This window comes from Nonomuraea sp. B19D2, from assembly GCF_040137845.1.
In the GTDB taxonomy this organism is placed as follows: domain Bacteria; phylum Actinomycetota; class Actinomycetes; order Streptosporangiales; family Streptosporangiaceae; genus Nonomuraea.
This window is the reverse complement of sequence record NZ_JBEFAK010000039.1, coordinates 57,672-100,515: the sequence shown is the minus strand read 5'-3', so window position 1 is coordinate 100,515 and position 42,844 is coordinate 57,672. Positions and strand designations below refer to the sequence as shown.

The 42,844-nt window shown below is 69.9% G+C and carries 30 protein-coding genes (1 of these 30 running past the window's edge); 15 read left to right on the top strand and 15 right to left on the bottom strand.

All coding sequences use genetic code 11. The annotated features are described in order from the left end of the window. Window positions 1-141: 141 nt before the first annotated feature. The 3 genes from ABN273_RS44920 to solA (ABN273_RS44910) all read right to left on the bottom strand — a co-directional run bounded on the left by ABN273_RS44920 (window position 142) and on the right by solA (ABN273_RS44910) (window position 3,468). A complete protein-coding gene (locus ABN273_RS44920; protein ID WP_349455700.1) occupies window positions 142-1,260 on the bottom strand; it encodes an ABC transporter substrate-binding protein in 1,119 nt (372 codons plus the stop codon). A 90-nt stretch (window positions 1,261-1,350) separates the two neighbouring features. Then, window positions 1,351-2,316, bottom strand: a complete 966-nt coding sequence (locus ABN273_RS44915) for a succinylglutamate desuccinylase/aspartoacylase family protein (RefSeq protein ID WP_349455699.1) — start codon at window positions 2,314-2,316, stop codon at window positions 1,351-1,353. Window positions 2,317-2,328: 12 nt separating this feature from the next. Continuing rightward, window positions 2,329-3,468 carry an N-methyl-L-tryptophan oxidase gene (gene solA, locus ABN273_RS44910; protein WP_349455698.1) on the bottom strand — a complete coding sequence of 380 codons (1,140 nt, stop codon included), beginning with the start codon at window positions 3,466-3,468 and terminating at the stop codon, window positions 2,329-2,331. A 955-nt stretch (window positions 3,469-4,423) separates the two neighbouring features. On the opposite strand from solA (ABN273_RS44910), the gene ABN273_RS44905 reads away from it, so the two are divergent. Then, window positions 4,424-5,167: an IclR family transcriptional regulator gene (locus tag ABN273_RS44905; protein ID WP_349455702.1), complete on the top strand. Its 744-nt coding sequence runs from the start codon at window positions 4,424-4,426 to the stop codon at window positions 5,165-5,167. A gap of 391 nt (window positions 5,168-5,558) precedes the next feature. Here ABN273_RS44905 and ABN273_RS44900 read toward each other — a convergent pair whose 3' ends face one another. Both ABN273_RS44900 and solA (ABN273_RS44895) read right to left on the bottom strand, forming a co-directional pair. Continuing rightward, on the bottom strand, window positions 5,559-5,912 hold the full coding sequence (locus tag ABN273_RS44900) for a M14 family metallopeptidase (RefSeq protein ID WP_349455697.1): 354 nt from the start codon (window positions 5,910-5,912) through the stop codon (window positions 5,559-5,561). A 102-nt stretch (window positions 5,913-6,014) separates the two neighbouring features. Continuing rightward, complete coding sequence (gene solA / locus ABN273_RS44895; RefSeq protein ID WP_349455696.1) at window positions 6,015-7,154, bottom strand: N-methyl-L-tryptophan oxidase; 1,140 nt, start codon at window positions 7,152-7,154, stop codon at window positions 6,015-6,017. Window positions 7,155-7,774: 620 nt separating this feature from the next. On the opposite strand from solA (ABN273_RS44895), the gene ABN273_RS44890 reads away from it, so the two are divergent. From ABN273_RS44890 to ABN273_RS44880, 3 genes are read left to right on the top strand one after another with little or no spacing between them, the layout of a single operon-like run. Further along, window positions 7,775-8,863, top strand: coding sequence for a homoserine dehydrogenase (locus ABN273_RS44890; RefSeq protein WP_349455695.1), 1,089 nt, complete (start codon window positions 7,775-7,777; stop codon window positions 8,861-8,863). Then, the gene (locus ABN273_RS44885) at window positions 8,856-10,286 is read left to right on the top strand and encodes an aldehyde dehydrogenase family protein (protein ID WP_349455694.1); all 1,431 of its coding nucleotides are present in this window, start codon (window positions 8,856-8,858) and stop codon (window positions 10,284-10,286) included. Before ABN273_RS44890 ends, ABN273_RS44885 begins: the two co-directional genes overlap by 8 nt. Further along, window positions 10,283-10,474: a hypothetical protein gene (locus ABN273_RS44880; protein WP_349455693.1), complete on the top strand. Its 192-nt coding sequence runs from the start codon at window positions 10,283-10,285 to the stop codon at window positions 10,472-10,474. Before ABN273_RS44885 ends, ABN273_RS44880 begins: the two co-directional genes overlap by 4 nt. Here ABN273_RS44880 and ABN273_RS44875 read toward each other — a convergent pair. The 5 genes from ABN273_RS44875 to ABN273_RS44855 form a co-directional block, all read right to left on the bottom strand. Further along, on the bottom strand, window positions 10,431-10,892 hold the full coding sequence (locus ABN273_RS44875; RefSeq protein ID WP_349455692.1) for an Lrp/AsnC family transcriptional regulator: 462 nt from the start codon (window positions 10,890-10,892) through the stop codon (window positions 10,431-10,433). The two genes, ABN273_RS44880 and ABN273_RS44875, sit on opposite strands and share 44 nt — an antisense overlap. A 266-nt stretch (window positions 10,893-11,158) precedes the next feature. Further along, window positions 11,159-12,172: a D-2-hydroxyacid dehydrogenase gene (locus tag ABN273_RS44870; protein WP_349455691.1), complete on the bottom strand. Its 1,014-nt coding sequence runs from the start codon at window positions 12,170-12,172 to the stop codon at window positions 11,159-11,161. Window positions 12,173-12,177: 5 nt separating this feature from the next. Then, window positions 12,178-13,644 (bottom strand): NAD-dependent succinate-semialdehyde dehydrogenase, encoded by a 1,467-nt coding sequence (locus ABN273_RS44865; RefSeq protein WP_349455690.1) that lies wholly within the window; start codon window positions 13,642-13,644, stop codon window positions 12,178-12,180. After that, window positions 13,641-16,571, bottom strand: coding sequence for an FAD-binding and (Fe-S)-binding domain-containing protein (locus ABN273_RS44860; RefSeq protein ID WP_349455689.1), 2,931 nt, complete (start codon window positions 16,569-16,571; stop codon window positions 13,641-13,643). The genes ABN273_RS44865 and ABN273_RS44860 overlap by 4 nt, the downstream gene beginning before the upstream one ends. Beyond that, window positions 16,568-17,827 carry an aspartate aminotransferase family protein gene (locus tag ABN273_RS44855; RefSeq protein ID WP_349455688.1) on the bottom strand — a complete coding sequence of 420 codons (1,260 nt, stop codon included), beginning with the start codon at window positions 17,825-17,827 and terminating at the stop codon, window positions 16,568-16,570. The genes ABN273_RS44860 and ABN273_RS44855 overlap by 4 nt, the downstream gene beginning before the upstream one ends. 174 nt (window positions 17,828-18,001) lie before the next feature. Here ABN273_RS44855 and ABN273_RS44850 point away from each other — a divergent pair, with 174 nt between their 5' ends. From ABN273_RS44850 to ABN273_RS44830, 5 genes are all read left to right on the top strand, one after another. After that, the gene (locus ABN273_RS44850) at window positions 18,002-19,657 is read left to right on the top strand and encodes a PucR family transcriptional regulator (RefSeq protein WP_349455687.1); all 1,656 of its coding nucleotides are present in this window, start codon (window positions 18,002-18,004) and stop codon (window positions 19,655-19,657) included. A gap of 86 nt (window positions 19,658-19,743) precedes the next feature. Next, window positions 19,744-21,252, top strand: coding sequence for an ABC transporter substrate-binding protein (locus ABN273_RS44845; protein ID WP_349455686.1), 1,509 nt, complete (start codon window positions 19,744-19,746; stop codon window positions 21,250-21,252). 21 nt (window positions 21,253-21,273) lie between these two features. After that, window positions 21,274-23,067, top strand: coding sequence for an ABC transporter permease subunit (locus tag ABN273_RS44840; protein WP_349455685.1), 1,794 nt, complete (start codon window positions 21,274-21,276; stop codon window positions 23,065-23,067). An 855-nt stretch (window positions 23,068-23,922) separates the two neighbouring features. Next, the gene (locus ABN273_RS44835) at window positions 23,923-25,056 is read left to right on the top strand and encodes a lectin (RefSeq protein WP_349455684.1); all 1,134 of its coding nucleotides are present in this window, start codon (window positions 23,923-23,925) and stop codon (window positions 25,054-25,056) included. A gap of 96 nt (window positions 25,057-25,152) precedes the next feature. Beyond that, complete coding sequence (locus ABN273_RS44830) at window positions 25,153-26,715, top strand: lectin (RefSeq protein WP_349455683.1); 1,563 nt, start codon at window positions 25,153-25,155, stop codon at window positions 26,713-26,715. Between the two features lie 431 nt (window positions 26,716-27,146). Here ABN273_RS44830 and ABN273_RS44825 read toward each other — a convergent pair whose 3' ends face one another. Next, a complete protein-coding gene (locus ABN273_RS44825) occupies window positions 27,147-27,785 on the bottom strand; it encodes a response regulator transcription factor (protein WP_349455682.1) in 639 nt (212 codons plus the stop codon). Next, the gene (locus tag ABN273_RS44820) at window positions 27,773-28,978 is read right to left on the bottom strand and encodes a sensor histidine kinase (RefSeq protein WP_349455681.1); all 1,206 of its coding nucleotides are present in this window, start codon (window positions 28,976-28,978) and stop codon (window positions 27,773-27,775) included. Before ABN273_RS44820 ends, ABN273_RS44825 begins: the two co-directional genes overlap by 13 nt. A gap of 109 nt (window positions 28,979-29,087) precedes the next feature. Between ABN273_RS44820 and ABN273_RS44815 the strand changes: the two genes are divergently transcribed. From ABN273_RS44815 to ABN273_RS44795, 5 genes are all read left to right on the top strand, one after another. Beyond that, complete coding sequence (locus tag ABN273_RS44815; RefSeq protein ID WP_349455680.1) at window positions 29,088-29,321, top strand: hypothetical protein; 234 nt, start codon at window positions 29,088-29,090, stop codon at window positions 29,319-29,321. Continuing rightward, the gene (locus tag ABN273_RS44810) at window positions 29,318-30,067 is read left to right on the top strand and encodes an ABC transporter ATP-binding protein (RefSeq protein ID WP_349455679.1); all 750 of its coding nucleotides are present in this window, start codon (window positions 29,318-29,320) and stop codon (window positions 30,065-30,067) included. Before ABN273_RS44815 ends, ABN273_RS44810 begins: the two co-directional genes overlap by 4 nt. Next, the gene (locus ABN273_RS44805; protein ID WP_349455678.1) at window positions 30,064-32,520 is read left to right on the top strand and encodes an ABC transporter permease; all 2,457 of its coding nucleotides are present in this window, start codon (window positions 30,064-30,066) and stop codon (window positions 32,518-32,520) included. Before ABN273_RS44810 ends, ABN273_RS44805 begins: the two co-directional genes overlap by 4 nt. A gap of 632 nt (window positions 32,521-33,152) precedes the next feature. After that, window positions 33,153-33,944, top strand: a complete 792-nt coding sequence (locus ABN273_RS44800; RefSeq protein ID WP_349455677.1) for an arginase family protein — start codon at window positions 33,153-33,155, stop codon at window positions 33,942-33,944. A gap of 754 nt (window positions 33,945-34,698) precedes the next feature. Continuing rightward, the gene (locus ABN273_RS44795; RefSeq protein WP_349455676.1) at window positions 34,699-36,135 is read left to right on the top strand and encodes an endo-1,4-beta-xylanase; all 1,437 of its coding nucleotides are present in this window, start codon (window positions 34,699-34,701) and stop codon (window positions 36,133-36,135) included. Between the two features lie 70 nt (window positions 36,136-36,205). On the opposite strand, the gene ABN273_RS44790 is transcribed toward ABN273_RS44795, so the two are convergent. The 3 genes from ABN273_RS44790 to ABN273_RS44780 all read right to left on the bottom strand — a co-directional run bounded on the left by ABN273_RS44790 (window position 36,206) and on the right by ABN273_RS44780 (window position 41,713). Continuing rightward, a complete protein-coding gene (locus ABN273_RS44790) occupies window positions 36,206-38,992 on the bottom strand; it encodes a glycosyl hydrolase family 95 catalytic domain-containing protein (protein WP_349455675.1) in 2,787 nt (928 codons plus the stop codon). Between the two features lie 215 nt (window positions 38,993-39,207). After that, window positions 39,208-40,563: a lectin gene (locus tag ABN273_RS44785; protein WP_349455674.1), complete on the bottom strand. Its 1,356-nt coding sequence runs from the start codon at window positions 40,561-40,563 to the stop codon at window positions 39,208-39,210. A gap of 379 nt (window positions 40,564-40,942) precedes the next feature. Then, window positions 40,943-41,713: a FadR/GntR family transcriptional regulator gene (locus ABN273_RS44780; protein WP_349455673.1), complete on the bottom strand. Its 771-nt coding sequence runs from the start codon at window positions 41,711-41,713 to the stop codon at window positions 40,943-40,945. Between the two features lie 137 nt (window positions 41,714-41,850). On the opposite strand from ABN273_RS44780, the gene ABN273_RS44775 reads away from it, so the two are divergent. After that, a protein-coding gene (locus ABN273_RS44775) for an ABC transporter substrate-binding protein (RefSeq protein ID WP_349455672.1) crosses the window boundary here: on the top strand, window positions 41,851-42,844 show its 5' portion. Its footprint extends 284 nt past the window's final position; only the first 994 of its 1,278 coding nucleotides appear in the window; it begins with the start codon at window positions 41,851-41,853; its stop codon lies off the right edge, out of view.

Below are 42,844 nucleotides of genomic sequence, written 5' to 3'. Positions count from 1 at the left end.
GCGGCGATCTCCATGGACGCCTCGTCGACAGCGACGACGTCCCCGTAGGTCTTGCGCAGGGCCACCACCGACAGCGCTTTGCCGGTCGAGGTGGCCGGCTTGGCGCCGGCCACTCCGAGCGACGGCGCGGACACACCGAACTCAGCCACGAGCCCACCCCAGCCAGCGCTTGGTGACCGCCTCTTCGTTCTTCAGCCACCACTCGATGTCAGCGTCGAAGCCCTTGTCGTAGAACTGCGGCGCGCCGGCCAAGCCGTTACGCACCTCCTCGGTGAGCTTGTCGTAGGCCAGCGGGGAAGACGGGTTCGTCGGATACGTCATGGCCAGGCGGGCCTGCACCTCGGGACGGATCGAGTAGTCGAAGAGCTGGTAGGCGGCCTCCAGGTTGGGCGCGCCCTTGGAGATGGCGTAGCCCTGGAACTGGCGGCGGGCGCCGTTGAGCTGAGCCGCGACCGCGACGCCCTGCTTGGTCAGGTCGGCGAGGCGGCCGTGCCAGACGGTGGCCATCGTCACCTCCTGGCGGGTGAGCAGCATGCCGGGCAGCGGGCCGCTGTCCCAGAACTTCTTCACCTCGCCCCTGATCCGATCCATCGCCTTGAAGGCGCGGTCCACATCCAGCGGGTACAGCTTGTCCATCGCCACGCCGTCGGCCAGCAACGCGAACTCCAGCTCGGGCAGATCGGCGTCCGGATTACACATCGAACGGCCGCCCTGGAAAGCCTTGGCGTCCCAGAAGTCGGCCCACGACTCCGGCTTACGCCCACCGAACGCGTCGGTGCGGTAGGCCATGCACTGGGCGTAGAAGCTCGCGGCCACGGCATACTCGGTGATCAGATTCTCGGGCAGCTGGGCGGTCTTGAGGTTCTTGAGCCGATCCAAGTCCAGCTGCTCCAGAGCGTTCTCACGGACGAACTTGGCATGGTCCATCATCGAGTTGTCGATGAGGTCGACCTGAGGACGACCCTGCTTGATCTGGGCCAGCACCTGCGCGCCATCGAGGTTGGCGACCTGGACAGTGATCCCGGTCTCCTTGGTGAACGGATCGTAGATCGCCTTCTTCAGGGCCTCGCCATAGGCCCCGCCACTGTTACGGACGGCCACCGTCTTGCCGCCGCCGCCGCCGCCGCCGCCGGCGCCGCCGCCACCACTGGCGGACGAGCTCCGGCTGGTGCCGGTGCCGCAGGCGGCGAGCGCCGGCAGGGCGGCCAGCGCGGCGGCGCCCCGCAGCAGCGCCCTCCTTCCGATCGGCGAAGTTGTCATGGCGGTACCTCCGGGTGGGTCGTGAAGCATGGGTTGGGGGATGGTGTCGGGAATGTCAGGCGGGGATGGCGGTGGCGGGCATGCGGCCCGTCAGTCGTGCGGGGTGGCGATGGCGGCGAGCTCCGTGCCGGGGCGGACGGTGAGCCCGTTCATGCCGTAGATGATCTTTCCTGTGGCGGGGGCGGTGACCTTGTGCTCGGCGCCGTCGACGGGGTCGACGATCCGGCCGATGGTCTGGCCTTCGGTGACCTCGTCGCCGGTGACGGCGTCGGGGTACCACAGACCGGCAGCCGGAGACACGACCTCGCCCGTCCAGACCCACTCGCGCGGCGTGGCCACCGGCGGGGGGACGGGTCCGTCGAGGGCTCCCAGGTGGTTCAGCAGCCGGTGCAGGGCGTCCAGCAGGGTGCGCACGGTCGCCGGGTCGCGGTCGCCGCGCTGGCCGGTCTCGATGAGGACCGCCGGGATGCCGAGGCGGTTCGCGGCGGCGTGGCTGTTGCCGCCCTCGGCGGAGCGGCCGAACACCACGTACCCGTAGCCGACGGCGTGGGCCATCGCGCGATTCTTCGTGTCGAGGGTTTCGTCGCCGGTGAGGCGGTAGCCGACGAAGTCGAGCAGGGTCTGGTCGATGCCGCCGCTGTGCAGGTCGGCGTAGGCGTCGGCGCCGGGGATGAGGTGCTCGAACAGCCAGGCGGCCATCCGCTCGGTTGGCCCGCCGGCGGGGTCGCCGGGGAAGACCCGGTTGATGTTGACGCCGTCGAGCGGGGAGACGTTGAGGCGGCCCCCGAAGACGGCGGGCGGGTTGGCGACGGGGCAGATCGCGATCCGGCCGAGCACGTCGTCGGGCTGGAGCCGGGCCGCGAGCTGGGCGGTGGCGGCGATCCCGGCGAACTCGCCGCCGTGCACCCCGCCGGTGATGACCACGGTGGGGCCGGGACGGGAGCCGTGGACGAGGATCAGCGGGACCTCGGCGGTGGTCGTGCCGAGGTCCACGGTCACGGTGCCGCTGGTCTTGGCTCCGGGTTCGGCGGTCAGGGCTGCGATGGTCCAGGTCATCTCACACCTCGTTCAGGCGGCTGTGCGGCCGAGCGTCGTCATGAAATCGATGGGCTGGTCGGTGTGGCCGTCCAGCGCCAGGTCGGCGGCGATGTCGCCGAAGGCGGGGGAGAGCTTGAAGCCGTGGCCGGAGAAGCCGGCGAGCAGGATCACGTTCTCGTCGCCGGCGCCGGGCAGCGGGCCGACCAGCGGGCGGCTGCTCTCGGTGTAGCCCTCCATGTAGACGGACAGGCGGGTCGGGTCCGGGTACAGGTCCGGCAGGTGGCGGCCGAGCAGTTCGGTGAAGATGTCCAGTTCCTCCGGCTGGACGGTGCGGTCCAGCGCATTGGGGTCGCCGACCAGGCGGTGCAGGACACGCGAGAGTCCGATCTTGACGGAGACGCCGTCCGGAGAGGGCAGGCCGTAGCAGTGCGTGGGCGCCGTGCGGATGAAGGCGGGGCGCTCCTCGCCGAACCAGGCGTCGGTGGTGGGCGCGTACCAGGCGCTGACGATGCGGCGGATCTCCACCTCCCATGGCAGGTCGGGGAGCAGGTCGTTCACCCAGGGGCCGACGGTGACGACGACCGCGTCGAAGCGCTCGCTGCCGGAGTCGGTGCTGACCTCGGCCCCACCGGCAACCGGGGTGATCTCCCGCACCGGCGTGTAGCGATGGATGCGGGCGCCCAGCTGCTCGGCGCGGCGGGCCGCGGTCTGGACCGTCAGCTCGGGCCGGATGAAGCCGGCGCGCCGGTCCAGCACGGCCGCGTCACCGTCCTCCAGACGGTACTGCGGGAAGCGCTTGGCCAGCGCCTCGGCGTCGATCACCTCGTGGTCGAGGCCGTGCTCGGCAATGGACTGGAGGACGGTGGCCATCTGGTGGTGCTCCGTCGGCCCCATCAGCAGGCAGCCGGTCAGACGGCGCAGCTCCCGGCCGGTCTCCTGCTGGAGCTGCTCCCACAGGGCGTCGGCATGCTTGAGGATCGGCACGTACCGGGAGTCCTCGAAATGGGCGCTGCGGAAGATGCGGGTCTCGCCGCCGGCGGCACTGCGGTCGTGGCCGGGCGCGAACCGATCGTAGGCGACGACGTCGGCGCCGCGGCGGGCCAGCCGCCAGGCGGCCTGGCTGCCCATCGTTCCGACACCGACGACGGCGACGCGCTTCCTGGCAGACACGAGGGGTTCCTGCTTTCGTCTTCCGAGGGCGTGGATCTTGGACGCCCGAATATGGGGGGATTTGATTCCTCAGGGCGGCGGCTATGGAGCCTCGGCTCCACCGCCTGGGGAAGGGGAGAGAGGCTCAGGCCATTTCTCCCGTGTGTGCCACATAGTGGAACGGTGTGCTACAACTTGGCACGAGGATGGCAGTGGCTTGAGAGGTAGTCAAGGGGTGTACGCCAGGAATTTGCCAAGTGAACGGCGGGAAACCCATGGTCAGCGGCACGGAGCCGCCTGAGTCGAGGCTTCCCTCTCGACTACCTCTTCGAGACGGTTCCGCCAAGCGGTCGAGCTCGGTCGTGCGCTTGTAGACGCGCGGCGACACGCGAAGTGCAGCCTGAATCCAGGAATTCGGCGACGCGAGAACGCGTCGATGCGCAGCGATGGCGGGTGTGCGGCCACGGGTGCGGAAGCCGACCGACGTCTGTGCGAACGTCTGCGCGCCGTTGAACGACCGCGAGGGTGCCGTTCGCTTTCGCGGGACGGCTCACAGCCGCGTTGTTCAGGTTCGGCAGCGGCTGTCGCCCTGGACGGGCCGCACGAACCCGTTCCCAGATGTCATCTTCGGCGAAATCGGTATATCCCATGAGGGGCCTCCATGGCACTGGAAGATGGAGACGGGCCTGCGAGTGATCGTCGTCTCTCTGCCGTCCGTCGCTCCCGCCCCGACCATGGCAAAGTGCCTCCTGGCAGGCGCGGAGATTCCTTCAGAGGGGCGGAGGGCAGGCCCTTGACCTGCGCTCCGAGTGATGGATTCGGGAACGGTCGGCTCGAGGTGGCGGGGCCCAGCATCTCCATGCCACATTGTGGAACGGTGTGCTATTATTTGGCATTATTGAGACGCGGCAGCTTCCCCGTCAAGAGGATGTGCACCGGTGCTTACCTGCTATTTACCTGGGGAGATCTCGTGGAGATGAAGAGTGTGATGCGCAGCCTCCGCATTCTGGAGGCCGTCGCGCAGCAGCAGCCGGTGACGGTCGGGGAGCTGGCCAAGCACTTCGGTCTTCCCAAGTCGACGGTTCAGCGCACGCTGGTGACACTGCGCGAGGCCGGATGGCTGCGGGCCAGCCGGGGCGACACGACCCGATGGGAGATCGGCGCGCGGGTGCTGGCCGTCCGCCCGGCCGCGCTGCAGGGCTCCAGCCTGTTCGCCGCCGCGCGCGAGCCCATGATGCGGCTGCGTGACGCGGTCAACGAGACGATCCACCTGTCGGTGCTGGATGGGCTGCAGAGCATGGTCGTGGTGGACCGGGCCGACTGCGATCGGGCGGTGCGCACCTTCCACCAGATCGGTGACACCTCGCCGCTGCACGCCACCGCTGCCGGCAAGGCCGTGCTCGCCCATCTTCGCGCCGGCGAGGTGGCCGAGGTCCTCGCGCGCGGGCTGCAAGGCTATGGCGAGGCCACCATCACGGATCCCGACCTGCTTCGGGCCGAGCTGGAGCAGGTGCGTCGCGACGGCTATGCGGTGAACCGCAACCAGTTCCGTGTGGAGGTGTGCGCGATCGCGGCGCCCATTCTGGAGAGGGACGGCACACCGCTCGCCGCGGTGGCCGTCTCCATGCCGGACTCGCGCTTCGACCCGGATCGGCTGCCCGAGCTCGGGCGTACGGTGGCCGAGACCGCCGCCGAGATCATCGGCCGCCGCCTCGGCTGACCCGCTGACCGGGAGATCGCCCGGTCGATGACGGTTCCCCGGTCATGGAGCCGGGCTTGTCGGGGTGTCGGTGAGACTGCTGCCACCACGTACACGCGATTGCGTCAGTGCGAGTCGCGTGCGAGGCTCAGCCTTGCCGTTGGGACGCGCGTGCAGTGGCCACTCGGGCGAGGGGTGGTCCTGGACGACGTTCCTCATGACGAGGTGGAGGGTCAGTCGCTGGGCAGCCGGGCAAGCTGCTGGAAGGCGGCGGTGCCCTTGGGCCTCAGCCCGCTCCTGGCGGCGTTCTCGTTCCTCCTTGCTGGGGGGCATGCTCTCCCATGCGGACGCCTTTGAACGAGCCGCTCGTATCGCGTCATCAAGACCCCCATACCCGGCAGGCTATCCGCGCTCATCCATGGTGAGTACAGGGTGAGTAGGAGGTTGGCGCCCTCGCGGCGAAAATAGGAGGCGATCGCCTGACCGATCCCGCTCGATGCACCGGGCCACCGTCCTTGTCGCCGGGGAAGACGCGGTTGGTGTTGACGCCGTCCAGCGGGGAGATGTTGAGCCTGCCCCCGTAGACGGCCGGCGGATTGGCCACGGGGCAGATCACCAGCTCGCCGGCGACATCGTCCGGTTCCAGCAGTCCGGCCAGGCGGGTGGCGGCGTCGACGCCGATGAACTCGCCGCCGTGGACACCACCGGTGATCACGACCCTGGGGCCGGGACGGGAGCCGTTGACGAGGATCAGGGGAACGTCCACCGTCGTGGTGCCGAGGTCGGCGGGAAGGCTCCCGCGGGTCTTCTGGCCGGGCTCGGCACGCAGCGGGCCGATGTTCAGGGTTATGTGTTTCCTCTTTCGAGCTCAGGCCGCGGTGCGGCCGTTTGTGGTGATGAAGTCGATCGGCTGGGAGGTGCGGCGCTCCAGGGCGAGGTCGGCGGCGATGTCGCCCATGGCGGGCGAGAGCTTGAAGCCCTGGCCGGAGAAGCCGGCCAGCAGGACGATGTCGTCGCAGCCCGGCAGGGGGCCGACCAGCGGCCGGGTGCTGTCGGTGTAGCCCTCCATGAAGGCGGACAGGCGCACCGGGTCGGGGTTCAGGCCGGGCAGGTGGCGTCGCACCGCCGTGGTGAAGGTCTCCAGTTCCTCCGGTGCGACGGTCCGGTTCAGCCGGTTCGGGTCGTCCACCGGCTTATGGTGGGCCTGGGGCAGGCCGAGCTTGACGGCCAGGCCGTCCGGGGACGGGATGCCGTAGAAGGGGATGTCGCCGCAGCGGATGAAGGCGGGACGCTCGGCGTCTGCCGGGTGGTCCTCGTGGGGCAGGAACCAGGCGCTGATCGCGCGGTAGACGCTCACCTCCCACGGCAGGTCGGGCAGCAGGTCGCCCACCCACGGGCCGGGGGTGACGACCGCGGCGTCGAAGCGCTCCGTGCCGGTGTCGGTGCGGATCTCCACGCCTCCCCCGGCGACGGGAGTGACTTCCCGCACCGGGGTGTAGCGGCGGATCCAGGCGCCCAGTTCCTCGGCGCGCCGGGCCGCGGTCTGGACCGTCAGCTCGGGGCGGATGAATCCCGCGTGGGAGTCGAGGACCACCAGGTCGCCGTCGTCGACGCGGAACTGCGGGAAACGCTTGGCCACTGCCTCGGTGTCGATCACCTCGTGGTCGAGGCCGTGCTCGGCGATGCCGTCCATGACGGTACGCATCTCGGGGTGGTCGGCCGGCCCCATGACCAGGGCTCCGGTCAGGCGGCGCAGTTCCCGCCCGGTCTCCGCCTGCAACTGCTTCCAGAGGGCGTCGGCGTGCCGGACGAGCGGCACATAGCGGCCGTCGTGGGTCTGCACGCTGCGGAAGACCCGGGTCTCACCGCCTGCGGCGCTGCGGTCGTGGCCGGGCGCGAACCGGTCGTAGCCGACGACCTCGGCGCCCCGCGCCGCCAGCCGCCAAGCGGCCTGGCTGCCCATCGTTCCCACGCCGACCACGGCGACGCGCTTCCTCGCAGCTGACACAGGCCTTTCCTTTCGTATCGCCGGGCCGCAAGCTGGGCCCCGAGCGTGAGGATGCTTGGTGGCGGCTTGGAGGGGAGCGCGCCCTTGAGGCCCCCCACGCTCGCATTCGTCCCGGGTTCGGGGATACACCCCAGCCCTCGGATCCCTCCGTCGTGCCACATTGTGGTATAGGGTGCTACTATTTGGCACAAAGAATGGCAGCGGCTTTGGGGGGAGTCAAGAGGTCCAGCGGATGGCCGCGTGACTCGACCTCACCTCGCCCGTGACCTTGCCCGGTCCTCGTGAACTGGCGGATGCCGCTTCGTCCCGGACGGCGAAGCGGTGACCGCTCCCGCACGCATGGGGCGCTCCGCGCCCCCTTCCTCCTGGATTCCCGGGGCGGCTCTCGCCAGGGCTTGTCGGACCTTCGTTGCTTGGCGTCCCGTCTGGTTGCTGCCGCAGTAAATACCGGATTTACTGCCGCGATCGTGTCGCCGGACGCGGGTGAGCGAATCGTCATCACAACGGTGCAGATCGGCATGCCATGTGTTCGTTGCGGCATGGAGCAGGTGACAGGCCGGACAGCGAGGCTCTGAGTAGCCGCACCGTGGAGGGTGCGGCGGACTGCGAAGGAGCTTCACATGGGCCGATACGATCTCGCCCTCATCGGCTTCGGAGGCGTCAACCGCGCGCTCGCCGAACTCATATCCCAACGCGGGCACCGCCTCGCCGAGGACCTGGGCTTCACCCTGCGCGTCGTGGCGATCACCGATCTGCGGGCCGGTTCCCTGGTGGACACCGACGGCATCGATCTGGCGCCCCTGCTGGCGGCCAACCCCGGGGAGCTGAACTTCGCGGGCCTGCCCGGCGGAAGCGCTGATCCGCGCAACGCGTGGGTGATCCGAGAGGTGCCGGCCGACATCGTCGTGGAGGCGACGTTCACCGACCCCGCCCACGGCGAGCCCGCCCTGTCCCATGTGCGCTGGGCCCTGGAATCGGGCAAGCACGTGTGCACCACCAACAAGGGGCCGGTCGCCCTCGCCGGCCGGGCGCTGAAGCAACTGGCCGCCGAGCACGGTGTCAGCTTCGAGTTCGAGGGCTCGGTGCTCAGCGGCACCCCCGTTCTGCGCACCGCCCAGCGCCTGTTCGGTGGACTGGAGATCACCGATGTCCAGGGCATCCTGAACGGCACGTCGAACTACATCCTCGGCCGACTCGAAGAAGGCGTCGATCTGCCGGCGGCCATCACCGAAGCCCAGGACCTGGGATACGCCGAAGCCGACCCCACCGCCGACATCGAGGGCCACGACGTCCAGCTCAAGGTCATGATCCTGGCCAACGAGGTCCTCGGCGCCGACCTGCGCCGCGAGGACGTCCTCTGCGAGGGCATCTCCGCGATCACACCGCACGAGGTGCGCGACGCCGCCTCAAAGGAGCTGCGCTGGAAGCTGGTCGGCTCCGCCACCCGCCACCAGGACGGCAGCGTCGAGGCCCGTGTCGCCCCCCTCGCCCTGCCGGCGCACCACCCGCTCGCCGGGATCTACGGCCCGGTCAACGCGGTCTCCTTCCGCACCGACCTCCTCGGCACCGTCACGGTGTCCGGGCCCGGCGCCGGCCGCATCGAAACCGCCTACGCCCTGCTGTCGGACATCATCGCCATCCACCAGCGCCACGCCGTCGACGCCGCCGCGCCCACGCGCCCCGTTCTCCTGGAGACCCACCATGTCTGACACCATCGTGACCCCCGGCGTCGACCTCGGCACCGACACGGCGCCCGTGCTCAACCCCTACACCGGCGAGATCATCGCCTCGGTCCCCACCGTCGGCGCCACCGCCGTCGGCGGCATCCTGCAGCAGGCCAGGCGCGGGCGCCGCACCGCGGCCGCGCTCTCCCGCGCCTGCCGGGCCTCCTTCCTGGACCGCGCCGCCCGTCTGGTCGAGCGGCGCGCCGAGTCCTTCGCCCAGCTGATCGTCAGCGAGGCCGGCAAGACCATCACCCAGGCCCGCAAAGAAGTGGCCCGCGCGGTCAACACCCTCTCGCTGTCCGCGGCCGAGGCAGGGCGCAACGCCGGCGAGGTCATCCCCTTCGACTCCTATGAGGGCTCCGAGAAACGGCAGGGCTGGTTCACCCGCGAACCGCTGGGCATCATCGCCGCCATCACCCCGTTCAACGACCCCCTCAACCTGGTCGCCCACAAGCTCGGACCGGCCATCGCCGGCGGCAACGCGGTCATCCTCAAACCGTCCGCCCTGACGCCGCTGTCCGCCCTGCGGCTGGTCGACAGCCTCATCGAGGCCGGCCTGCCCGAGGAGGTCGTCACCGTCGTCAACGGCGATGCCGACATCGCCGCCGCGATCGTCGCCGCCCCCGAGGTGCGCATGGTGTCCTTCACCGGGGGATTCGCCACCGGCGAGGCCATCTCTCGCACGGCCGGCCTGAAGAAGCTCGCCATGGACCTCGGCGGCAACGCCCCGGTCATCGTCATGGACGACGCCGACCTCGACGCGGCAGTGGTCTCCTGTGTCTCCGGCGCGTTCTGGGCCGCGGGCCAGAACTGCGTCGGCACCCAGCGGATCCTCATCGCCCACGAGGTCTACGAGCGCTTCCGCGACGCCTTCGTCGCCCGCACCAAACTGCTGCGCGTCGGCGACCCCCTCGACGACACCACCGACGTCGGCCCTATGATCACCAAGGAGGCCGCGGCCGCCACCCGGGCCAAGGTCGACACGGCGGTGGCCGAGGGCGCGGTGCTGCTGTGCGGCAATGACGTCAACGGCTCCCTGTACACGCCGGCAGTCCTTGAAGGTGTCCCGGCCGCCTGCTCGATCTGGCAGGAGGAAGCGTTCGCCCCCGTCGTCGTACTGCAGCCGTTCACGTCTTTCGAGGACGCCATCGAGCAGGCCAACGCCATCGACTACAGCCTCCACGCAGGCATCTTCACCTCCCGCCTGGACCGCGCCCTGTCCGCGGCCCGGCTGCTGGAAGCGGGCGGAGTGATGATCAACGACTCCTCCGACTACCGGTTCGACGCCATGCCGTTCGGCGGGTTCAAGTACGGCAGCATGGGCCGCGAAGGCGTGCGCTTCGCCTTCGAGGAGATGACCCAGCCCAAGGTCGTCTGCGTCAACCACATCACTGACGTGGTGCATTGACCGCCTTCGGCGCCGAGCGCGACTCCGTGGGCAGTGGCGCGATCTGCCGGAGCGGTTCGGACCATGGAAGACGCGACGGGACGGACATGGTGGACCTCGTGGTCCAGGGCGGGCTGCTCGACCTGGAGCAGGCCACCGCGCTGCTCACTTCGGTGCCACCGAACTCCGCCCTCCTCGCGGGCGGTTGACCACCCCGGACAAGGTGAGCGCCGTGACCGTGTCCCGTACGCCGGGCATCTTGGCGATATCCTCCCAGATGCCCCGTACGCGTTCCAGCGAGGCCGCCTCCAGGCGCACCATGATGTCGAAGTCGCCGCTGAGGATCTCGCAGATGACGACCTCCGGAATGCGCTTGAGCGCGGCCAGGACATCACCACCGCGCATACGGTCCTGGCGGTAGACGAGTACGAGCGCCGAGACGACATCGCCGGTGTCGCCACCTGGGCGGACGATGGTGTAGCCGGCGATGTGTCCCTCGCGCTCCAGCCGTTCGATGCGCTGGCGCACCGCATTGCGGGACAGCAGCACTTTACTGGCCAGTTCTGAGTGCGAGATGCGGCCGTTGCCGGTCAGCTCGGCGATGATCTTCTCGTCGATGGCGTCCACAGCGGACCGTCTCCTTCGCGAATCGGACGAGGTCGCAAACCCCCACGGCAACCGGGGTGCCGCAGACCATGAGGCGGCGCGGCGGCGACACCCGCCCAGACCCTCTGCTATTCCGCGAGGCAACAGTCTGCGGTCGTTCCGGCTTGGCCGGGGCCGGCGCTTTCTACTCGCATCTGTCCGGCCTCCGGGATCCGGGCTCACTTCGGCGGGATCACCGCAAAGACTCGTGCACAAGATGGAATGATAGCCAGCCTAGTTGACGTGCACTAACGCAATCCCGTGTACCGGGTGACAGCAGTCCTCCCGACACTGCCTTGCGGGACATAACCTCGTGCCTTGTCCACGACGTTGCGCAGCGGACGGCCGGCGAGGTAACGGCTCAGGTTGTCGAGGAACAGCTCGGCCTGCGCCTCCCGCCAGCCGTGCACGTCGCCCGCCATGTGCGGCGAGACGATGACCCCGGGCAGGTCCCACAGCGGCGAGTCGCCGGGCAGCGGCTCGCCCTCGAAGACGTCCAGCGCCGCCCCCGCCAGCCGCCCGTGGCGCAGCGCGTCCACGAGGGCGTCCTGCACGACCAGCCCGCCGCGCCCCACGTTGACCAGCCGGGCGGTGGGTTTCATCGCCCGCAGCGCCCGCTCGTCGATCATCCCCCTGGTCTGCGGGGTGAGGGGCGCGGCCAATACGACGTAGTCCGCCTCGGCGAGGGCCGCCGGCAGCTCGCCGCCGCCGTACACGGTCCCGAAGTCGGGATCGCCGGACCTGCCGGTACGGCCCGCGCCGCGGACCCGCAGGCCGGCGGCACGCAGCTGGCGGGCGATGGCCCGGCCGATCGGCCCCGTACCCACCACGAGGGCGGCCCGGCCGCCGATCCGCTCGCTCTCCCGCCATCGCCATTCTCGGCGGCGCTGGTGGGCGAGGGTGGCCGGCAGGTCCTTGGCCAGGGCGAGGATCAGCCCGAGGACGTACTCGGCGATCGCCTCGTCGTAGATGCCGCGCGAATTGGTCAGGACGAGCCCGGGGTCGCGGACCAGCGCGTCGAACAGTACGTGCTCCACGCCAGTGGCGGCAACGTGGACCCAGCGCGGCGCGCGCGCCGTGTCCGGCCAGGCGGACGCGATGCGGGTGAACCCGGCGCCGCCCACGAGCAGCACGTCAGTGCCGGGCAGGGCGGCGGCCAGGTTGTCCTCGCCGACGTGGCGGACGTCGGCGAGTGCTTCGACGCGTTCGGAATGCGGCAGCGGCGTGCCGTCGTGCAGGGCGACCAGGAGGGGGCGGCGCACGGCGCTCACACCGGCACGGCCAGGTACTTGTACTCGAGGAACTCCTCGATGCCGACCCGGCCGCCCTCCCGGCCCAGCCCCGACTGCTTGACCCCGCCGAAAGGCGCCGCCGGATTGGACACCAGGCCGGTGTTGAGCCCGACCATGCCCACCTCCAGCCGCTCGCCCACGCGCAGCCCGCGGCTCAGGTCCCGGGTGAAGACGTAGCCGACCAGCCCCCATTCGGTGTCGTTGGCGGCCCGCACGACCTCGTCCTCGTCGTCGAACGTCAGCACGGCCGCGACCGGCCCGAAGATCTCCGTGCTCATCAGCCGGGATCCCGGGTCGACGCCCGTGAGGACGGTGGGCGGGTAGAAGCAACCGGGCCCGTCCGGGATCTCGCCGCCGACCAGCACCTTCGCGCCGCGCTCTACGGCGTCGGCGACCAGCTCGGCGACCTTGGCCCGGCCGGCCCGGTCGATGAGCGGGCCGACGTCGACGCCCGGCTCGGTGCCCGGCCCCACGACGAGCGACCCCATGCGGTCGGCGAGCCGGGCGGCGAACTCCCCGGCGACGGAGGAGTGCACGAAGAAGCGGTTGGCGGCGGTGCACGCCTCGCCCATGTTGCGCATCTTCGCCACCATCGCGCCGTCCACGGCCACGTCCAGGTCGGCGTCGTCGAAGACGATGAACGGGGCGTTGCCGCCCAGCTCCATGGAGGGCCGCACGACGGTGTCGGCGCACTGGGCCAGGAGCGTGCGGCCCACCTGCGTGGAGCCGGTGAAGGACAGCTTGCGGATGCGCCCGCCGCGCAGCAGTGGCTCGACCACCTCACCGGCGCGGGAGGTGGTGACGACGTTCAGCACGCCGTCGGGCAGCCCGGCCTCCCGCAGGATGTCCGCCAGCGCGAGGCTCGACAGCGGCGTCTGCGGCGCCGGCTTGAGCACCATCGTGCAGCCGGCGGCGATCGCCGGGCCGATCTTGCGGGTGCCCATGGCGAGCGGGAAATTCCACGGGGTGATCAGCAGACAGGGCCCGACCGGGCGGCGCGAGAGCAGCATCCGGTTGCGGCCGTCGGGCAGCGTGCCGTACGCCCCCTCGATCCGCACCGCCTCCTCGGAGAACCAGCGGAAGAACTCGGCCGCGTAGGCCACCTCGGCGCGCGCCTCCGCGAGCGACTTGCCCATTTCGGAGGTCATGAGCAGGGCCAGCTCGTCGGTGCGGGCGATGATGATCTCGTACGCCCGGCGCAGGATCTCGCTGCGGGCGCGTGGCGCGGTGCGCGCCCATTCCCCCTGAGCGGCGACCGCCGCCTCCTCGGCGCGCCGCCCGTCGTCGGGGCCGGCGTCGGCCACGTGGCAGAGGACCTGGCCGGTGGCAGGGTCTTCGACGGGCATGGTGGCGCCGGAGGCGGCCTCGGCCCACTGGCCGGCGATGAACAGCCGCTTCGGCACCTGTTCGATGGGTGAGGTCACGGTGAGCCTGCCTTTCATTCAGCTGAAGGTCTGTCTGTGTCTTCGAGTCCGGGGTCGAGGAGTTCGGCCAGGTGCAGGGCGGCGAGCCCGCGGTCCCCGCCGAGGTGCTCCACCTGGGTGGCGCAGCCGAACCCGTCGGCCACCACCACCGCGTCGCGCACCTTGTCCAGCGTGGGGCGCAGGGCCAGGTCGGCGACGGCCATGGAGGTGTCGTAGTGCTGGTCCTCGAAGCCGAAGTTGCCCGCCAGGCCGCAGCAGCCCTCCGCCTCGGCGATCTCCCGCACGCCGAGGCGGCGCAGCAGGTCGCGTGGCCGGTGCCCGGGGAACTGGGCGTATTCGTGGCAGTGGGTCTGCAATACGACCCGCTCGGGCAGTGGGGGCGGTTCCCATCCGGGGGCGGCCAGTTCGTCCAGGGCCGCCGTGAGCGTGCGGATCCGGCGGGCCACGCGCTCAGCGGCGTCGGTGCCGAGCAGCCTGGGGAGGTCGTGGGCGAGTGCGGCCGCGCAGCTCGGTTCGGGCACCACGATCGGCAGCCCCGCTTGCGGCCCGCCGGACCCCGTGTCGAGCCGCGCGACCGTACGCGCCATGACGCGGCGCGCCACGGCCAGTTGGCCGGTGCTGGTCCACGTCAGCCCGCAGCACAGCCCTGCTTGCGGGGCGGCGGGCAGTCCGGCTGAGGCGAGGACCCGTGAGGTCGCCGCCGCCACGCCCGGCCGGAACGCCGCGGTGAAGCTGTCGACGAACAGCAACGCTCGTGGTTTCCGTGCGTCTGGGGGAGCGGCGGCGAGGGCGGTGCGCAGGGCTCGCCGAGGGGCGAACGCGGGCAGCCGCCGCTGTGGTGTGATGCCGCCGAGCCGGGCCAGCAGCCGCCCGGCCGGGCCGCGCAGCAGGGCGTTGACCGGCCCGGCCGCGAGCGTGGTCACGCGGGCGACGGCGGGCAGCCAGCCCAGGGAGTAGTGGGCACGGGGCCGCAGCCTGCCGCGGTAGTGCCGGTGCAGGAACTCCGCCTTGTAAGTGGCCATGTCCACACCGGTGGGGCAGTCGGCCGAGCACGCCTTGCACGACAGGCACAGGTCGAGCGCGTCACGCACCTCCCGCGAGCGCCAGCCGTCCGTGACGGTCTCGCCGCGCAGCATCTCCTGCAGTACTCGGGCCCGGCCGCGCGTGGAGTCGCGCTCGTCGCCGGTGGCACGGTAGCTCGGGCACATGACGCCACCCGAATCGGCACGGCAGCGGCCGACGCCGACGCAGCGGCGCACCGCCCCGGCGAAACCGTCGCCGTCCTGCGGGAAGAGCGTCAAGGCCGACCACGCCCGCGCGCCCGGCGGCGTGTCGAGCGCCAGGTCGGCGTCCAGCGGCGCCGGGTCGACGATCACGCCGGGGTTGAGCAGGCCTTCGGGGTCGAACACCCGCTTGACGGCGGCGAACAGCTCCAGCATGCGGGGGCCGTACATGATCTCCAGCAGCTCGCCGCGGGCGCGGCCGTCGCCGTGCTCTCCGGACAGGGTGCCGCCGTGCCGGGTGACCAGCTCCGCCGCCTCGCGCAGAAACCGCCGCGCCACCGCCCTGCCGCCGTCCGTGGACCAGGCGAAGTCGATGCGCACGTGGACGCAGCCTGCGCCGAAGTGCCCGTACAGCACGCCACTCAGCCCGTGCGCCGCCAGGATGGCGCGGAAGTCCCGAAGGTAGGCGGCCAGGTTCGCCGGGGCGACGGCGGCGTCCTCCCAGCCCGGCCAGGACTCGCCGCCGTCCAGCAGGCGGGCGGCCAGGCCGGCGCCGTCCTCGCGCACCCGCCACAGCGAGCGGCGTTCCGCCCCGTTCTCCACGATCCGTCCGGCCACCAGCCGCCCCCGTGAACGGAGCACGCCCAGCAGGTCGCGGGCCCGGGTCGCTGGATCATCCGGGGCTTCACCGTCGAGCTCGACGTACAGCCAGGCGCGCCCGTCCGGCAGGCCGATGACCGAGCCTGGGCCGCGGCGGGCCCGCATGGTGGCGACGATCGCCTCGTCCATGCCCTCCACGGCGGTGGGGGACCAGCGCAGGATCTCCGGCACGTCCTCCGCGGCGGCGACCACGTCGTCGTAGCCGAGCACGAGCAGGGAGGTGGCCGCGGGTTCGGGCACCAGCCGCACGGTTGCCCCCGTGACCAGCACGCAGGTGCCTTCGGTGCCGACCAGGGCCCGGGCGACGTCGAAGCCGTGCTCGGGCAGCAGGTGCTGCAACTGGTAGCCGGAGACCTGCCGCGGGATGCGGCCCAGCTCGGTGCGGATCGGCGCCAGGTTCTCCTCGACGAGCCGCCGCAGCTCCTTCTCCAGCGCCGCGATCCGCTCGCCGTCGGCGGGATCGGCGGCGCGCAGTCCGCCGCGTTCCGCGTACGCCAGGACACCGTCGGCGGTGACGATCTCCAGGGACTCCACGTGGGCGCCCGTACGTCCATGGCGGACGGAGCGGTTGCCGCACGCGTCGTTGCCGATCATGCCGCCGAGGGTGCAGCGGCTGTGCGAGGAGGGGTCCGGGCCGAACGTCAGCCCTTCGCGCGCGGCTAGCGCGCGCAGGTCGTCCAGGACGACACCGGCCTCCACGCGGGCGGTCCGCGTCCGGGGGTCGATGTTCAGGACGCGGCGCATGTGGCGGGAGAAGTCCAGCACCACGCCCGGCCCGACGGCGTTGCCGGCCATGCTGGTGCCGCCGCCGCGTGCGGTGACGGGGACGCCGAGTTCGTGGCAGGCCCGGACGACGGCTCGCACGTCGCCGGCTGACCGGGGGAAGGCGACGGCCAGCGGCGGCACCCGGTAGTTGGAGGCGTCGTAGGCGTACTGCGCGCGCCGGCCCGCGTCCGTCTCCACGTCCAGCCCAGGAGCGGTCCGCCCGAGCAGGTCCAGCAGCTCACGGGCGGATGCGGGCCGGTGGGGCGTGAGCGAGGCGTCGCCGGGCCTGCCGGTCATCGGCCGGGCGCTCCGGCCCGCACAGCCGCGCTCCAGGCGCGGATGCCCTCGTCCACCCCCGCCTCGTCGATGACGAGGGCCGGGATCATGCGCACGACGTTGTTCCAGGCGCCGCACAGGAGCAGCAGCAGCCCCTCCTCGATGGCGGCCTGCTGGACGCGGGCGGCGATCTCGGGCGCCGGCTCGCCGTCCTCGGTGACGAACTCGCTGGCCAGCATCAGGCCGAGCCCCCGCACGTCCCCGATGCAGGAGTGCTCGGCGGCCACCTCCTCCAGCCCGGCGCGCAGCCTCTTGCCCATGGCCTCGGCGTTCTCCACCAGGCGCTCCTCGCGGACCGTGCGCAGGGTGGCGACGGCGGCGGCGCAGGCGACCGCGTTGGCGCCGTACGTGCCGCCCTGCGACCCTGGCCAGGCGCGGCTCATCAGCTCCTCGGAGGCCGCGATGCCGGACAGGGGGAAGCCGCTGGCCAGGCCCTTGGCCGTCACCAGGATGTCCGGGGTGACGCCGAAGTGCTCGTGCCCCCAGAACCGGCCGGTGCGGCCCACCCCGGTCTGCACCTCGTCCATGACGAGGAGGAACCCGTGCCGGTCCGCCCGTTCCCGCAGCCCTTCCATGAAGGCGCGGGTCGCCGGCATGTACCCGCCCTCCCCGAGCACGGGCTCCACGACGACCGCCGCCGTGTCGGCTGGTGAGGAGATCGTCTGCAGCACGTAGTCGAGCTCCCGGAGGGCGAAGCGGGTCGCGGTGTCCTCGTCCCAGCCGTACCGGTAGGCGGCCGGGAACGGGGTGACCACCACACCCGGCATCAGCGGCGCGAACCCCGAGCGGAAGCGGGTGCCCGAGGTCGTCATGGAGGCCGCCGCGACGGTGCGGCCGTGGAAGCCGCCGTGACAGACCACGATGTTGGGCCGGCCGGTCGCCTGGCGGGCCAGCCGCAGCGCCGCCTCCACCGCCTCGCTGCCGGAGTTGGTGAAGAACAGGCTGTCCAGCCCATCCGGAAGCACCTCGCCCAGCTCGGCGACCAGCTGCTGGAGCGGCCGGTGCATGACAGTCGTGTACTGGCCGTGGATGAGCGTGGCTACCTGTTCCTGGGCCGCGGCGACCACCCGGGGGTGGCAGTGGCCGGTGCTGGTGACCCCGATGCCCGCGGTGAAGTCCAGATAGCGGCGGCCGTCCTCGCCGTACAGATGGGCTCCCTCACCACGGACCGCCACCACGGGGGTCGCCTGGCGGAGGTGCGGCGACAGATTGGTCATAATCGTCTCCCGGCCTGCTGGTCATCGGTCGCGTTGGCATCCGAGCATGGCCGAGCGGCAGTGGCCGGGCAACGGCTGATGTGTCCGCCTGGCGACCTCGCTCTGGACGAAGTGTCAACCTGCCGTCTCAGCACGTCATCAGGGTCGCGTACCGTGGTCGCGGAGGGAGCAGCCATGACCCGGGCATCCGATCAGGTCCCATCGCCGGCCGCGGCGCCGGTGCGCGGCCGCGTGCTCACCGTCGCCGATGTGCTCGCCCTTCCCGTCTTGGCTGCCGGCCGGCCCCAGGTGGTCGCGGGCGAGTCACAGCTCGGGCGCTCGGTCCGCTGGGTGCACATCACAGAGCTGACCGACCCGGCCTCCTTCCTCAAGGGGGGCGAGCTGGTCCTGACCACGGGCATGCCGCTGCCCCGCGAACCGGCGCTGGTGCGGCGCTACGTCGACGAGCTGGCCACGGTCGGCGCCGCCGGTCTCGTCCTGGAACTCGTCCGGCGCTACCACCGCCCGCCTGAGGAACTGGTGCGCGCATGCAGAGCACATGATCTGCCGCTGGTGCTGCTGTCCAGGGACGTCAACTTCCTGGAGGTCACCCAGGTCGTCCACGAGCTCCTGCTCGGCAACCAGGTGGAGACGCTCCGCCGGACACAGGAGATTCACGAGACGTTCACCGGCCTGACCTTGAGGGGCGCCGGGGCCGCAGAGGTGATGCGCGCGGCGGCCGAGATGAGCGGCCGGGCGGTCGTGCTGGAGAACCAGGCACACCAGGCGCTGATCTGCGAGCCGTCGGCCCGCACCGTGGAGGAAGTCCTCACGGATTGGGAGCGGCGCTCCCGCGCGACGCCGCCGACCGACTCCGCGGCGGTGAGCGGCCCCGAAGGATGGCTGGTGTGCCCGGTGGAATACCGAGGGGAGCGCTGCGGGCGCGTGGTCATGCTGCCCGACCGCATCGCCATGGAGCTCACCTTTTCCGAGGTGGACACGTCGGTGCTGGAACGGGCGGCGATGTCCCTGGCGATCTCCCGCCTCATCCACCCGGCGGCCTGGGAGCGCGGAGCGCACCGCGGGGCCCTGCTGGACCTGGCAGAGCAGCGTTACCGGACCGCGGGCGAGGCCGCGGTCCGCACGGCGGCGCTCGGCCTGCCCGTCCGCGATTGCCGGTACGTCGTGGTCCTCGTGGACCTGCCCGGCGACGAGTCCCGCGTGAGCGTCGCGGAACTCGAGGAAAGCCTGGTGAAGGAGGTCACGGCGGCCGGCGTCCCCGCGCTCGTGGGTGAGCTGGGCGCCGGACGGATCGGTGTGCTGGTCGGTCTGCGGTACACCAAGCAGTGGAGGCCCCCGGTCGAGCTGATCGGCCGCGCCGCCATGGAACTGGCCCCGCAAGCGGTTGTGAGCGTCGGCTCGGAAGTGGCCGACCTCTCCCAGGCCGCGCGGTCCTTCCGAGACGCCTCTCACGTCGCGGAGTCGGCCCTGCCCGGCACATCCTCCCGCAAGCCTTACCACGAGCTGTCGGACATCGGGCTGCGGCAGCTGCTGTACGCGCTGCGCTCGGACGTACGCCTCCAGGGCTACGTGGAGCGCCAGGTGGGCCGGCTCATCGACCACGATCACCGGCACAACACCGATCTGGTGTCCACGCTGCGCCACTACCTGGACGCCGCAGGCAACAAGACGGTCGCCGCCCAGGCGGCGGATCTGTCGCGGCAGACGCTCTACCAGCGGCTTCACATCATCGAACGGCTGCTCGGCTCCGACTTGGAGTCCGGGCAGCGGCGCACCGAGCTGCATGTGGCCCTGACGGCCCTCGACGTCCTTCGGCTCGGCTCCCGCTGAGTGGCAGGGTTGGTTGAAAGCCAAACAGTTAAGTTAGGCTAACCTTATTTCGATCAATTCGGACCAGGCACCACAGGACTACTCTTATGCGCACAATTCCCCTCCGCCTTGCCGCGGTGCTGCTCCTTACCCCGCTACTCGCCGGCTGCTTCTCGGATGGCTCCGCCGGCAGGGGCGCCCGCTCCGAGCAGCGCATCAGAGTCGCCCTGGCCGTGCCACCGGCCCAGGCCCTCTCCCCGTACAGCAACGACGCCACGGTACTGAGTAAGCTCTCCGTCATCGAGGGCCTGACCAGGCTCGACGCTGACGGCACCGCGAAGCCCGCACTCGCCGCTTCCTGGAAACAGACTGACGACACCACCTGGACCTTCGAACTACGCGACGCCCAATTTCAGGACGGGACGAAGGTCACCGCCGAGGCCGTCGCGAACGCCCTTGCACACGCCTCCGATGCCGAGCCGGCACCGCGCGTGCTGAGCGACATCGAGCTGACCGCCAAGGCGCAGGACGCCCACACCGTCGTTCTCACCACCGGCACCGTCGACCCCGTCCTGCCGCTGCGCCTGGCCTCTCCCGCCCTGGGCATCCTCGCCCCGAAGGCGTATGGATCCAACGGCGCCGTCAGCCCGATCGGCACCGGCACCGGACCCTTCAAGATCACCAAGCTCAGCGGCAAGACCCAAGCCACCCTTGACCGTTTCGACGGCTACTGGGGCGGCAAGGCCAAGGCCGCCGGCATCGACGTCTCGTGGATCGCCGACGGCACCGCTCGCGCCAACGCCCTGCGTGGCGGATCCGTTGACATCGCCGAGTGGATCCCCACCTCCCAGGCCAAGCTCCTTGCACCCGGAACCCTCCACGAGGTCCCGTCCACCCGAACCGACAGCCTGCTGCTCAACACCGGCAGCGGTGTCTTCAGGGACGCCGCGATGCGCGCCGCCGCCCGCGAGGCCGTCGAGCCCGCCGCGCTCGTGGACAGCGTCTTCGGCGGCTACGCCGAGGCCGCCCAGGGACTGTTCGGCCCGGCCATCTCCTGGACCCGGGACAAGCACGTCACCGTCGAGCACATCGTGAAGGCCGCCACCGCCGAGCAGGTCAAGCAGCAGACCGGCGGCAAAGCCATCACACTGGCCACCATCACCAATCGCACCGAGTTGCCCGAAGTCGCCAGCGTGCTCCAGCAGCAACTGGAGAAGGCCGGATTCACCGTGAAGCAGGACGTCCGTGAATATACGCAGATGGAGGCCGATCTGCTCGCAGGGAAGTACGACGCGCTGGTCTTCTCCCGGGTGACGCTCCTCGACACCGGCGACCCGGTCGCCTACCTGGCCAGCGACTACACCAGCAAGGGCTCCTACAACATCACCCGGCTCGTCGAACCGGCCGTCGACCGGGCCATTTCGGCCGCCGCTCAGTCCGGCGCCGACACGCGCCAGGACAAGGTGATGGCCGCCGAAGCCGCCGTCCTGTCCACCGACGCCGTCGTGCCGCTCATCCACGAAAAGGTCCTGCAGGGTATCTCCACCGACGTCGAAGGCGTCATCCTTGATCCGCGCGAGCGCTCCTTGGTAGGCCTCGACACCCGGCTGAAGTAGCGGACACGAGAGCGCCCTCACATGAGCGTCACCACAGCCGACTCGCGGCCCGGCACGCCCGTCGCCGGCCGGTCCCGCGGCTTCGGCGGCCGTTGGGCCGGGCTGTTCGGCGCACTGTTCGCCGGCGCCGGGCTGCTGACCGTCATCGCCCTGCTGCCCTGGATCTCCGGTACGGACGCGGCGCTCACCGTCCTGCGTGCCCGTTCCGGCGAGCAGGAGCCGTCCCCCGAGGCACTGGCCGCCGTACGTGAACAACTCGGACTGGACGCCGGTCCGGTGGCCGCCCTGCTCCACTGGCTGGGAGCTCTGGTACGTGGCGATGCGGGGACCTCCTGGGTCTCCGGCGAGCCGGTGGCGCCCGCCCTCGGCACCGCGCTCGGCGTCTCACTCACCCTCACCTCGGCCGCACTCATGGTCACCCTCACCGTTGCCGCGATGGTCTGCGCCCGGACACTGTGGCTGGGCGCCCATCGCCGGCTCACCCGCAACAGGGCAGGAATCGGCGCGGCGGTGGTGGCGGCACTGCCCAAGTTCCTGCTCGCGGCCGTTCTCTCCACCGTCCTCGGCGTGCACCTGGGCTGGTTTCCGCCATACGGCTGGGAGGGGCCGTCGTCGACGGTGTTGCCCGCGCTCGCCCTCGGTGTGCCCTCCGGTGCGATGATCGGCGGACTGCTCGACCAGGCGCTGCCCGCCGCGTTCCGTGAGCCCTGGACCCGTGCGGCGACCGCCAGTGGAATGCCGCCTGGCTGGATCATGCGTGCCGCCCTGCGCCGCGTGGTGCCCGGCGTACTCCCGCAACTGCTGCCCACCGTGGTCAGCCTGGCCGGGGGCGCAGTCGCCGTCGAGAAGATCTACGCAATTCCCGGCCTTGGCATGCTCACCCTCGATGCCGCCATCGCGCAGGACCTGCCCGTCCTGCAGAGCGGAAGCCTCGCCCTGATCCTGCTCGGCGCCGGCGCGGGACTGCTCGTACGCTCGGCACGACGCGCCATGCTCGGCCCCGCTCTACGCGACGGGGCGCTGCCGTCGCTACCCCTGCCCGGCCTGCATACTGGACGCGCGCTGCCGACCGTGGCCATCGGGTGCGCCCTGCTGCTCGCCACCGTCGTCGGGCTCGGGCTGTTGCGTGATCCCATCCAGGTGGACACCGCCGGGCGGCTGCTGGCTCCCTCGTACGAGCACCCGCTCGGCACCGACGCGCTCGGGCGTGATCTGCTCGCCCGGCTGGGGCACGGCGCACTCCGCACCACGGCGCTGGCCTTCGCCGTCACCGCCGTCAGTCTTGTCCTCGGTGTGCTCGCCGGACTGGCGCGCCAGGTCACGGCCGGTCTGACCGACATCGTGTCCACCTTGCCGGTGATCCTGGCGGGCCTGCTGGTCACCGCCGTAACCGGCCCGTCGGCGCTCGGCGCGGCACTGGCCGTCTGCCTCGTCGGGTGGAGCCCGTACGCCGCCCAGACCGCCGCGCTGTTGGAACAGGAACGCGCCGCAACCCACATAGCCGCCTCCCTCGCCCTGGGGGCGAGCCGCCGCCACCTGATCCGGCGTCATCTGTTGCCCGCCCTGGTCCCGCCACTGCTGCGCAATGCCCTGCTGCGGCTGCCGACCGTCGTCCTCGTCCTCGCCTCCCTCGGCTTCCTCGGGCTCGGCGAGCAGCCGCCCGTACCCGAATGGGGGCGGCTGCTGTCGGAGAACCAGTCATACGTGGAGCTCGCGCCGTGGACGGTCCTCGGTCCGGCCGTCGCGCTCTCCCTTCTGGCAGTGCTCGCCGTCGCGGCGACCGCACTGCTGAGTCGCGCCGGCCGACGAGCCTGAACCCTTTCTCTGGGCTGTATCGCGGCAAGAGCTCCGCCTGGCCGGCGGGGACGCGACAATCCACCGCCGGTCCATTCGCCGGACGCGTCACAGCCGAGTCTCCTGCCGCTCACCACCGACTCCGGCAGAAGGTAGCCGCCTTGCGGACTCAGTGTGGAAACCGCCACGAAACCTGTCAAGGCTACAGGCGAATCGGTTCGATCGGATGGGGGATGCCCGAGGGGCCTGTGTGCTGGTGCGTTCCGGTCTTGCCCCGCCGCCACGGGATGAACGTTTCATCACCTCGCCCGGTCGCGACAGTGTGATCGCAGCCGGTCAGGCCACCTCGGTGCGCGGCGGAACCGTTACGAACCGGGGGTGGCCCCTTGACGGAGGTTCCCAGATCATGTTTGCTCCGCCACACCACCACCTCAGCCGGGCCGCGTGGAAGGAGCACTGGTCAAGCTTAAAGCACGCTGTTAACGCTAACAGAGATAGCGGAGCCGTCGCCGGCATGCCGAATCAGGCCGGCCCCGACCGCGCCCACCATGGTCGCGGTACGGCATCACTCAGCGCGATCCAAGTCGCCGATCTTTCCCACAAGGAGGTCCACGTGTCCGCGACAGAGGGGACGGAGGGCTTCCTGCGTCCCTCACCGCCTCGCGACAAGCTCCCCGGATCCGCCGTGTGCAGGCTGACGTGATGGGGGCGGCCCGGTCGGCATCTATGCGACGCGCCCCTCCTGTGCAGCCGCATTCGGGTGCCCCGGGAACTCTGCTGCAAGCACTCTTTGACGAGAAGGCTGGAGATTAGTGTGTTAGCGCAAACAATGCCGATCGATTCGACGCGCTCGCTGACATCGGCGAGGTGTTGAGCATGCGTGCGTGGGGACGCTGGTGGGTCGCCGCGCTGATGGCCGTGGCCCTGGTGGTGGCGGGCACGGCGATGGGGACGGGGACCGCCGGTGCCGAGTCCAACGGCGGGGTGCGGGTCATGCCGCTGGGCGACTCGATCACCGAGGGCACGCAGGTGCCGGGCGGGTACCGGATCGGGTTGTGGCAACGCTTGGCCGCCGGCCGCTACACGGTCGACTTCGTCGGGTCGCAGTTCAACGGGCCGGGCAGCCTGGGCGACCACGATCATGAGGGCCATCCCGGGTGGCGGATCGACCAGATCGACGCGAACATCACCGGCTGGCTGCGTACGTACACACCGCGCACCGTGCTGCTGCACATCGGCACCAACGATGTCCTGCAGAACTACAACGTGGCCGGCGCCCCGCAACGGCTGTCCACACTGATCGACCACATCACCACAGCCGTGCCCAGCGCGGACGTCTTCGTCGCCACCATCATCCCGCTGTCCAACTCCGGCCAGGAGTCGGCCGGCCGCACCTTCAACGCGGCGATCCCCGGCATCGTCCAGAGCAAGGTGAACAGCGGCAAACATGTCCACCTGGTCGACATGCACAGCAAGTTGACCACCTCCGACCTGATCGACGGCATCCACCCCACCGCCGGCGGCTACGACAAGATGGCCGCCGCCTGGTACCAGGCGCTTCAGTCGGTACCGGGCAGCATCGGCCAACCGGGGGGCGGCACCCCTGGCCCAACCCCTGGTGCGGGTGCGATCAGGGGTGTGGGGTCGGGCAGGTGTCTTGACGTCTCCGGCGCCTCGCAGGCGAACGGCGCGCAGGTGCAGATCTGGGACTGCAACGGCCAGGCGAACCAGCAGTGGACGGCGACCGCGAGCGGTGAGCTGCGGGTCTACGGCGGCAAGTGTCTGGATGTGTACAACCGGAGCACCGCCGACGGCGCCAACGTCGTCATCTGGGACTGCAATGGCCAGGACAACCAGCGGTGGCGCTTCAACTCGGACGGCACCATCACCGCCGTGGGGGCGAACAAGTGCCTGGACGTGCCGAACTACTCCACCGCCAACGGCGTCAAGCTCCAGATCTGGTCCTGCAACGGCGCCGCCAACCAGCGCTGGACCCGCCTTGACGCATGACCTCCTTCCCGGGGGCCGGCCGTCCCCCGGTGGATCGCCCGGAGATCTCCCCGACACCCCGGTAGACAGAGGAATCAGATGCGCAGAATCCTTGGCTTGGCATTGGCGACGGTACTCGCAGCCGGCTTCGTCGTCGCGATCGGCGGTGCGACGTCGCCGGCCGCCGCGCTGGAGAACGGACTGGCCCGCACGCCCCAGATGGGCTGGAACGACTGGAACAGCTTCGGCTGCAACGTCAGCGACTCGCTGATCCGCCAGACAGCTGACGCCATGGTCTCCAGCGGCATGGCGGCGGCGGGCTACACCTACGTCAACATCGACGACTGCTGGTCCACCAGAAGCCGCAACTCCAACGGTGACCTGGTGCCGGATCCGCAGAAGTTCCCCAACGGCATCAAAGCCCTGGCCGACTACGTCCACTCCAAAGGGCTCAAGCTCGGCATCTACTCCTCGGCCGGAACCACGACGTGCGCGGGGTACCCGGCCAGCCTGGGCAACGAGCGGCGGGACGCGGCCCTGTGGGCGTCCTGGGGGATCGACTACCTGAAGTACGACAACTGCGGTGACCACCAGGGCCTGAACGGGCAGCAGCGGTACACGGCCATGCGGGACGCGCTTGCCGCCACCGGCCGTCCGATCGTGTACAGCCTGTGCAACTGGGGGCAGGAGAGCGTATGGACGTGGGGGATGCCTGTGGGCAACTCCTGGCGCAACACCGGCGACATCGCAGCGAACTGGAACTCGATCATGGGGATCCTGGACCAGCAGGTCGGGCTCGACGCGTACTCGGGCCCGGGCGGGTGGAACGACCCCGACATGCTGGAGGTGGGCGTCGGCGGGGTGACGGGGACCGAGGGCCGCGCGCACTTCAGCCTGTGGTCGCTGCTGAACGCGCCGCTCCTCGCCGGAAACGACATCCGCACGATGAGCGCCGATACGCGCACGATCCTCACCAACACCGAGGTCATCGCGGTCAACCAGGACTGGGGCGGCAGGCAGGGCCACAAGATCAGTGACAACGGCAACCTGGAGGTCTGGCGAAAGCCGATGTCGAACGGCTCGGTCGCGGTCGTGCTGCTCAACCGGGGCACCTCCACCTCGACGATCTCCACCACCGCCTCCGCCCTGGGACTGGGGTCCGCGTCCTCCTACTCGGTGCGCGACCTGTGGGCGCACACGACGTCCTCGTCATCCGGGACGATCAGCGCGTCGGTCCCCGGACACGGGGCGGCCATGTACGTCGTGACCGGAGGGGGCATCGTCACGCCCCCGCCCGCGGGCGCGATCCGGGGCGCGGGGTCGGGCAAGTGTCTTGACGTCCCGAACTCTTCGCAGGCCAACGGCACGCAGGTGCAGATCTGGGACTGCAACGGCCAGGCCAACCAGCAGTGGACGCAGACCGCGAGCGGTGAGCTGCGGGTCTTTGGCGGCAAGTGCCTGGATGTGTACAACCGGGGCACCGCCGACGGCACCAACGTCATCATCTGGGACTGCAACGGCCAGGACAACCAGCAGTGGCGCTTCAACTCCGACGGCACCATCACCGCCGTCGGGGCGAACAAGTGCCTGGACGTGCCGAACAACGCCACCGCCAACGGCACCAAGCTGACCATCTGGTCGTGCAACGGCGGCGCCAACCAACGCTGGACCCGCACCTGACCTGGCGAAGGCACCCCGGCCACGACGCCATGAAACCGCCGTGTGGGTGCACCGCTGTGGTGGTGCACCCAACGCGTCTTGTCCGCCCGGAAGCCCAGCGCCACCATGACCGGCGAGCGGTTGATCGGATCGCCCGCGACTGCTACGGGCATTGCTTGGCGGCGATCGCGTCCAGCCGCCAGTCCAGCCGTACCGTGCCGTGCAGGAATGCCTGCGTGAGTGCTCGTTTCGGCGGTGATGAGCTTGGCGCTGGGCACGGAAGGCATCTGGTCCCGCTCGTCCTTCGTGTAGCGGTAGTGAACGCCGTTGTGCTTGATCACGGCCGAGTCGATCACCGCTGACCGGAGACAGACAGCGCTCGTGCGGCGTGCTCACTCACAACGGTGGGCGGGGCAGCGGGCCCGGACAGCGTCGGCGGGCACAGACGTCTTTCATCCCTCCAAATATCGCAGGACAGCGGTGACCCTGCGGCTCACGCGGTCTGTCGGAGCCAAGTGGAGCTTGCCGAAGATGCTGCTGACGTGTTTGTGCACTGCGCCTTCTGTGATCAGCAGGCGCTCGGCGATCACGATGTTGCCGAGTCCTTCGGCCATCAGCGCGAGCACCTCTCGTTCCCTGGGGGTGAGCCGGTCCAACGGTCCACTTCGGCGGGTGAACAGCTGGGCGATCACTTCAGGGTCGATGGCCACGCCGCCGGCGGCTACCCGCTCCAGCGCGTCGAGGAACTCCTTGAACTGCCCTACTCGCTCCTTGAGGAGGTAGCCCACGCTACGGGCGCCATCGGCCAGCAGTTCGGTGGCGAACGCCTGCTCGACGTAGGCAGAAAGCACAAGCACGGCGAGCTCGGGGTGTGACCGCCTGGCCTCTACCGCGGCTTTGATCCCTTCGTCGGTGTGGGTGGGCGGCATGCGTACGTCCACCACCGCCACGTCGGGACGGTGCTCGGCGACCGCGACGAGGAACTCCTGCGGGTTCGAGACGGCTGCGACCACCTCGAGACCTTCGCCACCGAGCAGCATGACCAGGCCTTCGCGCAGCAGGGCGTCGTCCTCGGCGATCACGATTCGCATGGTAGTTCCACCTTCATTCTCGTCGGACCGCCGTGGGGGCTGGTCAACGTGAGGGAGCCGTCGTGGGCTTCGACGCGTCGGCGGATGCCGGCCAGGCCCGACCCGTCGCGTTCGTGCGCGCCTCCGGCCCCGTCGTCCTCCACCTCTATCCGGAGAATCCGGCCGTGTCTGGCCGTCTCCACCCGTACGCGGGTGGCCCCGCTGTGCTTGGCGGCGTTGGTCAGCGCCTCCGCGACCGTGAAGTAGGCGGTCGCCTCAACGGAAAGGGGCAGGTGCCCGAGCTCGCCGTCCTTCAGGTCGCAGGGGATGGGGCAGCCGGCGGCGAGCGCGCTCAGCGCGCCGGCGAGGCCCTTGTTCTCCAGGATCGGCGGCAGGATGCTGCGGACGACGCCGCGCAGCTCGGCCACCGCCTGCTCGGCCGCCGCCTGGACGCGGTCAAGTGCGGGGCCCACGTCGGCCACGTCACGTTCCAGCGCTCGCTTCGCGGCCGTGGCCATGACGACGACTGCGAGGAGCCTGTTCTGCGCGCCATCGTGGAGTGCGCGCTCGATCCGGCGTAGCTCGGCCGCGTGGGCGGTGAGCGCGCCGGCCCGGGTGGCGGTCAGCCGGGCGACCCGCTCAGAGAGGTCGACGGACGGGTGTGGGCTGAGGAGCCGCCGGCCGGGCAGGGACTGAAGGCGCGCGATCGGGCCACCGCACAGCATGCTGGCCGCCAGCCAGACGAAACCCGACAGGCCGACTGCGACAACGCCTGGCCAGGTATGCACGGCGATGCCGAGTGAGGAGCCGACCTCGCCGTCGGGCAGGAGGTGCCACCACAGGGGGAACGAGGCGTCGCGAAGTCCCATGATGGGCAGGATGATCCCCAGCAAGCCGAGCAGAAGCCCCAGCGTGCTGTGGATGGCGAGCCAGATCAGGTCGCGCCAGGTGGCCGGATCGGTGTGCCAGCCCTTGGCGGGCCTCGTGGCCGGATAAGGGCTGACCACCTGATCGCCCCAGCGACCCAGCCGGGCCCGCTCCCTTTCTGCCACGGCCCTGGTCACCGACAGCATCGGCCGCACCATCGGCAGGCCGATCCCGATCAGGCAGGCGGTTCCCACCAGCACCCAGCCGACCACCGTCACCAGGGCCAGCAGGGCCGTGCCGAGCCCACCCGCGAGGCGGTCCAGCGCCTCGAAGGCGTCACGCGTCACAGCGACACTCTAGGTGAGCCGCAAGGCGCGGACACTCCAGCCAGCTCCACCACGGTTGGCCAGCTGACAGGATCCCCTCGGCCGAGGCTTGTCCCTAAGGTCCCTCGATATGGACGATCCCTACCGCATCGAACCCCAAGGACGGCGGCGGCCCGCGCGACGGCGGAACGGCTGGGCTCTGCGCGCCCTGCTGTGGGCGATCCTCGTCATCGCCATATCCGTCAATATCGTCGCCAGCACGATCGGCCGTGGCAGCCTGCTCGTCGGACTCCCCTCCGGGCTGATCGCGGTCGCCTGCATCGCAGGCCTCATTGTCCACCACATCAAATCGGGCCGCCGATGAGCCAGACCGTCATCACCTTGGAGAGGGTCACCAAGACGTACGGCGACGTCCGCGCGCTCGGCGAGGTCACGCTCTCTTTCCCGCGCGGGAGGTTCGTCGCCGTGATGGGCCCGTCGGGATCGGGCAAGAGCACGCTGCTCAACTGCGCGGCGGGCCTGGATGCGCCTACCTCGGGCTCGGTGGTGATCGGCGGCGTGGACCTCGGCGGGTTGTCGGAGACCAGGCGGACCGAATTGCGTAGGAGGCATGTCGGATTCGTCTTCCAGTCCTACAACCTGCTGCCCGCACTCAGCGTGGAGGACAACATCACGCTGCCGCTGAGGTTGGCCGGGATGCGACCGGACCACGCCTGGCTGCATGAACTCGTGGAGCGGGTCGGCCTGCGTGACCGGCTCCGCCACCGGCCCGCTGAGCTGTCGGGCGGGCAAGAGCAGCGCGCGGCGATCGTGCGCGCCCTTGCCGCCCGTCCCGATGTGGTGTTCGCCGACGAGCCCACGGGCGCTCTGGACCGAATCAGCGCGGCGCGCGTGCTGGACCTGTTGCGGGAGTTGGTCGACGACCTGGGCCAGACCGTGATCATGGTCACGCACGACCCGGTCGCCGCCGCGCGGGCCCACCAGACGCTGGTCATGGTGGACGGGAAGGTGGTGGATGTGCTGCGCGCCCCGTCCGCCGACGATCTCGCGGCACGGCTCGCGGGGCTCAACGGCGAGCCGCGCATCACCCGGATCGGGGACCGCCCGTGATCAGAACGTCCCTGGCGTTGGCCGGAATCGGCGGTCTGGCCGCGGTGTTCTTCGCCGTGCTGGGCGGGATGGCGCTGGCCACCGCGGCCGGGGTGGTCGCGGAGTCGGGGTTGCGTTCGAGCGTCGCCACGCAGCGGCTCGGACGTGCCGACGTGGTGGTGTCGGCGAGGCAGTCCCTGCCGCGGAAGGAAGATCTGCCGGTGGCGTTGCCGGAACGCGCCGTCCTGCCGACATCCCTCATCGCCCGGCTTGCCCGGTTCCCGGGAGTGGCTGCCGCCACCGGCGACGTGAGCTTTCCTGCCGCCGTCATCCCGGATTCGGATGTGCCCGCGGTCGAAGGCGATCCGGCGACCGCAGGACATGGGTGGTCGTCGCTCGCGTTCACCGGATCGTTGCGGGCCGGCCGCGCGCCCCGCGATCCCGGCGAGGTCGCGCTACGGCAGGCGCGGCTCGGCCAGGAGGTCCGGCTGATGGTGGGCGGCCGGCCGGGCCGCTACCGGGTGACCGCGCTGGTCGACGCTCCCGGCCTGTACGTCGCCGACGCCACGGCGACCGAGTTGGCCGGCAGGACCTCCGGGCCACGCGCGAGCACTGTCGACCTCGTCATCCTGCGCCTCGCCCCCGGTGCGAACACCGAGGCCGTGGCGGCCGGGCTGCGCGAGCTCCTCGGCGAACGGTACGACGTCGCGACAGGACGGTTCATCGGCGACGCCGAATCGCCCGGCATGGCGGCCGCCCGGGAACTGCTCATCGTGCTGTCGGGTTCGATCGGAGGCATCAGCCTGCTCGTCGTCGGGTTCGTGGTCGGCGGCAGCCTGTCGCTGTCGGTCAACCGGCAGCGCCGCGACCTGGCTCTGCTCCGGGCCGCAGGTGCCACCCCACGCCAGGTCAGGCGGACGATCGCGATCCAGGCCGCCGTGGCCGCCACGGCGGCGCTCGCCCCGGGGCTCCTGCTCGGCTACCACCTGGCCGAGCGGTTCGGCGACCTGCTCGTGTCGACAGGCGCGCTTCCCGCCGCGCTGTTCCTCGTTTACAGCCCGCTCCCTGCGCTGGCGGCGGTGCTGCTGCTGGCGGCGGTGGTGAGGATCTCCGCGTGGGCCGCCTCGCTGCGGGTGTCGCGGGCGTCGGTGCCGGGAGGCTTGGCCGAGTCGCGGAGCGAGCCGCGAGAGCCATCGAAGGCCCGGACCGCCGTCGGCTTGCTCCTGATGCCGGCCTCGTTCGTCCTGTCGGTCATCCCGCTACTGGTCCGCACGGAGGCGGCGGTGATCGGCCCGGCGAACGCGGCCCTGCTGGCAGTGATCGGACTGGCGCTGGCAGGCCCCCAGCTGGTGCGCACGGTGACAGGTGCGCTCGCCGACCGGTTGCCCTCCCGGATTTCCGCCGCCGCCTGGCTCGCTGTCAACAACGCCCGAGGCTACGCGCTCAGGACAGCCGGTGCCGTCGCGGCCATGGCCATGGTGGTCACGCTCGGCCTCAGCTTCGTGCTCACCCAGACCACGATCATGACCGCCAAGGCCGACGAGGCCGCGCTCGGCCTGCGCGGCCTGCTCGCAGTTACGGCCGACCGCCTCGGCGGCATCCCTGACGGGCTCCTGCCTGACGTACGCGGTGTGCCCGGCGTGCTCGGCGCCGCGCCCGTCGCCACGACCACCGTGCTCACCCGTGAGTTCGCCTTCGGCGACGATCCAGGCCTTCAGGACAGGACCGCCCTTGTCCTCGGGCCCGACGCGCACGGAGTGGTCGACCTCGACGTCTCCCACGGCAGCCTCAGGGAGCTCGTAGGAGCCTCGATCGCCGTGGACGAGCACGTGGGCGCGGTGGGGGAGAGCCGCGAGCTCGTCATGGGCGACGGTGCGACGGTCAAAGCCCGTGTGGTGGCCACCTACCGGCGTGCGCTCGGCTTCGGCCCGCTGGTCGTCTCCCGTGATCTCGCTGCCGGTCACACGACGAGGGGGCTCGCTTCGGCGATCCTGATACGGCCTGCCGCCTCGGGCGCTCCCGACTTCGGCGACCTGCTCGCGCGCTGGCCCGGAGTGAAAGCGACCGAGAGTCCGCCGATCGCGCAAGCGGGCGCCTTCCCTGCCGAGGTCGTGGTGAACCTGGCGGTTCTCGTCGTCCTCCTGGGTTATGTGCTCGTCGCGGTCGCCAATCGGTTGGTGGCGACCACGACGGCCAGGCGGGAGGAATTCCGTGCACTGCTCCGCCTGGGGTCCACACCCGGCCAGCTCCGCAGGATGCTTCGCTGGGAGGCCGTGCTGACCGCCGGGGCCGCGGCAGGAGCCGGCGTGGCATTGGCCGCTGTCCCACTGACCACATTGAGCGTGAGCTTCCTCGGACGTCCGTGGCCCGCCGGGCCGTTGTGGCTGGCCCCTGCCTGCGTCCTGCTGGTCGCCGTGGTGGTCTGGCTGGCCACCGCCCTACCGGCCAGACGCGCATACACAGGCAGCCGCTGACGCGATGTGGTTGGTCGCCGGGCACGACACGTGCCGGCGATTCTCTCGCGAGGCGACGAGGAAAGGCCCGGCACATCCGAGCAGGCTGCGTTCATCGCTCATGAGGGAGGAGTCTTCATGTCTCTGGACAAAGGACGCTGGCGGGATCGGCTCGCCCACCTGACGGCCGAGCACGGCGTGCCCGGGGCCGCGCTGGCCGTTCATCACCGCGGCGAACAGCTGTTTATCGGTCTGGAAGGCGAGGACGGATCCCGACTGTCCATGCCGGCCAGGACCTGCGTCGGATTGAGGCGGAAGGCGACCTCTTCCAGCGCCGGCGGCAGCGCTCCCTCGGCGGGGAACTGCTCGAATCGGTCCAGCGTGCGTGTGCGGCTGGCCGGGGCTGTGATCGCGAAGGGACTGCTTGGGTCCTGCCACCTGCTCCAACCTCTTCCACGGGACTGATCAACCACCGCGGCTGATAGGTGTTTCGGACCGGATCTGGTCCATTGGCTCTGACGCGGAAGGCAACCGAGGGTTGACGAGAGCCTGCCGTATAAATTCCTGCCGCTGTGCCGATCCGGCGGAAATTTCCTCGATGAAACAAGAGAGCGATCTAGACCCTTGATTCTGGTATCTCGTATTGTCACCGCATGACGACTGTGCTCTGCGTACCGCAATGGCAAGGATCGGCGTCGAGCAAGGCGCCGCGGCTGATGGCCGGCGCTCGCCGCGCCGCCGAGCTCGTTCCGGCGGACACGGTGGTGACCGTGCCAGTGCTTGAAACGGGCGGGGACAAGGCCGCCGGGATCCGCGCGTACGACGTGCTCGTGGAGAACCAGCGGCTGACGCGGAAGGCGCTGGACGGCATCGACGACCGTGTGATCACTATCGGCGGCGATTGCGCGGTCGACATCCCGCCGATCACTGCTGCCTACACTCGCTATGGGGATGCCTTGACGGTGTTGTGGATCGATGCCCACCCGGACGTCTACAGCCCTCACACGCTGCCATCGGGCGCCTTCCACGGGATGGTGGTGCGCGCCCTGCTAGGAGACGGGCCGACCGGCCTCACGCTGGAGCAACCGCTGGCACCACATCAGGTGATCATCGCCGGAGAGCGAGCGGGTGACGCGTCCGAGCACGAGTACCTCGCGAAGACCGGCCTGCGCAGATATGGCGTAGACGACCTGGAGCGCGCACTCGACAATCTGCGCGGCCCCGTGTACGTCCACATCGACCTCGACGTCCTGGAGCCCACTGCCTTCGGCGCAACCTGCTACCCGGAGCCGAACGGCGTGCAGCCGCAGCGACTGGTCGACCTCATCTCCCAGGTGGACGACATCGTCGGGGCAGCCATCACCGAACACGCGCCATCCAGCGACGACGTCAACCCCGGCGAGGCCGATGTGATCCGCCTGCTGGGCGCCGCGCTGACGCGCTGACGGGCGACTTATCCTCGGTTCCTCCATCGGCCCTTGTCGCGATGGAGGCGGTCCATGGGCTGGACCTTGGGGGAGGCTGTCTCGGAGGACGGTTTGAGAGATGAACCCTTGGTGGGTGCCGAGTTCTTCAGGGGTGGGTCCTCCCGGCGTTGGCGTGTCAGCAAGGCGTTCGGCCAGCGCGGCGATGGCGTCGCGAGCCGTCACGTGCCTTGGCTCAAGTCAGATCGCATGTCCAGGGTCGCCATGCCCTACGCGGCATGCTCACTTTGTCCCCCATCGCCGCCCGACGCCACGGCATCACGTGTCTCCGGCGCCTTCGCCGCCCCTCTCCGTCGCATTGATTGGAGGTGGTAGTGCGCCGATGTCGGATGCGGAATGATCAGACTTGGTGCTGAAACTTTCATGGCTTATGGTCCCTTGCTGAGGGAACCATCGAAAGTTTCGGAGCGCAAGATGTGTGGCTGGGGCCGATGTCGCTCCAACAAAGCCAGCGAATGTGTCTGAAACTTTTCAGATCAATCTTGACATGTTTCGGAAGCATTTCCACACTAAGTCATCAGCGGTCTCCCTTGCCAGGTCGATGGTGCGCGGCAGGGGCTGGCCGTCCGAGACGCCTTGGTGGTGTGCGTTCCGGTGGTGAGCGCGGCGTCGACCCCGTGGGGCGTGCCCCGCGGTGTTCCGTTTCCGTGATTTCAGTTATGGAGGCTCAGGCATGGGCGCAAACGCCATACCCTCGCCTGGAACCAGGCGGCCCTTGAGCGGCATACGCGGGGCCCTGATCGTCGGTGCTCTCGGTGTGCTCGCCATGATCATGGCGCTGCTGGCGCCGCTTCGCGCCGATGCCGCGGCGAGCACGCTCGGCGCGGCGGCCGCGCAGAGCGGCCGTTACTTCGGCGCCGCCATCACCGCGTTCAAGCTCGGCGACTCGCAGTACACCACGATCGCCAACCGCGAGTTCAACATGGTGACGGCCGAGAACGAGATGAAGATCGACGCCACCGAGCCCAACCGGGGCCAGTTCAACTTCACCAACGCCGACCGCATCTACAACTGGGCCGTGCAGAACGGCAAGCGGATGCGCGGGCACACCCTGGCCTGGCACTCCCAGCAGCCCGGATGGATGCAGTCGCTGTCGGGCAGCTCGCTGCGCCAGGCGATGATCGACCACATCAACGGCGTCATGGCGCACTACAAGGGCAAGATCTACGCCTGGGACGTGGTGAACGAGGCCTTCGCCGACGGCAACTCCGGCGGCCGGCGCGACTCCAACCTGCAGCGGACCGGCAACGACTGGATCGAGGTCGCCTTCCGCACCGCGCGGGCCGCCGACCCGGCCGCCAAGCTCTGCTACAACGACTACAACATCGACAACTGGACCTGGGCCAAGACTCAGGGCGTGTACAACATGGTCAGGGACTTCAAGCAGCGCGGCGTGCCGATCGACTGCGTCGGCCTGCAGTCGCACTTCAACAGCGGAAGTCCCTACAACAGCAACTACCGCACCACGATCTCCAGCTTCGCCGCCCTCGGGGTGGACGTGCAGATCACCGAGCTGGACATCCAGGGCGCCCCGGCCTCCACCTACGCCGCGGTGACCAACGACTGCCTGGCCGTCCCCCGCTGCAACGGCATCACCACCTGGGGCGTGCGCGACATCGACTCCTGGCGCTCAGGCGACACCCCGCTGCTGTTCGACGGCAACGGCAACAAGAAGCCCGCCTACACCTCAGTCCTCAACGCGCTCAATGCCGCCGACCCCAACCCCAACCCCACGCCCACGGTGACCCCGACAGCGCCCGGTGGTGCCGGACAGATCAAGGGTGTGGCCTCCGGCCGTTGCCTGGACGTGCCCAACGCCAGCACCACTGACGGCACTCAGGTGCAGTTGTGGGACTGCAACGGCCAGTCCAACCAGCAGTGGACTTTGACCTCCGCGGGTGAGGTCAAGGTGTACGGCAACAAGTGCCTGGATGCCGCCGGCACCGGGAACGGCGCGAAGGTGCAGATCTACAGCTGCTGGGGCGGCGACAACCAGAAGTGGCGCGTCAACTCCGACGGGAGCATCGTCGGCGTGCAATCCGGACGGTGCTTGGACGCCGCCGGCGCAGGCACCGCCAACGGCACCCAGATCCAGCTGTACGACTGCTGGGGCGGCAACAACCAGAAATGGACGTGGAGCGGACGTTCCTGAATCCGCGTCGGTGAGCTCATGGCTTCGCCGCAACCGGTGGCCGGTTGCGGCGAAGCGAGCGTCGTCGGGTTCACACGCCCGTGATGGTCCATTGGTTGTTGGTGCTGTTGTTCGGCGTCCACATGGCCACGGTGGAGCCGGCGGCGCTGTTGCCCATGCCGTCGAGGGCCGTGCCGGTGCCGCGGTTGATGATCTGGTAGCGGCCGTTGCCCACGCTGTTGAGGCGCCACTGCTGGTTGTTGCCGCCGTCCCACGCCGCCTGCCGGGCGGCGGCGCCGTTGGCGGTGTTGCCCCAGCTGTCGGCGACCATGCCGTTGGTGCGGTTGACGATGCGGTACCACCCGCCGCCGAGGTCCACGAGCTGCCACTGCAGGTTGGTGCTGCCGTCCCAGTTCCACTGCTTGAGGTTCGCCCCGGAGGCGACATTCCCGCCGCTGTCCAGTGCCAGGCCGGTGGTCGCGTTGGTGATCCGCACGTAGCTCGCCGGTGCGGGGCCGCCGGACCCGGTCATGCGGTACGTACGGCCGGCTTGGCCGGTCAGTCTGATGACGTCGTTCTCGGGTTTGGTGACGCTGACCGTATCGCCGGTCGTGGTGTCGACCACCTGGTAGGTTCCGGCGAAGATCCGGCTGCGCACGTTGACTGTCCCGTCACGGTCGAACCTGATGAGGATCTCGGCGGCCCCGCCGGAGCTCCATGCCGCGTCCACGGTGTAGCCGCCGCGCCCCCGAAGACCCTGCACCTTCCCGCTCGGCCAGGCCGCCGGCAGCGCCGGCAGCACGTGCAGCTCGCCGTTGTGGCTCTGCAGCAGCATCTCGGCGATGCCGGATGTGGCGCCGAAGTTGCCGTCGATCTGGAACGGCGGGTGCAGGTCGAACATGTTCGGCGCGAGCCGCGCTGTAGTCACGAGGGCGCGGATCAGGTCGTGCGCCCGCCCGCCCTCCTCCATCCGCGCCCAGTAGTTGATCTTCCAGGCGAGTGACCAGCCGGTCCCGTCGTCACCGCGCAGTTCGAGGGTCCGCCGCGCGGCGGTGTACAGCGCCGGGGTGCCGCGCTTGGTGATCTGGTTGCTGGGGTGCAGGCCGTAGAGGTGGGAGATGTGCCGGTGGTTCTGCTCGGTCTCGACCCAGTCGTACAGCCACTCCTGGATGTTGCCGCGTGAGCCGACCCGCATCGGCGGGAGCCGGTCGCGGGCGGCCAGGACCTGCGCCCGGAAGCTCGCGTCCGTGCTGAGGAGCTCGCCGGCCTTGGCGCAGCCGTTGAACAGGTCCCGCAGGATCTGGTTGTCCATCGTGGGTCCGGCGCACACGCTGACGCCCGCGTGGTGGGTCAGTTCGGGCGAGTTCGATGGGTTCGTGACCAGATATTTGAGGTTCGGTTCCTCCACGAGAGTCTCCAGGAAGAACTGCGCGGCCCCCTTCATGGCCGGGTAGTACTGCCGGAGGAACTCGAGGTCGCCGGTGAAGAGGTAGTGGTCCCAGACCATGGTGGCCAGCCAGGCGCCGCCGGTCTGCCACATGCCCCAGGTCGCGCCGTCGACGACCGAGCTGCCCCGCCACCCGTCCGTGTTGTGGTGGGTCACCCAGCCGCCTGCGCCGTACTGCACCCGGGCCGTGCGGGCGCCGCTGACCGTGAGGTCGCTGATCATCCTGAACACCGGCTCGTAGCACTCCGGCAGGTTGGTCGTGTCGGCCGGCCAGTAGTTCATGGGCAGGTTGGCGTTGAGGGTGTACTTCGAGTCCCAGGCCGGGGTCAGCGAGTCGTTCCAGATGCCCTGCAGGTTGGCGGGCTGGGTGCCCGGACGCGAGGAGGAGATCAGCAGGTAGCGGCCGTACTGGAACAGTAACGCCGAGAACTGCGGGTCGTTGCTGTTGGCGTGCTGCGCGATCCGTACGTCGGTCGGCTGGTCGGCCGCCGCGGTGCGGCCGAGGTCGAGCGTCGTGCGCCCGAACAGCCGCTGGTAGTCGGCGACGTGCCGGCCGCGCAGGTCGTCGTAGGTCCTGGTGACGGCGGCATCGAGGTGACGCCGGGCGATGCCCTGGTAGTCGCCGCTGACGTCCTTGTAGTTCACGTAGCTGGAGCCGATGGAGATCAGCACCGTCACGCTGTTGGCGGCCCTCACCTGCAGCGTGCCGCCGGAGCTGCTGACACTGCCGCCTTCGGCGACGGCCCGGGCCAGTGCCAGGAACCTGACCTTGCCGGCCAGCCCTCTCTGGTCGCCGGAGATGCCGTCGAGCGCCACCGTCGTGCCGTCCGGGCTGGAGCGCGTCGTCCGCTGCGGGCTGCCGAACGTCGCGGAGAACGTGATCGAGCCGGGCCTGTCGGCGGTCAGCCGGATGGCGATCACCTGGTCCGGCGCGCTCGCGAGCACCTCGCGCCGGTACCGCACGCCGTTCTGCAGATACGTCACCGTCGTGGTGGCCGTGGTCAGGTCCAGGAAACGGTTGTACTCCGAAACCCCGGCGGCGCTGCCGAAAGTGAGCCGCAGATCGCCCACGGGCTGGTAGGCCAGCTGCGCCGAAGGGCTGCCCAGCATGTTCTGGTCGACAAGGCTCTGGGCCTGGCTCCACTGGTTCTGGAAGACCAGCTGCCGGATCTGCCCCAGCGCCGCCGCACCCTTCGGGTTGCTCTGGTCGTACGGCCCACCGGCCCAGACGGTGTCCTCGTTGAGCTGCAGCCGCTCGGTGTCGACGTTGCCGAACACCATGGCGCCCAGGCGACCGTTGCCGATCGGAAGCGCACGCAGCCACTCCGTGCCGGCGCTCTCGTCGTACCACAGCGCCAGATCGTTCGCGGCGCGCACCTCCGGAGGCGCCACCGAAGCGGCCCGGGCCGCGGCCGTCCATTGCAACGGCAACAGCGCGGCTCCAGCTCCAGCCGCGCCGAATCTCAGCGCTTGTCTTCGCGATAAATCAGCCATTTCGGTTCTCCAAGCCCATGGGGGTTGCGGGTGGACGGCCTCCGTTGGGCACGAGCACGAGCCCTGCACCATGTACGTGCCTGCGTGCTCGTGGCCATCGCCGGGGTGATGACTCACCCCGGCGATGGCGTGTGGTCAGCGGTCACGGGCTGTCAGACGCGGGTCCATTGCTGGTTGGTGCCGCCGTGGCAGGTCCAGATCTGCACCTTGGCGCCGTTGGCGGTGCCGTACCCGGACACGTCCAGGCACTTGTTCGCGCCGACCGCGGTGATGCTGCCGTCGGCGTTGAGGCGCCATTTCTGGTTGTTCTGCCCGTTGCAGTCCCAGATGATCACGCTGGCGCCGTCGGCGGTGCCGGCCCCGTTCACGTCCAGGCACTTGCCGCCGTACACCCGCAGCTCACCCGCGGCCGTCGACGTCCACTGCTGGTTGGCCTGGCTGTTACAGTCCCAGATCTGCATCTGCGCGCCGTTGGCCTGCGAGGCGCCGCTGACGTCCAGGCACCGCCCAGACCCCACACCCTTGAGCGCGCTCGTCGCCGGCGGATTACCCGTGGGGGTCGGCGTCGGCGTTGGGTTACCGCCTCCGAGCTGCGTGAAGAAATTCCACACCACCGGCCTGGTCCACGAATTCTCGCCGGGTTCGAAGTCGCCGGGCTTCCCGTCCACGGGACCGGGAGTGTGACCCGCGTCGAATGCCGCCCATGCGACCGGATACCCGGCCCTGCACCCCGAGTAGTAGGTGACGATGTGCGTCAGGCTGCCCTGCGCCGGCTCCGGCGGGTTCTGGGGCGTGCAGCCGTTGTTCCTGACGAACCTGTCACGCAGCGACCGGCCCGCGGAGATGTTGAGCACCGGATCCCTGAGGCCGTGCAGTCCGATGTACGCGACGGGCTCGGTGCCGCCGCTGCACCCGCTGAGCTGCCCGCCGGCGTAGACCGCCACCGCGCGGAAGACCGTCGCCCGGGCGCACGCGAGCGCGTAGCTCATGCCGCCGCCGTAGCTGAAGCCCAGGGCGAAGCGCTGGGCGGTGTCCACACAGAGGTCCGCCTCGATCCGGCGGATCATGTCGTCTACGAAGGTGACGTCCTCACCGCCCGAGTTGGCCCAGCCGTTGTTGATTCCCTGAGGCGCGACGAAGATCGCGGTGTTGTTCGACAACGCCCTGAGCCCGTAATAGGACCAGGGGTACCCGCTGGTTCCGCCCGAGTCGACATCGTTGCCGGTGCCGCCATTCCAGTGGAACCCGAATATCAATCGGTAGGGAGTGGTGTTGTTGTAGTTGTCCGGAATTCTCAGGATGTAGCTGCGATTTTTGCCGCTGGTCGTAATCGACTGTGGACCGCTTCTCAGTGTCGGAGTCTTGCCGCATCCCGCGGTGGGCGCGAGGGCGCTCTGTTGCGCGAGCGACGTGGGCGCGCTGTCGCCCAGCGCCGTATGCACCGTGGCCAGGACGACGAGCAGTACAGCGGACGCGACAGCGGTTAAGAGATACCTGAGCCTCGACATCACGCAAATTCCTTTGCCGTTCTCGTGGTGACACACATTAACTGGGAAGCCACTTTCACCACCTTTTTCGGGGGGCGAGGGCGTCGGCGGCCGGCCGGTCGAGTTCCCGAAGTGTTAGCGCTCACTCAATGCCGCCGCAATCGGATCTCCTTTCTTCCGGGCGGCTGGAGGCGATGGTGCAGCGGAGCAAATATGACCGTGACAAGACCTGTCAAGGCTCGGCCTTGTTGACATTGAGCGCCTACACCTGAGACGACCCCGCCGCTCCGGCGCCTGACCAGGAGAAGCGGCCCTGGCCATCAGTGACGCCTCGCGATGAAACTTTCACCGACGGTCAATCGAATCGTTCCGCGCGCCCGGTCTCGCGGGTGCGACCGTACTAACGCCGAAGTCGTACGGGATCGGCCGTTCCGCTGCGGCGGACGGTCCAGGCCTCGGTGATGTGATTGAACATCGCCTCGGCCGCGCCGTCGGGGTCGTGGGCGGCGATGCGTTCGTAGATGCGGCGGTGGCCGAGGTTCGACGCCACGCACAGGGCTCGCTCGGTCCGGCCCAAGTACCGGGCGGTGTTGACGACCTGGCTTTCCAGCGCCCGTACGACGCCACGGGCGATGCGGTTTCCCGACGCCCGCATGATCGTGTCGTGGAAGGCGCGGTCGCTTTCGGCGTACGTCACCGGGTCGTCCACGAGCTCGTCCATCCGATCCACCAGTGCGCGCAGCTGCTCGATGGTGTCCGGCCCGGCCAGGCGGGCGGCGACGTTGGCCATGTCGGACTCCAGCACGCGCCGTGTGACGACGAGGTCGTCGAGAATCGCCAGACTCTCGTCCTCGGCGATGGTCGCGGCGAGGACCAGCTCGTCGAGCATGTCCCACATCGCCGGTGGGGTCACCATGGTCCCGGAGCCCTGGCGGACCCGTACCAGTCCCTTCTCCTGCAGGAGTTTCACCGCTTCGCGCACGACGGTGCGGCTCACGGAGAAGGCCTCGCACAGCGCGGGCTCGGGGGGCAGCGGCGTGCCCGGCGGGTGCACACCGCGAACGATGCGCTCCACCAGCTCGGCTGTCACCGCTCCGGCGAGACTGGCCGGGCGTCGTACCCAGGCCGGTGGCGCCGGGACACTGCCGGACGTTTCTTGCGATGCCGTCATGTCGCCTCCGGTGGCCTGGCAAGTGACAGCGCCACCGCGTCAGTATACGGGAGGTCCATTGACGTTATACGTCATACGAATTACGTTTGGCCTGGAGACGTCAGGGTCCAGGGGACGCTCCCGGAAGGCGGACAGCGATGAAACAGCGAGCGTTATGGTCGGCCTTGCTGGTCGCGGCACTGGCCGTGGCCGGCTGCGGGAGCGCGGCCCGGACGGACTCCCCCTCTGAGGACTCGCAGCAGAAGCAGCAGAAGCTCGTGGTCTGGGACTGGAAGTCCGGTGAGCCGGCCGCCACCGCCTACATCGAGAAGGCGAAGGCCGACTTCGCCAAGCGGCATCCGGGAGTCACCGTCGAGTTCGTCGCCCAGCCGTTCGACCAGTACTACACCCTGCTCGGCACGGCGATCCAGTCCAACAAGGGGCCGGACGTCATGCTCTTCAACGGGGGAGGGCAGATCCGCGACCGGGTCGACGGGCTCCTTCCGCTGGACCAGTACGTGGCCGAGGACAAGAGCCGGCTGGCGGGCTGGGACGCGTTCAGCAAGGACGGCAAGGTCTACGCCGCGCCGGTGACCCTGCAGGGGCACCCGATCTACTACAACAAGACGCTCTACGAGAAGGCCGGCCTCGACCCGGCGAACCCGCCCAAGACCTGGAACGAGTTCGTCAGCGGCTGCGCCGCCATCAAGAAGGCGACCGGGGCCACGTGCTTCGCGCTCGGCAACAAGGAAGGCATCGGCATCCAGTTCTTCCTGTCGGGCCTCGGATCCGGCGTCCTGACGCCTCAGGAGTACGACGACTGGATCGCCGGGAAGCGCGACTGGACCTCTCCTCACGTGCGGCGGATCTTCGAGCTGTGGAAGGACGCCGGCGACAAAGGGCTGAACAACGACGGTGCCAACTCCACCGCGATGTTCACCGACATCTTCAGAGTCTTCGAGACCGGTAAGGCCGCTCACATCATCGGGCTGATGTCGGACATCGGGCACTGGAAGGATTTCGGCGAGTTCCTGCCGCCCGACAAGATAGGCGTCATGCGGGCCCCCGTCGTCACCGACGGAGCCACCCCGAGTCTTCCGTACGACGGCGGCATCGGCTACGCGGTCGCCAAGTGGACGAAGGCCCCCGAAC

Excerpts from the sequence above, each read along its gene's own strand:
- ABN273_RS44785 (WP_349455674.1), bottom strand. The coding sequence starts at position 40,563 with ATGTCGAGGCTCAGGTATCTCTTAACCGCTGTCGCGTCCGCTGTACTG.
- ABN273_RS44835 (WP_349455684.1), top strand. The coding sequence starts at position 23,923 with ATGCGTGCGTGGGGACGCTGGTGGGTCGCCGCGCTGATGGCCGTGGCC.
- ABN273_RS44800 (WP_349455677.1), top strand. The coding sequence starts at position 33,153 with ATGACGACTGTGCTCTGCGTACCGCAATGGCAAGGATCGGCGTCGAGC.
- ABN273_RS44890 (WP_349455695.1), top strand. The coding sequence starts at position 7,775 with ATGGGCCGATACGATCTCGCCCTCATCGGCTTCGGAGGCGTCAACCGC.
- ABN273_RS44865 (WP_349455690.1), bottom strand. The coding sequence starts at position 13,644 with ATGAAAGGCAGGCTCACCGTGACCTCACCCATCGAACAGGTGCCGAAG.
- ABN273_RS44810 (WP_349455679.1), top strand. The coding sequence starts at position 29,318 with ATGAGCCAGACCGTCATCACCTTGGAGAGGGTCACCAAGACGTACGGC.
- ABN273_RS44850 (WP_349455687.1), top strand. The coding sequence starts at position 18,002 with ATGACCCGGGCATCCGATCAGGTCCCATCGCCGGCCGCGGCGCCGGTG.
- ABN273_RS44840 (WP_349455685.1), top strand. The coding sequence starts at position 21,274 with ATGAGCGTCACCACAGCCGACTCGCGGCCCGGCACGCCCGTCGCCGGC.
- ABN273_RS44915 (WP_349455699.1), bottom strand. The coding sequence starts at position 2,316 with ATGACCTGGACCATCGCAGCCCTGACCGCCGAACCCGGAGCCAAGACC.
- ABN273_RS44825 (WP_349455682.1), bottom strand. The coding sequence starts at position 27,785 with ATGCGAATCGTGATCGCCGAGGACGACGCCCTGCTGCGCGAAGGCCTG.
- ABN273_RS44860 (WP_349455689.1), bottom strand. The coding sequence starts at position 16,571 with ATGACCGGCAGGCCCGGCGACGCCTCGCTCACGCCCCACCGGCCCGCA.
- ABN273_RS44885 (WP_349455694.1), top strand. The coding sequence starts at position 8,856 with ATGTCTGACACCATCGTGACCCCCGGCGTCGACCTCGGCACCGACACG.
- ABN273_RS44905 (WP_349455702.1), top strand. The coding sequence starts at position 4,424 with ATGAAGAGTGTGATGCGCAGCCTCCGCATTCTGGAGGCCGTCGCGCAG.
- ABN273_RS44845 (WP_349455686.1), top strand. The coding sequence starts at position 19,744 with ATGCGCACAATTCCCCTCCGCCTTGCCGCGGTGCTGCTCCTTACCCCG.
- ABN273_RS44920 (WP_349455700.1), bottom strand. The coding sequence starts at position 1,260 with ATGACAACTTCGCCGATCGGAAGGAGGGCGCTGCTGCGGGGCGCCGCC.
- ABN273_RS44780 (WP_349455673.1), bottom strand. The coding sequence starts at position 41,713 with ATGACGGCATCGCAAGAAACGTCCGGCAGTGTCCCGGCGCCACCGGCC.
- ABN273_RS44855 (WP_349455688.1), bottom strand. The coding sequence starts at position 17,827 with ATGACCAATCTGTCGCCGCACCTCCGCCAGGCGACCCCCGTGGTGGCG.
- ABN273_RS44815 (WP_349455680.1), top strand. The coding sequence starts at position 29,088 with ATGGACGATCCCTACCGCATCGAACCCCAAGGACGGCGGCGGCCCGCG.